Source organism: Sulfurimonas sp. (genome assembly GCF_047622445.1).
Classification (GTDB): Bacteria; Campylobacterota; Campylobacteria; order Campylobacterales; family Sulfurimonadaceae; genus Sulfurimonas.
The window spans coordinates 1-48,419 of record NZ_JBLHOE010000019.1 but is presented as its reverse complement, the minus strand read 5'-3'; the positions used below and the strand labels follow the sequence as shown (position 1 = coordinate 48,419).

Annotated in this window: 35 protein-coding genes; 8 read left to right on the top strand and 27 right to left on the bottom strand. The window is 33.2% G+C overall.

From position 1 onward, the window contains the following. Positions 1–236, bottom strand: a 236-nt coding sequence (locus ACI9TV_RS06180; protein ID WP_415249894.1) for a hypothetical protein, incomplete at its 3' end; no start/stop codon positions are given. 160 nt (positions 237–396) lie between these two features. Here ACI9TV_RS06180 and ACI9TV_RS06175 point away from each other — a divergent pair. Next, positions 397–648 (top strand): nucleotidyltransferase domain-containing protein, encoded by a 252-nt coding sequence (locus ACI9TV_RS06175; protein ID WP_415249893.1) that lies wholly within the window; start codon positions 397–399, stop codon positions 646–648. Positions 649–1,487: 839 nt separating this feature from the next. On the opposite strand, the gene ACI9TV_RS06170 is transcribed toward ACI9TV_RS06175, so the two are convergent. The 12 genes from ACI9TV_RS06170 to ACI9TV_RS06115 form a co-directional block, all read right to left on the bottom strand. Then, complete coding sequence (locus ACI9TV_RS06170) at positions 1,488–2,297, bottom strand: SapC family protein (protein ID WP_415249892.1); 810 nt, start codon at positions 2,295–2,297, stop codon at positions 1,488–1,490. Between the two features lie 164 nt (positions 2,298–2,461). Continuing rightward, positions 2,462–13,573: a DUF4214 domain-containing protein gene (locus ACI9TV_RS06165; protein ID WP_415249891.1), complete on the bottom strand. Its 11,112-nt coding sequence runs from the start codon at positions 13,571–13,573 to the stop codon at positions 2,462–2,464. Between the two features lie 282 nt (positions 13,574–13,855). Further along, the gene (locus tag ACI9TV_RS06160) at positions 13,856–14,875 is read right to left on the bottom strand and encodes an SGNH/GDSL hydrolase family protein (RefSeq protein WP_415249890.1); all 1,020 of its coding nucleotides are present in this window, start codon (positions 14,873–14,875) and stop codon (positions 13,856–13,858) included. 3 nt (positions 14,876–14,878) lie between these two features. Then, entirely contained in the window at positions 14,879–16,753 is a 1,875-nt protein-coding gene (locus ACI9TV_RS06155; RefSeq protein WP_415249889.1) for a carbamoyltransferase, read from the bottom strand. A 6-nt stretch (positions 16,754–16,759) separates the two neighbouring features. Further along, positions 16,760–16,909, bottom strand: coding sequence for a DUF5989 family protein (locus ACI9TV_RS06150; RefSeq protein WP_415249888.1), 150 nt, complete (start codon positions 16,907–16,909; stop codon positions 16,760–16,762). Positions 16,910–16,919: 10 nt separating this feature from the next. Continuing rightward, positions 16,920–17,309 (bottom strand): SxtJ family membrane protein, encoded by a 390-nt coding sequence (locus ACI9TV_RS06145; protein WP_415249887.1) that lies wholly within the window; start codon positions 17,307–17,309, stop codon positions 16,920–16,922. Positions 17,310–17,453: 144 nt separating this feature from the next. Next, positions 17,454–19,844, bottom strand: coding sequence for a glycosyltransferase (locus ACI9TV_RS06140; protein ID WP_415249886.1), 2,391 nt, complete (start codon positions 19,842–19,844; stop codon positions 17,454–17,456). A 2-nt stretch (positions 19,845–19,846) separates the two neighbouring features. Then, entirely contained in the window at positions 19,847–22,162 is a 2,316-nt protein-coding gene (locus tag ACI9TV_RS06135; protein WP_415249885.1) for a glycosyltransferase, read from the bottom strand. Beyond that, positions 22,159–23,379: an ABC transporter ATP-binding protein gene (locus tag ACI9TV_RS06130; protein ID WP_415249884.1), complete on the bottom strand. Its 1,221-nt coding sequence runs from the start codon at positions 23,377–23,379 to the stop codon at positions 22,159–22,161. The genes ACI9TV_RS06135 and ACI9TV_RS06130 overlap by 4 nt, the downstream gene beginning before the upstream one ends. Before the next feature lie 5 nt (positions 23,380–23,384). Beyond that, complete coding sequence (locus ACI9TV_RS06125; protein ID WP_415249883.1) at positions 23,385–24,638, bottom strand: glycosyltransferase family 4 protein; 1,254 nt, start codon at positions 24,636–24,638, stop codon at positions 23,385–23,387. Beyond that, the gene (locus ACI9TV_RS06120) at positions 24,639–25,412 is read right to left on the bottom strand and encodes an ABC transporter permease (protein WP_415249882.1); all 774 of its coding nucleotides are present in this window, start codon (positions 25,410–25,412) and stop codon (positions 24,639–24,641) included. It abuts the gene before it with no gap. Further along, positions 25,413–26,789: a mannose-1-phosphate guanylyltransferase/mannose-6-phosphate isomerase gene (locus ACI9TV_RS06115; protein ID WP_415249881.1), complete on the bottom strand. Its 1,377-nt coding sequence runs from the start codon at positions 26,787–26,789 to the stop codon at positions 25,413–25,415. Between the two features lie 81 nt (positions 26,790–26,870). Here ACI9TV_RS06115 and ACI9TV_RS06110 point away from each other — a divergent pair, with 81 nt between their 5' ends. After that, the gene (locus ACI9TV_RS06110; RefSeq protein WP_415249880.1) at positions 26,871–27,824 is read left to right on the top strand and encodes a 6-phosphofructokinase; all 954 of its coding nucleotides are present in this window, start codon (positions 26,871–26,873) and stop codon (positions 27,822–27,824) included. 290 nt (positions 27,825–28,114) lie between these two features. Next, the gene (locus ACI9TV_RS06105) at positions 28,115–28,744 is read left to right on the top strand and encodes a DUF302 domain-containing protein (protein ID WP_415249879.1); all 630 of its coding nucleotides are present in this window, start codon (positions 28,115–28,117) and stop codon (positions 28,742–28,744) included. Between the two features lie 59 nt (positions 28,745–28,803). Here the strand turns inward: ACI9TV_RS06105 and purL are convergent, their stop codons facing one another. The 3 genes from purL to ACI9TV_RS06090 form a co-directional block, all read right to left on the bottom strand. Continuing rightward, on the bottom strand, positions 28,804–31,020 hold the full coding sequence (purL, locus tag ACI9TV_RS06100) for a phosphoribosylformylglycinamidine synthase subunit PurL (RefSeq protein ID WP_415249878.1): 2,217 nt from the start codon (positions 31,018–31,020) through the stop codon (positions 28,804–28,806). 63 nt (positions 31,021–31,083) lie between these two features. Next, entirely contained in the window at positions 31,084–31,611 is a 528-nt protein-coding gene (locus ACI9TV_RS06095; RefSeq protein WP_415249877.1) for a GreA/GreB family elongation factor, read from the bottom strand. Positions 31,612–31,643: 32 nt separating this feature from the next. Further along, entirely contained in the window at positions 31,644–31,973 is a 330-nt protein-coding gene (locus ACI9TV_RS06090; protein ID WP_415249876.1) for a hypothetical protein, read from the bottom strand. 124 nt (positions 31,974–32,097) lie between these two features. On the opposite strand from ACI9TV_RS06090, the gene ACI9TV_RS06085 reads away from it, so the two are divergent. From ACI9TV_RS06085 to holA, 3 genes are read left to right on the top strand one after another with little or no spacing between them, the layout of a single operon-like run. Continuing rightward, positions 32,098–32,901 carry an HDOD domain-containing protein gene (locus ACI9TV_RS06085; protein ID WP_415249875.1) on the top strand — a complete coding sequence of 268 codons (804 nt, stop codon included), beginning with the start codon at positions 32,098–32,100 and terminating at the stop codon, positions 32,899–32,901. Between the two features lie 9 nt (positions 32,902–32,910). Continuing rightward, complete coding sequence (locus ACI9TV_RS06080; RefSeq protein WP_415249874.1) at positions 32,911–34,857, top strand: RNB domain-containing ribonuclease; 1,947 nt, start codon at positions 32,911–32,913, stop codon at positions 34,855–34,857. 2 nt (positions 34,858–34,859) lie between these two features. Then, a complete protein-coding gene (gene holA, locus ACI9TV_RS06075) occupies positions 34,860–35,828 on the top strand; it encodes a DNA polymerase III subunit delta (protein WP_415249873.1) in 969 nt (322 codons plus the stop codon). Positions 35,829–35,841: 13 nt separating this feature from the next. Here the strand turns inward: holA and ACI9TV_RS06070 are convergent, their stop codons facing one another. Next, positions 35,842–36,333, bottom strand: coding sequence for a GAF domain-containing protein (locus tag ACI9TV_RS06070; protein ID WP_415249872.1), 492 nt, complete (start codon positions 36,331–36,333; stop codon positions 35,842–35,844). A 555-nt stretch (positions 36,334–36,888) separates the two neighbouring features. After that, on the bottom strand, positions 36,889–37,911 hold the full coding sequence (gene ilvC / locus ACI9TV_RS06065; protein WP_415249871.1) for a ketol-acid reductoisomerase: 1,023 nt from the start codon (positions 37,909–37,911) through the stop codon (positions 36,889–36,891). A 142-nt stretch (positions 37,912–38,053) separates the two neighbouring features. On the opposite strand from ilvC, the gene ACI9TV_RS06060 reads away from it, so the two are divergent. Together ACI9TV_RS06060 and ACI9TV_RS06055 are read left to right on the top strand one after the other, a co-directional pair. Further along, positions 38,054–38,785, top strand: coding sequence for a hypothetical protein (locus ACI9TV_RS06060; RefSeq protein WP_415249870.1), 732 nt, complete (start codon positions 38,054–38,056; stop codon positions 38,783–38,785). A gap of 111 nt (positions 38,786–38,896) precedes the next feature. Further along, positions 38,897–39,370 (top strand): DUF302 domain-containing protein, encoded by a 474-nt coding sequence (locus ACI9TV_RS06055; protein ID WP_415249869.1) that lies wholly within the window; start codon positions 38,897–38,899, stop codon positions 39,368–39,370. A 42-nt stretch (positions 39,371–39,412) separates the two neighbouring features. Here the strand turns inward: ACI9TV_RS06055 and ACI9TV_RS06050 are convergent, their stop codons facing one another. The 9 genes from ACI9TV_RS06050 to ACI9TV_RS06010 form a co-directional block, all read right to left on the bottom strand. After that, positions 39,413–40,216 carry an ion transporter gene (locus tag ACI9TV_RS06050; protein WP_415249868.1) on the bottom strand — a complete coding sequence of 268 codons (804 nt, stop codon included), beginning with the start codon at positions 40,214–40,216 and terminating at the stop codon, positions 39,413–39,415. Continuing rightward, a complete protein-coding gene (ruvX, locus tag ACI9TV_RS06045) occupies positions 40,213–40,605 on the bottom strand; it encodes a Holliday junction resolvase RuvX (protein WP_415249896.1) in 393 nt (130 codons plus the stop codon). The genes ACI9TV_RS06050 and ruvX overlap by 4 nt, the downstream gene beginning before the upstream one ends. A gap of 3 nt (positions 40,606–40,608) precedes the next feature. Then, positions 40,609–41,949, bottom strand: coding sequence for a tRNA uridine-5-carboxymethylaminomethyl(34) synthesis GTPase MnmE (gene mnmE, locus ACI9TV_RS06040; RefSeq protein WP_415249867.1), 1,341 nt, complete (start codon positions 41,947–41,949; stop codon positions 40,609–40,611). Positions 41,950–41,951: 2 nt separating this feature from the next. Beyond that, entirely contained in the window at positions 41,952–43,100 is a 1,149-nt protein-coding gene (locus ACI9TV_RS06035) for a Jag N-terminal domain-containing protein (RefSeq protein ID WP_415249866.1), read from the bottom strand. Then, positions 43,093–44,742, bottom strand: coding sequence for a membrane protein insertase YidC (gene yidC / locus ACI9TV_RS06030; RefSeq protein ID WP_415249865.1), 1,650 nt, complete (start codon positions 44,740–44,742; stop codon positions 43,093–43,095). The genes ACI9TV_RS06035 and yidC overlap by 8 nt, the downstream gene beginning before the upstream one ends. 2 nt (positions 44,743–44,744) lie before the next feature. After that, on the bottom strand, positions 44,745–45,080 hold the full coding sequence (gene yidD / locus ACI9TV_RS06025; protein WP_415249864.1) for a membrane protein insertion efficiency factor YidD: 336 nt from the start codon (positions 45,078–45,080) through the stop codon (positions 44,745–44,747). Further along, positions 45,077–45,394, bottom strand: coding sequence for a ribonuclease P protein component (gene rnpA / locus ACI9TV_RS06020; protein WP_415249895.1), 318 nt, complete (start codon positions 45,392–45,394; stop codon positions 45,077–45,079). The genes yidD and rnpA overlap by 4 nt, the downstream gene beginning before the upstream one ends. Before the next feature lie 20 nt (positions 45,395–45,414). After that, positions 45,415–45,549: a 50S ribosomal protein L34 gene (gene rpmH / locus ACI9TV_RS06015; RefSeq protein WP_275846591.1), complete on the bottom strand. Its 135-nt coding sequence runs from the start codon at positions 45,547–45,549 to the stop codon at positions 45,415–45,417. Between the two features lie 187 nt (positions 45,550–45,736). Further along, positions 45,737–48,313 (bottom strand): ATP-dependent Clp protease ATP-binding subunit, encoded by a 2,577-nt coding sequence (locus tag ACI9TV_RS06010; RefSeq protein ID WP_415249863.1) that lies wholly within the window; start codon positions 48,311–48,313, stop codon positions 45,737–45,739. Between the last annotated feature and the right edge of the window lie 106 nt (positions 48,314–48,419).

Here is a 48,419-nt window from a genome sequence, read left to right as displayed (position 1 = left end):
CCTGCTTGACCAAGAGTATTCATATAAATAGCTTCTACGAATTCTTGATCACTAAGGTTATCATAAAGAGATGTAAACTTTTCATGTGTAGCAAAACCTGCAGCTAGTGTTTTTATAGCAGAATTTTCATCTAAACGTAAAGATTCATCTTCCCAATACTGTAAACCTTCTTTATCTGCTGCTCGATTAAAAAAAGCTATATAAAGCCCTGCAATCTTTTCTTGTATGGTAGCCATATTATCTCCTGTGAAAATTAATTATACTTGAGATTAATTATACTTGAGATTAACTAATCAAAAACTAAAAATCGAAGGATATGGTGTCCAGCAGTAAATAAATTTATTTTAGAACTCTTATTTCACTTATGATATAAGTTAAAGTGTAAGGAGTACCTGTATGATAGATATAGAAGAATTGAAGCATGAAATCGTTGAAAGATTGAAACCTCTTAATCCTGATAAGATAATATTATTTGGTTCTTATGCTTATGGTACTCCTAATGAAGATAGTGATATTGATTTATTTTTAGTTAAAGATATAGAATCTAATAAAGCCAGAGAGTATAGACTTACTGCGAAAAAACAACTTCGAGAGTTAATATTTAAGCATGAAATAGGCTTTGATGTTCTTACTGGAAGTAAGAGTTAAAGTAAAATAATGGTGTCTAAATAATCATTTTTTCTTATAGTTAAGAAGATAATCATCAACCATTTTTAATTTCAAACTTTTGCTCAGTCCTCTATGAATTTTAATGAGTATTTTGAGTGGAGAAAAAGTTCCACCATCGAGAGTATTTGTGGTGTTAGGAATATCAACATTTTTGTATTTCTTTCGTGTAAATAGATAAGGTAAATTTGACCTCAAACTTCTATGTAAGCACCGTGTAATAATTCTGTTTGACCAGCAACGATTAAATCGTTATCAGCTGTTAAACCTGATTCAATTGTACCACCATTGTTGATTAAATTATGCTATAATCCTTTCGTGGAAACAAAAGTACTCCAGTCTATCTAACTAGTAGACTTTGTGTTGAGTGATTAGGCTGAGACTTTCGAGTCTTGGCCTTTTTTTTTGCCAATTTTTTGGCAAGTGGTGTTAGGTGTGGGATTAGGAACTCAACACTAGGAGACACTTTTGTATCCCAAACTCGTAGTAGTCTTTTTAGTCCTGATGGTGCTTGCACCCGCTCTTTACTAACCAAAATAAGAGGGATTAGTTACCCCTCTTGACTACTATTCTACTTACTGTAACTACTGCTTTTATACAACAACACTCAACCGTAATATTACGGTTAGCTATCGATTCTTCTCGTGTATCTATGGTGTACTTTTGAATATCACTATGTTTTATGATTGTCTTTTTAGTCTTGATGGTGCTTGCACCCTCTTCACTCCTCTTGACTGCTATTTACCCTTACCGTAGCACCCTTCTAACTCATCATATACGGATGTAAAGGTATTAGCTATTATTTGCTTTTTCATGGATGCCTAAAAGTCGAAACTTATTGTGTCATTACCACCTTCACCGAAGAATTCATCTAGGTTTAGTTCTTTTTCTTCTTGTTCTTGTTGCTTGTTTTTTTTCAATTCATGGAGTTTCTTGAGTACTTCTATTCTTGGTATAGAGAGCATTTGTGCATATACTATAGACAAAGCATTTACTTTGTTGAGAGTTTCAAGTACTTCACCGCTTAAAGCTTTTAGTTTTTGCTCATTAATTCTATATAAGCCTTGTACTAATTCTTTATCCGAGTCTTCAGATGAAAGTATCCAAGGATCTAAGATATCAGCTTTTACTATAGCTTCTACAGCTTTAATCGTAACTTGTCTATACTTGTTATGTTCTAACAAAGATGTAAGTACTTTTTGAACAATCTCTTGAGGATTACCTTCATCATCGAAGAATCTTAGATCTCCTGCTTCTTCATTTGGTACTTCTTTATATAAGTCACTTTGCATATTAAAGCAAAGTGTATTTACTCTCTTCTCATCTTTCATGTTTTCAGCTAGTACGAATGGATAGCCCTTATACACATTTGGCATGTAATTCCCAATCCAATGAGAATCTTCATTTAAAAAAACATTCTCATCTTTGTAGATTGATTGGAGTGATACAAGCACAAAGGTATCTTTATTTGCTTTTGCAAAACCTAGTGCATATGTAGGTAAAAGAGATGTTAGTTCATCAATTAAGACAACTGAGAGAGGATTACCTTTAGTGAAAGATAAATCTTTAGGGAGTGAGAAACCATGTGTTTTATGAATACTTGGACGAAGTGCTAGAAGTGAATTTGACATTGGACTCTTTTATGGGTGTTATTTTAAAGCTTGATTGAAAATTATTTTGACTTATAATATTCAATAAAACTTTACCCTTCAAAAAGAAGGGAGAAGTTTAAAGTAAGTTCATAAAGAACTGACTCAAAGGAAAAGATATCCTTTGAGGATTGGCTTAGTAGTTACTAAGCAATAATGTCAGCAGAAACTAATGCTGCATCAATTGTTCCCATCAATGTTAATTCATTAGCAGCGATAGCACCATCAAAAGCAGCTTGATTATACTCATAGATATATGTATCAGTATCATCAGTTACAACAAAAAATGCATGTATACCTGTTTCAGTGAAACCATCTGCCGCAGTTATTGCTGCACCAGCAGTAGTAGTTGAAGCTAAATCACCAGCAACAGCGTCAAGATAAATAACTTCGTTAGTATTAAGTACTGTAGTAGCACCTGCACCATCAACGATAGTTCTTGCAGCACCAGAACCAACTACATCAATGAAGTCTTCAGTTCCAAAAGCACTAATAACTGTAGCAGTATCACCAGCAGCAAATTCAAATGTATCAACAGCAGGACTTGCCCCTGTAACAGTTTGAGCACTTAATGTGTTATATGTAACAGAATCATCAGCAGTTGCAACAATACTACCAAGTACTGTAGAGAATTGCGCTTGTTGTGCACCTGTCATAACAATATTTGTAGCAGCAGAAGATAAGTCTAACACTTCCATGTTTACAAAAGTAGTAGCAAGTGAAAAGTCTACAATTGATGTAGTATTTACTACTACAGTATCAAGGTCAAGACCACCGTCAATACTTTCACCAAGTACAACATCAAATGCTGAGTCAAAGATAAATGTATCATCACCATCATTACCAGTAAGTGTATCAGCATCAACTCCACCATTTATAGTGTCGTCATTATTAGTACCTTGAATGATATTTGTACCATCTCCACCAATTAATGTAGCACCACCTGTTGTAGTATCTCCATCATTGTTAGATATAGCAGCAATGATATCTCCATTTACAGTTGTAGCAATAGTTGCTCCAATAGCTAAAGTATGAGAAACAGATTCAGCAGCTACAGCAGTACCTAGTGCAGAATTTGTTGCAGAACTTACAACAATCTCTCTACCAGCAGTAATTGCAGTTAAAGTAAGAACACCGAGAGCTGGAACAGAAGTTACGTTAGCATCTACACCATTAATTAGTGTGTTAAAAGCAGTAGCAATTGCAGTAACTAATATGTTAGAAACTGTATGTGTATAAAGAACGCCATCAATTGTTACATTAATAACATCACCAATAACATAAACACCACCAGCGAATGTAACTGTAGTTTGTTCAGCAGTATCAGCAACATCAGTACCAGTAAGAAGTAATACATTAGTATCAATTAAAGCATCAGCATCTATAGTATTAACACCACCACCAAGAGTAACAGCACTACCACCAGTATTTGCATCAAGTACTGCAACATCTAGTGTACCTGAAACCATAGAAGCATCAATTCCATCTTCTAAGTCAGTCACAGTAAAGTTAGCTGTACCAGCTATATCAGTATTAGCAGCGTTAGAAGCATCAATAATAACTTCACCAGTTGTTCCAGCCATATCTATTGCATGACTAATAAGACCAGCAGTATCTGTAGTACTATCTGCAATTGCAGCAGTCGTACTTAATGTAGCACCATCAGCAACTTGTGTAGCTACTACACCATGTAAAGCACCAGTAAATGTTAATGTTTCAGTGATTGTGATAGATGAAATATCAGCAGCTTGAACACTAGCAGTATTAATTAATGTACTTAAATTTGCATTAGCATCAGCCGTAGCAACAGTTACTACAACAGCACCTGTTCCAACAACAGTATCTTTATTAACATCTGAGATAACTAAAACACTAGCAGCAGCAGTCATAATAGCACCATCAGCGATAGTTACAGTAACTGTACCTAAGTCACCTGTGAATGTACCACTTGTAGCAAATGCAGCAGTAGCACTACTTCCAGTTACAGTAATTCCAGATAAGTCAGCAGCTAAGTTTGTAGCTAAATCAGTAAGATCAATAGTTGAAGTATTAGCACCTGTTACAGTTAAACCATCTATAATAGAAGAAGAAACAACTAAATCAACAAGAGCTTCAACAGTTGCATCAGCACCGTCTAAGTTACCTGTGAAAGTTTGGTCTTCAGTAAAGTTAGCTGTCATAGTACTAATGTTACCTAAGATTGTTGATAAATCAGCAGCAGCGTCAGCTAAAGCAATATCTACAATTAAAGCACCAGTACCAAGAGCAGGAGTAACACCATCGTCAAGCATTGCATCTTGATTAATTGTTTTAGCAGTTACAAGAGCATATGCAGCAGATAATGTAGCGCCATCTTCAACAGTTACAACAGCAGTACCTAAGTCACCTGTAAAAGTAGTAGTAGCAATAACATCAGCAACAACAGTAGTAGCAGTTAAACCACTAAGATCAGCATTTGACGTAGCACCTTGGATATCTACATGTACTGTACCAGCACCATCAACCATTGTCATCCATGCAGTTAGAGGATCACCAGTTACAGCACCTGCTTGAGTATCAAGTAAGTTTAATGTAGCAGCAGCATCTACTGTGAATGAAATGTAAGTATCATCTGAAGCATCAGTACCAGTTGCAGGATCGTTACGATCAGTAGCAGCCATAGAAGCAGTTACAGAAGCTGAACCATCACCTGTAATAGTTACATGAGCAACACCAAGTGCACCATCAAGTACAATTGCTTCAGGAATAGTATCAGCGTCAATATCTGATGTATCAGCATAAGCATTAACTACACCTGTATCACCAGTAGCAGTCATTATGTTAGATAAGTCAGCAGTTTGAATACCAGGAGTACCAGCATCAGTATCAGCTTCTAAGTTTAGAATCTCAACTGTACCAGCACCAGTAACAGTTAACGCGTCAGCTTGAGCTGCTGTTAAAGTTAATGTGTCACCTGCAAGAAGTTCTATAGTAGAACCTGTAAGATCTAGTGTAAGACCTGACCAGTCGATAGCGCCTGTACCTGTAGTTGTAATAACAGTACCAAGAATACTTAATGTACCACCAGCATTAAACGTAGTAGAAGAATCAATAGTCATTGTATCTACACCAGTAAATGTCCATGTACCAGTAGCGCTTAATGTTGGAGCAATAAGACCATTTGCATCAGCAGTTCCTAGTGTCATTGAAACAACAGCGGCTGCATTAGCAGCTAAAGCAAATGCTTCACTATCAACACGAGCAACAGTACCTAAATCTACAGTACCAAGTCCATTGATAGTAACTATACTTAAATCTTCACCAGATACACCAGCATACGTTGTAACACCATCAGTACTACCAAATGTAGTCTCAACAGTTGCAAGACCAGAGTTAATTGTTAATGTTTCAGTATCACCTGTTGCATCACCACCATCAAATGCTGGAGAACCACCAGTTACTGTTAAAGAAGCACCTACTGATAAAGTATTTGTTACTGTTAATGCAATTATTTCTGCATCAGAAGTATCTAAAGACTTCACTGTAACACTACTATCTCCAGTAACTGAGAATGTTGCAACACCAAGGTTTGTATCAGTAAGACTATCATCAGCAAAGTAAATTGTTTGTACTTCTAGAGGAGCGTCTGTAGTACCTGAACCAGTATTGATAACTACAGAAGCAAGTTCACCACGAGTAGCACCACTTGAAATGTCACCAATTATATTTGTACCGTCAAAACCATAAAGAGCGGCATTTGGTAAAACATCAGTAGCAGCATCAAAATCATCTGGTAATAAATAATGACTAGTAGTATCAGCAACAAAAGAGTTAATTGTTAATGTACCAAACTCATCATCACCTGGGAAACTTGGGAACGATGGATTAACAGGAGCTAGAAGGTTATCTAGAACTAAGTCACCAATGTTCGCTTCACCACCCATAGTGATAGAAAGATCAAAGATATGCTCTAATAAATCATCATCAGTAAACTCTAAACTTGCAACAGAAGTGAATGAAGAAACTTCTACATCTCTGTCAATAGCAAGAGTTAACACTAGTTGATCAGTTAAGTTAGTGTTATCAATACGAACAATGATATCTCCACTTAATGTAGTGTAGAATGCTTCAACATTTCCACCATCAACAAGATCTTCCATTATCCATAGACGACCGATTTGAGAATCGTAACCTTGAACACCAGTTATATATGTAGTTTCAATAGCACCAGTAGTAGTATCAAACATCCATACAACGTTTGTACCAGTATCGCCACCAGCAATAGTACTGTTAACAACTTCAATTAATCTTCCAGCTTGAATTTCATTAGCGAATCTAATAGTTTGACCTGAAATATCTGTACCAGATAAAGCAGTATCTAAATCGTATAAAGTAACTGCAAAGTCACCTAAGTCAGTTGCATTATCAAGTTTAACATCAGAATCAGCTGTAGTTAAAGCACCACTTGTAGGAGTCATTCCATCACCAAGTTCCACTGTATTTAAACCTGTAGTAGAAACAGTTGATAAATCAATTGTTACAGTTTCTGTAACATCTTCAATAGCTTCTAATTCATCTACTTGAACACTTGATGTGAATCCAGCAGTTACAGCAGCAGCTGAAAGTGTTTCAACAATGTTACCAGCGTCAATAGTTTTGTATTGAGCAGCAGTCATTTCTAGAGCGATATTTGCACCATCAACTTCGATAGAAACTAAATCAGCATTACCTAAAGTAGTAGCAGCATTTAATTCAGCAGAAGCAGTAACAGAAACAGTACCAATATTGATACCAGCAGCTTGTATAGCATCTAAATCAAGAGCTTGTGTACCTAAGTCTGTAATGTTTAATGTTACAGTATGACCATTTGCAGCCCAGTTATCAGCGATACCATCATTAGGAGTTGTATCCGTAATAGTAATAGCAAGAACTTGTGCAGCAGTTAATGTTAATGTAGCATCACCTGTAAAACTAACAGAATCGATATCTGCAGCAGTAGCAGCAGTTAAATCATTTGCACCATTTGTAACAACAAGAACGTTTGTACCAGTAGCAGCAAAATCAGTACCTGCATTAAGTGCAGAAACAGTATGACCGTCTATCATGAAAACGTTAGTAGCAGTATATTCAGTACCACCAATTGTTACATCACCAGCAGTAGTATTGTTATCAACAGTTACTAAAGTAATATCAGTATCTGACATATCAATAGCAGCAACAGTGATATCGTTATCACCAGTTAAAGTAACAAGAGCTCTATCAGTATTTGCTTGAGTTCCAACAGTAATAGTTCCAACTTCTAAAGCAAGACCATCTCTAAGAACAGCAATATCTGATACATCTACTGGATCAGCAAAATCATTTGTATTTAAAGTAACATTTACAAGTTCATTACTTGGAGTAGCGCTCATGCTAATGTCACCAACAATATTTGGCATGAAAACAAAACCATTATCATTAATTGTATGTCTATCTTCGTAAGAGTTGATTGTAAGTGTGTCAAAGTTACCAGCACCAACAGTATCATCAATGATGATATTACCAACATTTGTATTACCTTCTAAGTTAATAGTTAGGTTAGAAATCGTTTGGAATTCGTTTTGATCATCAAAAGTCATACCAGTAAGACCAGTCATAGCTTCAACTGTAACAGTTCTGTTAAATGAAACTAAAACATCAGGGATGTCACTAGAGTTTACAACTTCAACAACGATAGATGATGGAAGTGTATTCCATAAATCTTCAACACCGTTACCACTTGCTATGTCAATTAAATCTTCATTAACATATAATGTAGTGATATCCGCGTCATAGTTTGTAGTGTCAATTTGAGCAGTAATAGTATCAAATAACCATGCAATTGCAGTCGAAACAGTATCACCAGCATCATCAGCAACAGCATTTGTACCTGGTTTCTCAGTTACAGTTGTACCAGAAGCTTGTGTTTCTGTAGCAAACTGAATCATATCGCCAGCATATAAATCAATATCAAATCCACCTAAGTTAGCAGTAGATGCTAAAGTAACTGTTTCACCTGTTAGTTGATCAGTAAATTCTACAGTACCAGCATTATTGATGTTTGAAAGATCGTAGTTAGCTTCATCAGCAACATAATCAGCGTTTGTATCAACGTTGTTTACAAGACCAGTTAAGTTAACTTGAGAATCACCAGTAATTGTACTATCTAAAGTAGTAGCTAATTGTTGGATAGTCATAGTAACAGAAGTTGGCTCAATACCATCAATCGCGTCACCTGTACTTTGATCAGCAGTAGGAGTGATAATTGAAGCAGCACCACCGAATGTAGTTGCAGCATTAAGAGTGTTAGCAGCATCATTATCTGTAATAGAAACAGTACCAATTGTAATACCAGCAGCTTGTAATAAGTCTAAATTAAGAGCTTGAGTACTATCTAAATCAATAACATTTACAGTTACATTTGCACCTGCAGCGATAGAAAATGCAGAATCAGTAGCAGTTGGGTTAGCAACCATATAAGCAGCTTCAATTGCCATTACTTGATCAGCAGTTAAAGTTAATGTAGCATCAGCTGTGAAGTTAACATCAACAATTGTTGCATCTAAAGCAGTCTTAGTGTTAAGTAGTGTTAAATCATTTGTACCAGAAACTTCTAAAGTTACTGTACCGTTAATAATTTCCATATCTGCAGTTGCAACAACATCAGCTATTTGGATAGTAACACTTACAGCATCTAAAATTACACTTTCATCAACATCTAATGTTAGAACATCATCAACAGTAGCTTCAGTTTGATCAACATTAGTTAAATCAATTGATGAACTAGCAGTAGCGCCTACTAAATCTAATGTAGCTTCATTTGTACCAGTTGCATTACAACCAATATTTGCCATACCAACTTCATTTGTTGAACCACAGTATGTGTGGAATTGATCTACAGTCATTTCAAGTGTAGTATCAGAAGTCATAGCATTAATAACTAATGCATCTGCACCACCTAAACTTGGAGTAGCTAAAACAATTGTTCCATCTACGTCAGCAGTTGTTACTACACCAATGTTAGAAACATCAATAGCACTTAAATCAAAAGTATGTGTACCATCTAAACCATTTACATTTAATGTTGAGTCAGCATCAGCATCTGATACAGTAGCACCAAATTCTGTAACTTGATCAGCACTTAATGTTAAGTCAACTGCACTACCTAGAGCAAGAGCATCCATACCAGTTACAGTAACACCTGAAAGATCAGAAGTAGCAGAAACATTAGCAGTGAATGTACCAACAACACCAGAAGCATCTAAAGTATCGAAACCAGTAGCAAAACTACCTGTAGCGAAATCTGTAGTAACATCATTTGCAGAAGTGAAAGTTAATGATGAAGCTTCAAGAGCATCAAGATTAAGTATATTTACAGAACCATCAGTAGCAGCTACAGTAACATCAGCAGCATTAGTAAGATCTATACTTTCTACCCAGATAGTATTTGTAGTAGCAGTACCTTGGTTGTTAATAGAAACTTCTACACCAGTTGCTAGTGCACCACGAGCAGCAACATCATCTGCCTTATAGTCAACTTCAATAGCACCAATGTCTAATTGATTTGTCTTCACATTAGTAGCAGCTTCAAGAAGAACATCTACATCCCATGCAGCCTCTTTATAGATAACAGTTTCATTCCAGCTACCTTGTAAACCAACTACATTTATATCTGCAGAATCTTCACATAAGTAAACAGTAGCAGCATCGCCTGATGTTTCAAATCCTGTTGTAACTAATGTTTCAACACCTGAAATCTTGATACCTTCACCTAATAGTCCTACAACATTTGCGTTAGCAGATGCAGCAGTGTCTTCAAAAGTTACTTCTAAACGTGCATTACCATTACCAACAATAGTTCCCCAATTAGCAACAGTTCCATCTTCAGTTAAGTCAGCAAAGTTATTATATGTAAGGTTTGCTGTACCAGTTAATGCAGAGAAATCTACACTAGCGTTATCAGCTAAATCAAGAGAAGTAGTGATATCTTGAGCACCTTCAATAGTAACAACAGTTACTGCAGAACCTGTGATTGTAGCTGGTACAGTGTCAGTGTCTGTGTTAATATTTAATGAGTCATCTATATCATCTTCAGTTGGTCTTTCATAACCACCTATATTTCTAATAACTGTAACATCATCAGTACCATTTGTAATATCAATATCACCACCTGCAACTGCAGTCGTTGCATCAAAATCTAATCCAGCATTAGTAACAATTACTTGATTGTTGTCATAACCATTGTTTGCATCAACCATAATACCATCATTAGCAAGATAAATATCAAGTTGCTCAGCAGTTAATGTAAATACATTTTCAGCTGGGTTATCACAAGCAAGAACGATGTTTAAGTTAATGTCATCACATGCAAATGTACTAAGAGTAATACCTAATTCATCAAAGTTCATAGACTCAGAAACAACGATTGTTAATTCAGCTTTTTCACCGAATGCAACACCATCAACGCTAAAGTTAGTAGAACCAATTGCTAAGAATTGCTCTTTAGTAATAGTTAAGTTAGAACCACCGTCAAGACTAACAGTTGTAACACCAGTAATAGCAGCTTGAGAAAGATTTGCATCTTTGTTTACATCTAAAGTGATGTTCTCACCTGTGATTGTAGAACCAGTCATTGCAGTAACACCTGGTAAATCAGCAGTATTATCAGTACCAATAACTAAAGTATTTGCACCTGTAGTTCCTAAATCAATTGTAAGCATTGCGAAATCAGAATCAACAGCACTATAATCTTTACCGTTACCACCAATAGTAACAGAATCAGTACCTGTACCAGTTGTAACAGCAATAGTGCTAGCAACTACAGTAACAGAGTTTGAACCATTTCCAGCATCAATAGTAGTAGAAGTAGTATCAGTTGCATTGATAGTGTCGTTACCTTCACCTGTAGTGATTACAACATTTGTTGAACCATCAGCATCAATTTCATTGTTACCATCACCCGTAACAATACTAAGAACTAATGCAGAAGCATCAATTTCATTTTGTCCATCGCCAACAACGATAGTACTTGCATCAGCATCAGTTGTACCAGTAGCAGTAGTACTAGTTGCTTCGATACGGTTATCACCACTACCTGCAGTAATAATAAATGCATCTGTAGAACTAGCAGTAATATCATTGTTACCATTTCCAACAGTTACAGTTACTACGTCTTCGTTGTCTAAAGTTTGTACAGAACCAATTGAAGTAGCATTAATTTGATTTGCACCATCACCTGATGTGATTGTTATATCTTCATAAGCCTTTACTAAAAATTCATTATTACCATTACCATCAGTAATTTCTACTGATCTTTCAGAATATGCTGTGAAATGGTCACCTGCAAATGCAGTACCCATGAAAACAACTTCATCATCAAAACCAACACTAGGACCACCAATAGTTAAATCAACACCAGCAAGATTAGCTGAAGCATCAATAGTTGCAGGATGACCAGCTGTGAATACATCTGCAATATCCTCAGAAACAACAAGTTTAGCTGTACCAGCAATGTTCATGTTTAATACAGTAGAAGTTCCAAAATTAACATTATCTAGAACATTTCCACCACCGATAGAGTTAATATTTATAGTGTTTGAGTTAGAGAAAATGTCAAATGTAACGCCATCTACATCGCCTAAGTTAAGTGTTAACTCAAGAGCAGAACCCATACCTTGACCGTAGTTTACAGTTACATTCTCAGTAAATTCACCTTCAAGTACTAATTCAGCACCATTACGGATACCAACTACTACTAATTCGCCAAGAGCTTGCTCAGAAATACCAAGTGAAGATGTAGCTGTGTCATTACCTTCTGTAATAACTACTTTTTGAACATCAATAGCACGACTAAGATCTAAAATACTATCTTGATTTACAGCTGACGCTGCATTATAATCAGGAATATCTAAACCATCAGTATTAGCATCAGTAGTAGTATCTGTTACAGTAACTGTACCATCTGCAGCTACTTCAACTGACTTACCACCAAGAGTATAAAAATCATCATATACATTTGGTAAGTTTTCAATTCTTACTTCTTGTACATTTAAAATAGCTAATGGTTGTGCATATACACCCTTCATATCTACTTCAAGTACATTCATACCTTCACCAGCGTCTATGTAAGCACCGTGTAATAATTCTGTTTGACCAGCAATGATTAAAAGGTTTTTATTTGAAGTATATCCAGTTTCCCATGTTCCACCATTGTTAACTTCTGTAGTAAGTACTACACTTTCAATACTATAAGTATATGTAGTTGTAGTTGCAGAAGTATCATCAGCTTTAACTGAAGTTAATCTAGAAGTTTTAGCGCCTGTATCAGGATCTGTGTAGTATAAAACACCATCTAAGAAATCTATATACGCTTGACCAAGAGCTAATTCTGAAGTGAATTGCTCACCGTCAGCAGTAGTTGTTGTTATTGTAACATCGTCTGTACCAGCGTTTACACCATCAGTATCAACAACATTCATAACGATTGAAGTTAGTGCAGTGTCTCCACCAATGTTTATGCTATCTGCTGCCATTAAAGCAAGGTCTGAACCTACTAATGAAGCAAGGTAACCACCAGCACCAAAGAATGAGTCAGCTGTAATATTACAATCTGCACAATCTGGATCGCCCCACATCATTGTAGCGTCACCCTCAGTAACTACAACTTGAGTACTTACTGTTTCAGTAATATTTTTCTTAAGTGTAAATAGATCGTTAATTGGATGAAGAATATCTTCGTTAATGTTTGAAATACTTATCATAGCATCAGAAACAGTTTGAGGATCATCAGAAACTGGGATATCTCCATTGAATGATGTTGAAACAGCATAATCAGATGGAGCTGCTTGCATAATATCTGCAGTAAAGTCAGATACAGCTACTCTATTTACAAACTGTGTATAAGCAGCTTCAGTAACTGGATCTGTTGAGTCAGCATAAGAGTATATTGCTTCTACAAGACCAGTAACAACTTCGCCTCTAGTAGCACCATTATCTAATAAATCTGTCCAGTATGCGATACCTTCAGCATCGTCTTCTATTGTCTTATTTAATGTGTTTGCATAGATATGCTCTATAAATGCTTGATTAGAATCTAAGCTACTACCAAAGTACGATTGAGCATCTGATGTTGCTAACATTGCGTCAGCAGTTAATTCAGAAGTCATTCCAATATTTTGCCAGTATGTGTTACCTTCACCTTCTGATGCTCTGTTAAAGATCGCAACATAAAGTTCTGATATTTGAGTTTGTGTTAATGCCATATTTTCCTCCTAAGGAAAGTTAAAAATTTTGTGTAGTAATTATAAAGTGCATGATGTTATCAATCAAGAACCTTGTACGGGGAACCTAATCCACCATACTTCTGAACAACTACCTGAACTATCGATAGTATTTTTTACAATACTTGAATAAATTATACAGTAAAAAATATAAATAAAACTTTAAATGTTACGCTATATCATGATTGAATAGTATATAACACTAGAAATTATTCTACGGTATACGAAACCTTATATTTTAAGCTACATATAATTGATAATTTTCTAGTGAGTTATGAGAAGAATAAGTTCTAATGCAATATCATTTGCCATTATAGAATTACCCTCTGCAGTTGGATGAAGTGCATCTAAAAAAAGAGAATTTTGGTGCATGTTTTTTAAATCTAGTTTATGCGTAATTATTGGTATGTCGTAATCAGCAGCGATTTGATTCATACCCTGACTATATTTTTGAGCTGTGTTTATGAGAAATTGCTTGCTATAGTGAATCTGAAATTCCTGCAAGCCTTTTTCGGGCATATGGTCCCCGTCAAAAGGTGGTGCTACAAAAGCAATATTAACTTTATTCTTATTTGCCAATTCAATCATGGACTTAAGATTACTGAGATAGAAGGAATATGCCTCTTTGTTGAAAATATTAGTCTTTTTTTCATCTTCTGCAAAACCCATAACTAAACCATAAAAAAAGTATGAATGTTTAGTAAGGAAATTTAACCATGATGGTGGTTCTTGATGTACTAAAATATTTGAATGCCAATTTTTAACTGTTGAATACCAAATATCATTCCACATAATGTTAACTAATATCATATCTGGTTTTACTATATCTTTAGTAAAAATTTCTTTCATATAAAGCACTACCTGAGAAGATGTATAAGATGGTACACCTCCATTAATAATATAAAAGGCTCTATTGTTCTCTTTTAATTTTTTCTTAAGATAGTAAGGATATGTTTCTTCCTCATTAACACCCCAGCCAAATGTAGTTGACTCACCGAGAGTCAGTATTTTAAATTGTTTATCGAAGTCTTTTGGAAACTCCTTGCCTCTAAAGCCTTGAGAATTAACTGTATAGTTATTGTTTGTAAAGTTTGGTATAAGAGCGAAGCCTCTTGTTTTATTTTTTTGAATAAAAGAACGACCTCGAATACGTAAATCTTTATCACTAAATAGTGCCTCATTCTTTTTCTCTTGCATGAAAACACGACTACCACCCTCAACCAATATAAGCAAAAAAAGTAGTAGTCCAAAATTAATCAGTAAAATATATAGTGATTTTTTCATTCACTAATCCATTTCAAAAAATTCTACGCTATTATTTTCATCTTTTAGTTTTTCTTGTTCATCTTTATAAAGTAAAAAGTTTTCAAGTACCAAAATATCCATTTCAGTACGCATAAAACAACGATAACTATCTCTAGGACTACACACTATAGGTTCGCCACGTATATTAAATGAAGTATTCACCAATATAGGGCATCCGCTTCTTTCTTCAAATGCACGTAAAAGATGGTGGAATTTTGGATTTATTTTTTTATCCACAGTTTGTACACGCGCACTGTTGTCTACATGAGTAACTGCTGGTATTTGACTTCTTAAAATAGATAATTTTTCAAAACCTTCATTACTTTGTTGATAGTCTATCAACTTACTTTTCTCTACTGGAGCTACTACAAGCATATAGGGACTTTTGCTGTTAAGATCAAACCATTCACTCACTTTTTCCTCTAATATAGATGGCGCAAAAGGACGAAATGATTCTCGGTACTTAATTTTAATGTTGAGAGTACGTTGCATCTCTAAGTTTCTTGGATCTGCTAAAATACTACGGTGTCCCAATGCACGTGGACCAAATTCCATACGACCTGTATGCCAGCCTACTACATTACCATCACACAAAAGTTTTGCTGTTTTATCTATGAGTTTATCTTCCTCGTAATAATGATACACAGCGCCTACTTCATCTAAATACGTTTTAATCTCATCATCAGAATATTCAGGTCCAAGAAATGAACCTTGCATTGCATCAGGTAGACTTTGATTTATTTGTCTGTGATTCTTTAATTCTTGATAGTAAAGATTGTAAGCTGCACCTAGTGATGCACCATCATCCCCGGCAGCAGGCTGTATCCATATATTTTCAAAAATATTTTCTTTAAGAATCTTACCATTTCCAACACAGTTAAGAGCGACACCACCTGCAAGACAGAGGTTATCAGAACCTGTAACTTCTTTCGCATATCTTGCTAACTTTATCATAACTTCTTCAGTGACAGCTTGTAAAGATGCAGCGATATCCATTTCATATTGAGTCAATTTACTTTCACTTTTTCTTGGAGGAGCACCAAAGAGCTGATGAAATAATTCACTTGTCATTGTTAAACCAGTCGTATAGTTAAAGTAACGCATATCAAGCCGAAAAGAGCCATCATCCTTAATATCGATTAAATGCTTACGTATCAAATCAGCATACTTAGGTATACCATACGGTGCAAGACCCATCACTTTATATTCACCACTGTTGACCTTAAAGCCTAAATAATAAGTAAATGCAGAGTATAAAAGACCCAAAGAGTGTGGAAAATTAATCTCTTTTAAGACCTTTATTTTATTTCCTTCACCATATGCTAATGATGTCGTACACCATTCACCAACACCGTCAATCGTTAAAATAGCAGCTGATTCAAAAGAACTGGGGAAAAAGGCACTTGCAGCATGACTAAGATGATGTTCACTAAACATAAGTTTAGGACGTATTTGTTTTTTAAATTTTTTACTTTGAGCTTTTGTCATATCTACATCTAATTTTTGAGCTAAAAATGTAAACTCTCGTGAAAGTGTTTCTTTAAGATAAAGTTTTTCTTTTAACCAAATTGGTATTGCTTGCATAAAGGACTTTAGTCCTCGAGGAGCTTCTGTTAAATACGTTTCTAGTAAGCGTTCAAACTTAAGTAATGGTTTGTCATAAAAACAAATATAATCTATTTCACTTAATGTAATCTTTGCTTCATCAAGACAATAACTTATTGAAAGACTTGGAAAAGAAGAAGTATGCTTTAACCGACTAAAACGTTCTTCTTGAGCTGCGGCGACAATAACACCATCCTTAATTAAGGAAACTGCAGAGTCATGATAATAAGCTGAAATACCTAAAATAATCATAATATACTAAAATATGGTATAAATAAATGGAGCGATAGCAGTACCCTGAGCTAACACGATTAAAGCACCTAGCAATAACATAATGATTATTACTGGTAAAAGCCAAAACTTTTTTCTCATTTTTAAAAACAGCCATATTTCTTTTAATAATTCCATTTATCTTCTTTTAAAACTGATATTTCATTGAACCTGGTTCAATCTCTCGCACCGACCAGTAAGTTGTACTATCTGGTTTCATTTTCTTATTAAGAAGATCTTTATTAAATATTTTTAGAAAAATAGCTATAGGAGTAAAAAGAAGAAAAAATAAAATTATCAATATAATTTTTGAAACAAAATTTCCAATTACTTCACCGAGCATCATCCAAACAATATAAATATTCTTGGCATAATATGGTTTAACAATTGCAAAAGCAAAGAGAAACAACGCCACAACTAACGCCCAAGTACGGATAGGTAAACCATTAAATAGCGAATAAAGTGCAAGAAATAAAAAAACACCTGACAGCATAAATAAGAAAACTCTTAAATCTGATGTAGAAGGAGTTTTATTCATTACTTTTCCTTTAATATTGTAATTTAATACTTTCGTGATTATACAGAGTATTAACTTATTTTCAACTGTGAAATTTTTTCTTAAGTTCCATAGGCAAAAATTTAAATCTGAAAGTTGTAGATTTAAATTTGATATACTTAGACATTAAAATATCTCAAGTAACTTTCGTGCATTTTGTTCCCAAGACAAATATGGCATATCCTTTGATAAAGGATGTTCATTTTTCTCATATAAGCTTAACCACCTTTTTATATCTATTGCCAAATCCTCAGCATTGTTTGTATTTTTAAAGAAATATACATAATTATTGGCTATTTCACGAAAAACAGGAATATCTCTTGCCATAATAGCTAAAGCATTTTGGGCAGCCTCAATCAGTGGAAGTCCAAAACCTTCAGCTTCACTTGCCACTATAATACAATCAGCCAAATAGTACACTTCCGATAATGCCACATCATCAATAGCTCCTAAAAAATGAAAACGATTATCTAATTCATCATGTGTAGCTAGTCTCTTTGTAAATTCATCGACCATCCAACCTGTCTTTCCTACTATTGTAAGATGTATATCTAAACCTTCTTTCCAAAGTATATCAAATGCCTGTAACACTTGAACATGTCCTTTTCTTGGTTCTATTGTTCCTACCATTAAAAAATTTGGAGATTTTTTAATCTTCTTATGAATAATTTTTTCTGTTGAGATGATATCTGCACCTAAATGTAATACAGAAACTTTTAGCGTGTTTTGTTTGAAGGGTTTATAGTCTTGTATCCATGATCTAACTTCTGAAGCAACTGTACCTGATATACATACTAATTCATCTGCTATCTCCGTAATGTTATCTAACCATTGTGTATGTATCTTCTTCGCATTTGATAGAAAAAAGTTTTCATGTGATATAGGTAATAAATCATACACTACAAACTTAATATTTACACCTAATGTTTTATAACTTTCATATATTTTTGCTTTACTAGATTCATTCACTTCAAATGTACATAAATCTAATCCATAAAAGATATCTCCATCATTAACGGATATAGGTTCATCATATATATTTAAACTTTCTAATTTTAATAATTCAGCTGTATATGAACGTGCATAAGAATAAACTAGTTCATTAGAGTTCAGATATACAGGTTCAATTCTATAGTTATCTGGTGCATTTTTTATTAATTCGATAATTTGAGAACGAACAACTCTTTGGATACCAGTTTTTAAATCACATTTTATAATACTAGATATATCAACAAGTATCTGTCGCTGGGCTATAGAGTCAAAATCACTTAAAGAAAGTAATTCAACTAACTGTGGCATATCTTGTATTTTTTCTGATAATTTTTTTATAGCTTTTTGTTTATAGCTTTTTGTTTCGTCGTATGAATTTTCAATCGCTTCATAATAGCGTTGCGCACAATGAACAGGATTGTGATACGTTCGTATATATTCAGCCGCTTTTTTGGCCAGTACCTCTCTTAAAGATTTATCTTTGTAGAGTTTTTCTAGAGCCTCTGCTAGTTCTGTAGTGTTAAAATTATCTTGTATCATATACACCGCATCTTTTGGAAGTTCCATCATAGAGCCATTTGCATTTACTATAGTTGGTATAGCATTATTCATCGTATCCAAAACTGTTCCAGATGTTTCCCCCCTCGAGTTACTTCGAAGTTGTACTGCGATATCTGAAATAGATAGATAGCTATCAAACGTTACTACATCTGTCCAGCCTGTTATTTTAATATTTTTTTGTAAATTTATGCTTTTATCTAATTCTTTTCCATATGCAGCGGCATCATTTTCACCTACAAAAATCAGATAGCAGTTGTCATTGCTTGAAAGAGAAGTATTCATCCAAGCATCAAACAATTTTTCATTCTGTTTATTTGCTCCCAACATTCCAAAACTACATACAACAAATGCATCTTGTGGCATCCCTAAATCTTCTCTGCTGAAGAGATCTTTTTTATGAGGGCTTTCTCTTAAATGTGGAATAGTAAACCAATTATCTGTATTTGGCTTATAATAATAATTATTTACTAATGTTTTTGAGTAACCTGAATGGACGATGACCCCTAATGCATTATTTAAGACATACTTATTTGCAGGATATTTTAATATAATATTTTTTAGACTATCTGTACCTGTAGAATCTTTGGAAGCTTGATATCCATGTAAAAGATACAATAAGTTTGGCTCTAATTTTTGTGAAAAATCTATAAGGTTGGAAATGTAAAAATCATGGAGGACAACAACACCCAATACCTCATTTAGTAAATCGAGCATATATTCATGAAAAGGAGAATTGCCCACATGGTATATAACTCTATCATACAAAGTATGATTTATTTTAAAGTAAGGAACACTTTTGATTTGATAATTTATGCTCTTTGCTACATCTTCTAGTGCATCGTTAGATATTACCACATCGATATTATAATATAAAGAAAGTTGTTTTAATAGCTCCTCTGAATAATATGATATACCACTTTTTAATGGTGGAAGTGGTGATACATATGCTAATTTTAGACGTTTCATCTTTAAGTTTTAGCTACTATTAAATAGTCTTGAGCTTGATAGAGATAGTGGTTTAGAGTTTGTGCCGTTTGTGTTTCTTCTTGGATATAGTGACTTTTTGGAAATGGATGAAGATACTCTACTTTTACACTACTAAAATCCAAATATTCAAGTAAGAACTTGATCACATCTGAAGGAAGTGGATTTAGGTGTGTCGGATCTTTATAAAATTCACTCGATGATACTATCAAGTTTGCAGGATTTGGTGTTTCTAATAAAATAATAGCATTTGGAGTAGCTACTCTTTTTATCTCTAAAAGTAATTTAATGAGTTTCTCATAGGGTATATGTTCTATAATATGAAATGCCGACACTAAATCAAAACTGTTACTTTTACAAGATGCTAAGAATTCAAAAGCATCCTCATGATGCAAGTTTCTCACACCGTGAGACTCTCCTATATTTAGCATTGCTGCGTTTAAGTCAACTCCTTGTATATCGATGGATTTAGACTGTAAAAGTTCGACCCATTCAGCTCTTCCGCAACCAATATCTAATGCTGTTTTAATATCATCATTTAGATATTTCAGGTACTCTTGGTATCTTGAAATAATAAACTCTCTTGAACCTCTAAACATATCTTCAAACGCAAGATAATAATCATCTAATAAAAAAGAGAGTGAATCTTTTGTTAAATTTTCAAGTTGTTTTGGTGTAGATTCATTTTTATCTGCCATAAACTTCTCTAATCGTTGATGAAATAAAATAGCCTGTGCATTCATCTGCTTAGTTACAGAAATTTTGGTTGTACTTTGTATGGTCTCGTTTAAATTATCATAACTTGTAGAAAGTAGTTTTATCTGTTCTTCATTCTTTAAAGCTTGTTCTTCATTCTTTAAAGCTTGTTCTTCATTCTTTAAAGCTTGAACTTCATTCTGTTCTTGATGCTGACTTATTTGAAAGATTAAAGTGTTTATCTGTTGCTGTTGTGCAAAGACGGTATGCTTGAGATTGTTTAATCTTAAAAGATTGTAATTCCATCTGACAAACCATCCTATAATCGGTATATCTTTTATAGTTTCTTTTTCTAATAGATGATACATTTTTTTTAAAACACTTCCTAAAATTGGTATTTTTTTAAGCTTTTGTTTTATATGAGCAAATTTATCTGCTGTGTAATCTACTTTTTTAAAGTTAGAATCTGGAATAAATATAGCATCAAAATTTTGAATCTTCTGAAAAAGTATTTTTGTACTTTCGTTCCAATTTAACCATCTAAAGCCATCTTGGACCTTTAATTCTTCATTTATACCACTTTTTTCTATTGTCTTAATCTTTGAAACCAAATCATCTACATTTTTTATATCAAAAAATCCTATATGTTCACCTCCAACCTCTCTGTGTATTGGAATATCACTAGCCATTACAGGAAGAGCATTATTTAAACTTTCTATAATCGGTAAGCCAAACCCTTCCACAAAAGAAGGAAACAACAACATCTTTGAGTTTTGATAGCAATAATTTAACTCTTCATCATTCAGATTATCCCAATGAAACAGCTTTTTCTTGTACTGAGGGTGATTTTCAATTCTTTGGATTAGTTCATCTATCATCCAACCTGTTTTACCTACTATGTTTAGGGTAATATCAAAATTTTCTTCCCAGAGTTTGTCAAAAGTATCTAAAAGATATTTATGATTTTTTCTTGGTTCTACTGTACACACTATTAGATAGATATTTTCATTTGTGCTGTAGATATTTTTTAAATCATCTTTGATATTACTGTCTGATATAATAAATTCTTTATACTCAAAATCTGCACCCAATAAAAAATGATCAAAAAATTTACTTTTAACCTTTTCTGGATATTTTGATGCAAGATAACTTTTCAAATCATTTTCAATAGTATTTGATATAGCAATAAAGCCATCAACATAAGCTATTGAAACTTCAAACCACTCATGGAAATGTTTTACTAAACCTGCATCACAAAACTCGGGATGAGAGATAGGGATAATGTCATAAATAACCGCGATAACCATTGCTTTAGATAATTTTGCCTTTTCTACACTGCCCCAAATATTTAGATGCCAGGAGGAGTCAAGTAACAAGAGAATATCTCCCTCTTTTACCTCAATATCATCTTGTAAATTTTCTTGAGTGCTATTTAAAGATATCTCTCTAATTTTACTATTTTCTAGTACTACTTGTATTGGTTGATATGATGAGCTTTTTGCTACCTCTTCAATGTTTTCGACTACTTTTCTTACTACCCGCTGTATTCCCGTGTTTAGCTTTGTTGTACTTATAAAAGAACAATCTATAAGTAATTTTTTCATACTGTGCCTTGTAATAATGTAAAATTTATTTCTGGATTTAACTTACACATACCTGTAAAATACTGACCATTGATACCTGCCACTTCAAAACCTGCTGCATTATCTAACCAATGGGAGCAATTACTTAAATGTGTACTTTGTGAATGAACTGCTGCTGTGATACTATAGTTACCATTACCAATATTAATAGGCATTATGTAATTACACACGTACTCTTTGTTTGCTTTAAAATCTATATTTAGTTTGTAATGGTACGTATTTGTTCCAAATATATCCTGACCAAACTTATCTCGTATCATTATACCAACCGTCATATTTGGTACATCTTTTTTAGAAGCAATAAGTACTCTTATAGTAGTATTTTCACCCGAGCTGATTACATTTGAATTTGAATTTTCACCTTTTACACTCACTTTTGTAATCTCTACATCAAAAGTACCAAATGAGCTTTTATTGTTACTTTTTATACTCATTTTTTCATCTGTATCATTAAGTTTTGAGATAAGAAAATTGTAAGTGTTTATAACATCTTCTGGCATCCCTTCATTTACAACTTTCCCATGATTTAATAATATAACTCTGTCACAAAGAAGTTTTAAAGAGTTGAGATCATGAGAAACATAAATAATACTCATATTTTGCTCTTTTCTCTGCCTCAGTGCTCTTGTGCACTTTGCAGCAAAGTGTGCATCCCCAACAGATAGTGCTTCGTCTACTATAAGAGTGCGAGGTTCTGAAAAAATGGCAATAGAAAAAGCCAATCTCATACTCATCCCAGATGAGTATGACTTCATAGGTTCATAAATATAATCACCTAACTCAGTAAAAGCGATTATATCTTCTATTCTTGAGTCTATCTCTTTATTGGACATCCCTATTAAAGTACCATTTAAATATATATTTTCATGTCCTGTCAATTCTTGATTAAACCCCGTACCAAGTTCTAATAAAGCAGTAATTCTACCATGCCTTAATACTTCACCTGATGTTTGATTTATCACTCCAGCTATAATTTTTAATATTGTGGATTTTCCAGCACCATTGACACCTATAATACCTAGTGTCTCTCCCTCAAATAAGTCAAATGTTATATCTAAATTTGATATAAATTCTTTATGATAATTCTTTTTTAAAAAAACTTCTTTTAATCTATCTATATTTGACTTATATACTTTATATATTTTTGTTACATTTTTAACTTCTAAAATTTTTCGCATGTTTATTAAAAATTCCTACTTTTTGAAATCAATTCTATTGCACTCTGAGTCCAGTTTTTCCATGTAAAATCATGTATTGGTTTAATATTTTGGGACTTAACTATATTAAATAAACTATCCCTAGATGATAAATCAAAATAGCTTATATGGTCTGCACCAATTTCTCTGTGAATTTGTATATCTGAAGCTATTACTGGTAGTTTATAAAACTGACTTTCAATAATAGGCATTCCAAAGCCTTCTGCATACGAAGCAAAAATCAATGCCTTTGAATGTTCATAGGCATATTCTAACTCAGTATCATCTACATTTGTTAATAAAAAAAGATTCTTATTATATCTTTCATGTGACTTTATTCTTTTTATTAATAATTCAGAATCCCACCCAATTTTACCAATAATTACATATGTAGCATCGATATCAGCTTTCCATAAAAGCTCAAATGTATCTAAAATATATTTATGATTTTTTCTTGGTTCAATAGTTGAAACTGTTAGATAAACATTTTCGTCTTTAAATATTAGTTCAAGTGTTTTTGATATATTTTTCACATTCGTTCTTTCAAAAGTATTCACTCCTAAATAAAAACAATCAAACTTATTGTAATGAATAGATCCATCAACATTTTTTCTTATGTAGCTATATACCTCATTCTTCACCGTCTTTGATATTGCCATGTATCCATCAATATATTGTGTTGCTTTCTTATACCAATCATGAAGAAAAAGATTTAAATCTATTGTGCAAAACTCTGGATGTGTCAGAGGTATAATATCATAAACTACAGCTATAATCTTTATATGATTTTGTTTTAATTTTAATAACTGCTCATAATCATTATGTAACCAAATTGCGTCCATAATTATAAGAGTATCAGCAGCATAAAGAATAACTTCATCCTCTTGTTTCATTGATTTTGAAAATAAAATTTTATCTGTCAATGTACTCAAATATATATTTAATACTGGTGAATATAATATTTCTTTTTTTTTTGGTAAAATCATTGATAATATCAATCGCACCTTAATATACATTCGTTTTAGTATCTTTTTGATTATGTTTTTATTTGTATTAATTTTTGGGAAAGTGTCAAATCTAAAATATTTATTATTTTTAAATACTATTGGTATTATATCTTGACCTAATTCTTCTTTAACTTGAGTAATATTACTAACAATATTTTTAACAACTCTTTGTATCCCTGTGTTTAATCCTGAATTATATGTATGTGTGCAATCTAAGTATATTTTATTTGGCATTTAAACAATATCTTTAATTGTAGAAATCATTTTTTTGTATAAATATACCGCAATTATAAAAGAAGACGAAGTCATAGCAGCAATAATTATTAGTGATTCTAAAGATGGAGCTCTTGAATATACAAAAATATTTTGATAAATTTCTACAAAGTAAAAAAATGGATTGAATACCAAAATGAGTGGATATTTATTAGCTATCATTTCTTTCATATATATAATCGGTGACATCCAGAACCATAACTGTATTATTATAGGTATTGCCTCTTTTAAGTCCTTAAAAAAGACAGTAAATAGAGAAAAAATTACACCAATTGAAAATGCAAATATAACTTGCATTAACATTACAGGAAGCATCCATAAAAATGTCATACTAATAGAATGATCAACTAATAATAAAAAACCTAAAGATAATAATATAGATAATATAAATAATGAAGATTCAGTTATTAAAATACTTAATTGAAATACAAACATTGGTACATTAATCTTTTTAATCAGTCCAGCTTTCTCTTCAAATGAATTATTTAGTCTAATTATAATTGTACTGAATGTAGTCCACGCTAAAATCCCTGGTACCAAATAAATACTATAAGAATATGAATTATCTATAATACTAAGTTTCATTTTCATAAAGTCAGAAAATATCACTGTATAAATAAATATTGTAATAATCGGAGATAAAATATACCAAAGTTGCCCTAACCCTGTCCCTAAATACTTTTGCTTAAAATCTCTTTTTGCAAAATCAAAAGCTAAAATAATATTACGCTTCATTTAAAGTCTTTTAAAGTCATCTTCAACACGAATAATGTCATCTTCACCGAGATAATCACCAATTTGTGCTTCAATAACTACGACTGGAACTTTGCCATCGTTTGCAAGTCTATGGAGTTCACCCATTTTAATATAAGTGGATTCATTTGCTCTGAGTGTCAATGTTTGATCTTCAACTGTAACTGTAGCTGTACCACTAACTATAATCCAATGTTCATTTCTATGCATATGCTTTTGTAGCGATAGTCTCTTCCCTACTTGTACCTCTATACGTTTAATCTTGTACTTAGGTGTATCTTCAAGAATAGTATATGTACCCCATGGTCTATGCACCGTAAGATGGATGTTATGAAGTTCTGTATTTTCTCGTACTTGTGAAACAATTTTTTTTACTTTTTGAGAAGAACCTTTTTTAGAGACAAGTAGCGCATCACCCGTATCTACAATAATTAAATCTTCTATATCTACTGTAGCAATTTTTCTCTCACTTCCATAAATAAGGTTATTTTTACTGTCAATAGAGATATGATTCTCATTCATTGTATTGTTATTTTCATCTTTTGGAAGTTCTTCATAGAGAGCATCAAAACTACCCAAATCTGACCAGTCTATGCTTGCAGGTATAACTTTAACTTTAGAGGATTTTTCCATAACAGCATAATCTATAGAATCTTCTGGAATTTCCAACATATCTTCATGTTTAATTCTCAAAACATCATTTGTTGCAGCATTTTTGAATGCACCAAGAGAGGATTCATATATCTTTGGTGAATAGGTTTTAAGTTCTTCTAAAAAAACTCCTGCTTTAAAACAAAACATTCCACTGTTCCAATAATAATTTCCATCGTTAAGATATTTTGTAGCAGTTTTGAAATCTGGTTTTTCATGGAAAGCTTCTACATCTTCAGCATTTATACTATTGGCTTCTATGTAACCAAAGCCTGTTTCTGCAAAGGTTGGAGTTATACCAAATGTAACGAGATAATTTTCTTGTGCTAATTCTTTTGCTCTTTGTACAGCTTTTGCATATGCTACTTCATCCTTAATAAGATGGTCACTTGGAGTTACGAGAACTATTTCATCTTCTGCAAGACTGAGACACGCTAGAGCTATTGCTGGAGCAGTATTTCTACCAATAGGTTCTAATAAGTATTTGGATTTTTCTCTCTCTAACTCGTCAAGTTGATCTAAGGCTAAAAAATATTGTTCTGTATTTGAGACTACTAATTCAGATTCACATAGTTTAGAATTACGTTCTATCGTCAACTGAAATAAAGATTTATCTTCAAAAAGTTTTACAAATTGTTTTGGCATTAAAGTTCTACTTATAGGCCAAAGTCTTGTTCCATTACCACCACATAAAATTATATTTGTCATTTACCTTCCTAATTCATACTATTTTATCCAAATAGAGTTTATAAAATGGTAAACTTAAAAAAATACAATTAAAGAATACCTATGAAAAATATAGCAATTCTCTGCTCCGGCGGTGATGTATCTGGCATGAATCCAGCACTGAAACATTTTGTTGAATACTCTATTGAAAAAGAACTCACTCCACATTTTATCTATGATGGCTACGAAGGTTTAATTGATAACCATATCAAGAAAGTTGACTATTCTAATGTATCTGGAATTATTACCCGAGGTGGTACAAAAATCGGGAGTTCTAGAAGTAAACGATTTATGCAAGAGAAATATAGAACCATCGCAAAACACAATCTTGATGCTTTAGAAATTGATATGCTCATAGTCCTAGGTGGTGATGGATCATTCCGTGGACTTGATGTTTTTTACAAAGAACATGGTATAAAATTTTGTGGTGTACCTTCCACTATAGATAATGATATTCATGGAACTGATTATTGTTTAGGAGTAGACACTGCTCTTAATGTTATCAAAACCTCTATTGATGCAATCAGAGATACAGCCTCGTCGTTTAAACGTGCTTTTGTTATTGAAACAATGGGACGAGATTGTGGGTATTTGGCATTGGTTTCTCATTTAACGTCTGGTTCAGAACTTTGTCTTATCCCTGAGAAAAAATATAACTTAGATTCTTTTGAAAAAGACTTTAAGCAACAAATAAAAAATGGTAGAAGATATTTTATAGCCATCGTTTCAGAGGGAATAAAAGAAGAGTCTCAAGATATTGCTGAGTGGTTTGAAAAGAAAATTGGCATAGAAGCAAGAGTTTGTGTTTTAGGTCATGTGCAGCGTGGTGGAAATCCAAGTATATATGACAGACTTATGGCATATAAATTTATAACGCACGCTATTAATGCTCTCCTTTCCAATCGTAATGAATCTATTGTTTGCTATACAAAGCAAGGTTTTGTACTTAAAAATATTGATGAAGTGGTAAACACTTCATATACTTTAGATCCTTCACTTTTAGAATTTTTAGAGTAGAGTTACAAATATACAAGAATTTATTGACTATTTAACTTTCAAGTCTTTTAAAAATAAAATTATTTGTTCTTTTTCTTGCAATATTTATATTTTCAGAAATTATCTGGAGAATGATGTTTGAATTTTTAATCGCTTTTTTACAGATGAGAGACGCATTAATAAGATAATTTTATACATAACTCCACGTTAACAATATTTTCTCTCAACTTTATCAACTTTTTGACATATTTTTGACATATTTTTACCTAATTATGATAGCATAATGACATATAACACAAACAGGGGTTAGAATGAAAAAGAAAATAGTCTTATTAGTTGCAAGTTTAATGGCTGCATTTACAATGAGTGGTTGTACTATGGGGAAAATGGGTGTAGCATATATGGGTTTTCCATCTGAGGCGCAAGAGGCTTATGCAGATATGATGGCTCAGTTAGCTGAAACAGGTGACCCAGCTCAAGCTATGATGAAAGAATGGGAAATTACAGACCCAGAATTAACAGAAGAAGATGTTTTTGATGAGATGAAAGATCTTGCCGCTGAGTATAACATGAGATATGTTGGCGAAAAAGATATGTTTAGACTTCTAGAAGCTGAACAAGTAGCTTTTGAAAAAAGTGGAATACCGAGATCAGAACAAATTGTACATGCTAAAATTGGTGAATTCTGTTCATTAATTATCGCTAAAAAAATGTTTAATCATTCTCGTTTTTATGGTGGGTTTATGCCATGTCGTGTAGCTTTTGTTGAATATGGTGATGGTAGAAGATACTTAATTTCTATGGATATGACTCTCGCTTTATATGGTGGAACTGACAAAAAACCAATTAGCCCAGAACTTATGGAAGATATGCAAGCTGTTAAAAAAGCTATGGAAGAAATCCCAGCTATCGCTGCAGGGTATGATATAGAAGAAGACTAGTAAAACACTATTTTAATTCCCATCGTCTCTGATGGGAATTTATCAAAACAAAAAATAAACTAAATATCTCTCTCAATTACACGCTTGAAAGTATTGAAATAATTATCTTTTAACTCATCCATACTCATACTAATGTCATTTACTTTAATAGTATCTCCACCAGTAGTTCCGATTTTCTCAACTGTCATTGACTCTTCAAGCATTGCTTCAAAAGCTTCACAATTTTCAGGTTTAACTTCAATTATTGCACGAGCCATAGATTCAGCAAAGATATCTCTCTCATCTGTAACGCTCATCTCAACATCACAACCTAATCCCGAAGTAGCTACCATCTTAGCAAGGGCAATCGCTACACCACCAGAACTTGCATCTTTTGCACATTCAAGTAAATGTTTTTTATTACCTTCAATAACTAGTTCCCAGAGAGCTAACTCACTTTTGTAGTTAATCTCCGGTAGAGTTCCGGCAACAGTTCCACAAACCTCTTTCATGTAAAGTGAACCACCGAACTCTGACTTACTTTCCCCAACTAAGTATAGTGAGTTACCCTCACCTTGAAAGCTAGACATTAAAACATTGTTTTGGTCATCATTTACACCAACCGTCGCGATTGAAGGAGTCGGGAAAACTGACACACCATTTGTTTCATTATAAAGTGAAACATTTCCACCGATAACTGGAGTAGTTAACTCAGTACATGCTTCTTTAATACCTTCACAAGCTTGAGCAAATTGCCACATAACCTCAGGATTTTCAGGATTACCAAAATTTAAACAATCTGTAATTGCTAATGGTCTAGCTCCAGACATTGCTACATTACGCCCTGCTTCTATAGTTGCTGCTGCTCCACCACCTTTTGGGTCGATGTAACAAAAACGTACATTACAATCAGCTGACATTGCAAGCGCCTTACCATTCTCTTTTACACGAATTACAGAAGCGTCAAGCATACCACCATTTTTGATAGTGTTTGTTTGTACCATTGAGTCATACTGTGTATATATCCAAGCTTTATCTACAACTTCCATAGATTTGATAAGTATGTTAAACGCATCTTGATTTGAAACTTTATCAAAATCATCAATAGTAGTATCTTTAATCTCATCAAGGTATGCTGGTTTACTCATAGGACGGTTAAGTTCCGGTGCTTCTTCTGAAACTGGATCAACTGGAACCTCTCCACATTTTTCGCCTTCCCAAAACAATTCCATATTACCTGTGTCTGTTACCTCGCCAATAACAGCCGCATCTAAGTCCCATTTTTCGAAAATATCTATAATCGCTTGTTCTGAACCTTTTTTAGCACATAGAAGCATTCGTTCTTGAGATTCTGAAAGCATGAAATCGTAAGGAGTCATATTTTCTTCACGAGCAGGAACTTTATCTAGGTGCATTGTCATACCACTACCGGTACGTCCTGCCATTTCAAATGAAGAAGATGTAAGTCCAGCAGCACCCATATCTTGAATACCAACAACATGATCAGTTTTGAAAAGTTCCATACAAGCTTCAAGTAAAAGTTTTTCTGTAAAAGGATCGCCCACTTGAACAGTAGGACGAAGTGATTTAGATTCTTCTGTAAATGAATCAGAACTCATTACCGCTCCACCTAAACCATCACGACCAGTTTTTGCACCAACGTACATTACTGGATTACCAATACCCTCGGCACGACCTAAAAAGATCTCATCAGACTTTGCAATTCCAAGATTAAAAGCATTTACTAAAATATTTCCATTGTAGCAGTCATCAAAACTTACTTCACCACCAATAGTAGGTACACCCATACAGTTACCATAACCACCGATTCCTTCAACCACACCACGAACTAAATAACGTTGGTGTGCAGATACTTTATCATCGTTCATTACATTACCAAAACGAAGAGCATTAAGTGATGCTACAGGACGAGCACCCATAGTAAATACATCACGCATTATGCCACCAACACCAGTTGCAGCACCTTGGTAAGGTTCTATAAAACTTGGATGATTGTGTGATTCCATCTTAAATACAGCAGCATAGCCATCGCCAATATCGATAACACCAGCATTTTCACCAGGACCTTGGATAACCCAAGGAGCTTTTGTAGGAAAACCCTTTAAGTGTACTTTAGATGATTTATAAGAACAATGTTCACTCCACATAGCTGAGAAAACACCAAGTTCAACAAGATTTGGCTCACGCTTTAAAATCTCTTTGATGTGTTTGTAATCTTCTTGTGAAAGTTTATGGTTTGCTAGTTGTTCATCGATGTTTTCAAGTTGTTGGCTCAAGATAGAATCCTAAAAATTTAGTTTTTAAATGTGGATTATATCTAATCAGAGGTAAATAGAGTTTTAATGGAAAGAAAAATCCATTTTTGTTCGTATTTTTTTCTTAAGAGAGAAAATATTTTTGTACTCAATACCTAGTATTTCATACTCTTTTACACCATGAGGTAAGTTAACTTTGAATTCATCATCTATACCTTTACCCAACATCCCTTTTGCTATGGGCGAATGAACAGAAATAAGTCCAATATCAGGTTCACTTTCTAAAACCCCACATAAGGTATAGGTTTCTTCTTCGTCTGTATCAATATTATTAATCTTAACCGTACTTCCAAAACTCACTTTAGTATGTTTAAAAATAGACGGATCAATAATTTGTGATTTAGCTATCATGGCGTTAAGGTAAAAAAGTCTCTTATCCATGAAACGAAGCTTCTCTTTTGCAGCATGATAATCAGCATTTTCACTTCTATCGCCTTGGGCTGCTGCAACTAGCTTTTCTTCTGCAGTTTTTGGTTTTTCTACCTCAAGCAAGAACTTAAACTCTTCTACTAAAAGATCATAACCTTCTAGTGTCATCGGCTCTTTATTCATACTAAGAACCAAAAACTACTAACATAAGCTTCTTAGTGATGATCAAATCCAACTATATAATACGTCTCTTTATTTTCTAACTTTTTCACAGTCACTTTAAACTTTTCGCTAAAACGTTGTACTTTTTCATGTGCTTCACCTGCGAGCTCCGGACTGTTAGCTTCTATTTTAATTTTAAAACAATCCTCTGAGTTCGAAAGTGCTACGAAAGAACCATCTACTTTTAAATGGTCATGTAAATCCATTATATGTTTTTGTATTTTCTCATACCCTGAAGTGTTGTTTTCAACTTTCTCAAGTTGTTGTATTAAAGCATCATTTGGTGCATAATCTAATTGTATTAGCATCGCATCTCTAGTCATTGTTTTTTTCCTTTTTCATTGTTATAAAAAATAATATCACTTTTTTGTAAACATTCAGTAGTTGTTAATAAAGATGCACTATAATTGTAGATATAACTTAAAATTTTAATTAAGAGAGAGCACAATGACTGAAGAAATATTAAAGAAGATCAAGCAACTTCCACCACTTCCAGAATCTGCTATGCAAATAGAAGCAGTCTATCAAAATCCAGATTCTAGTTTTAACGATATGGTTAAAATCTTGGAAAAAGATCCACTCCTAACTGCTGATATTCTTAAGGCTGCTAATTCACCACTTTATGGTTTTTCTCGTGAGATAAATGCTATTTCTCAAGCTGTTGGTCTCTTTGGTATGGGAACTGTTCGTGGATTTGCTTTAGCTTCAATTGTGAAGAAAAGTTTTTCTCTTGACTTATCTCCTTATGGTATCAACAATGATATGTTCTCTGCATTATCTAAAAAACAACATGCGCTTGTAACTGCATGGTGTATTAGAAAAGAAAACAAACTTCTTGGTGTTCTTTCACCTGCAGCATTTCTTGTTGAAATTGGCAAAGTACTTATTGCACAGCAAATCATTACTGATGGAAAACAAGAAGAGTTCCGTAATGCTTTAGCTGAGCTTGGAGATGTTGAAGCTGCTGAAAGACAAGTTGTTGGTGTTGATACTCCTGAAGTATCTGCTACAATCTTTAAACAATGGAAATTTGAAGAAGGTTTAGTTGATGTACTGGGATCTTGTATGAATCCAGAAAAAGCTGACAACTCTGATGATGTGAGACCGGCTGCTATTTTAAATGCGGTACGTTTAGCTGTTCCTATTAATGGCGTTGTGACTGATGCAAGTATCGAAGCTGCAAAAGAAGTTATTGCAAAATTTGAACTTAACTTAGAAACATTCGAAACTGCTATAGAAAATATAAAATAACACGCTCTCTTGAAATCTCTCCTTATACGACTCACTCTTGGTCTGAGTGAGCAAGATACCACTCCTGATGAAAGAGTGCATATTCATAACTTCTTAAGTAAAAAATACCTTACCTTTAAAAATGATATTTATAAATTTAATTCTAAATACCGTGCTGGTACACTTGGTCTTATACAAAAAGGGACAGCCTACGTCAATGTAATTGGTGAACTCACACGTGATTTATTCATAGCTGAAGGAAATTTAGCGGATGCAAAAGAAGGCGACTTAGTCATCTCTCAAAGACTTCTAGGTAAACGTGGTGCCCCATCTGCAAAAATACTTGAAGTTGTTGGTCGAGCTATAAGTTATTCTATTGGCTACATCATCTTAAAAGATGGAAAAAAGTCACTCGTTGATTTAAAAACTGACTATCCTACTGGGGTTGAAATACTCCAAGAAGAATTAAATTCATATGAAGAAGGTGATGTTTTTAAAATTGACAACACAACATATAGTATTATGGAAAAACTTGGGAATATGTCTGATCCTAAGGTTGATGAAAAAATTGTTCTTGCTCAATTTAATAAGCATGATGAGTTTGAGCCAGAAGTTTTAGAAATTGCTTCTTCATTTGCACCTGTAGATGCCTCAAAACATCCAAAAAGAAAAGACCTAAGAACACTACCATTTTGTACTATTGACCCAGTGACTGCAAAAGATTACGATGATGCAATTTACTGGGATAACGAAGAAACTACACTCTATGTAGCTATTGCTGACGTTAGTGAGTATGTAAAACCTTTTGGAGCTTTAGACAATGAAGCGATATATAGAAGTTTTTCTATATATCTTCCACATCGCTCTATCCCTATGCTTCCTCGCCAACTAAGTGAAACACTTTGTTCTCTTCAGCCGCATGTAGACAGACTCTCTTATGTATTTCAAATGAAATTAAACTTAGAATCTCTAGAAGTAGTTGAGTCAAATGTGTATGAAGCAATTATTCATTCAGACAGAAGATTTAATTACGAAGAGATCGATGCGTACTTTGAAGGTTCTCTTAGAGCTAAGAATGAAAAAGAAAAAGAGATATTTGAGTACATTACACAACTCAGAGAAGTAACAGACAAGCTCAAAAATAAAAGATTAAAAATTGGTTATGATTTTCGCTCAACTGAACTTGAAATGAAGATAGATGAAGATGCTAATCTCGCATCAACTTCATATGCCGAAGAAACTCCATCTCATGCACTTGTAGAAGACTGTATGCTTTTAGCAAACAAAGAAGCAGCACGCCAATTTGAGCGTGGTATATTTAGAATTCATGAATCCCCATCACAAAATAAACTTCAAATTCTTTATCAAGAATTAGCTGGAATTGGGATGTTTATAGATATCAAGAACTCTATCAAAGAAACTATTACAGAGATTCAAAAACAAGCTAGCGATATGAATTTAGAATCAGAAGTAGATACTTTAATTATCCGTTCACAAATGCAAGCGAGATATGCACCACTAAACTCTGGGCATTTTGGTCTTGGTTTTGAAGAGTATACACACTTTACTTCACCAATTCGTAGATACTCAGATCTTATAGTTCACCGTTTGCTCAAAGCAATCAATAATAATGACACAGAAGAAGGTTCTTATGTCTTGCGGAATATCGAAGCCTTAAGTATGACTATAAGTGAAAAAGAGCGTGAATCAAGTACTATAGAGGTTCAGTACCAACAAAGAAAATTTGCACGTTGGGCAGAAAATAATTTAAATAAAGAATTTAAAGCAAGAATCACAGCAACCGACCCTGATGTAAAAGCAGAAATTCACGATGAAATTCAAGGTGCAAGACTTAATATCACTTCTCTAGGGGATATTGTTCTCTTTGAAGATGTTATAGTCACAATAGACAAGGTTGATATTGCAAGAGCTAAGATTTATGCGAGTGTCGTTTCAAAAATAGATAAAGATAGTTAGGCATGTATAAAAATGAGTTAGATAATGCTATAAAGAATAAAAAAGTTTCCAATAGTTTTGTCTTTTTTGGCGAGAGTACTTTTCTTATAGATATGTATACAAAAATGATGTCTAACATAGAAGATGCTTGTTTTTTATCTTTTTACCATGATGAGTATAACTTTAAATCTGCCAAAGATCATCTCTCTCAATCTTCACTCTTTGGAGATAGTAATGTACTTATCATTAAAAGTGAAAAAAAAGTTCCAAAAAAAGATTTAGATATATTCATAGAGTTGTGTGAAAAGAATCCAGATAATATTTTTATATACGCATACTATGGAAGTGACCATAAAACCTATAATAACAAAAAAACTTTTGGGAAATTTTCTACTATGTCTGTACGATTCTTTAATCCTAAAGACTATGAATCACAAAATATACTCCTGCAAGTTGCACAGGAAAAAGGTGTTAACATTGATAAGTACTCTGTTTCGCACCTACTAAATATTCATAATGGAGATATAGCTCTCTCATGTAATGAGATGGATAAATTTAGAGTATATGACAGAGAAATTACTACAAAAGATATAGAAAATTTAGTTTTTGGACTTGCAGAGATAAGCATAGATACACTCATAAAAACTTTACTTACAAAAAAAGACTTTAAAGAAGATGTACGAAATATTCTTGAACACGGTGAAGATGAAATTAGAATTATTACAGCTATTACTTCATACATAACCCAACTCTATTTGTTTAACATTTATATACGAGTAAATGGTGCTCCAAATGCACTTGAAATTCTAGGCTACCCTGCCCCAAAGTTTATAGTAGAAGAAAAATCGGCCTTATCTCTACGTTTCAAGCCAAATACTTACTACAAATTACAAGAACTACTACTTGATAGTGAATTAAAAATGAAAAGTTCTGGTGTAGATAAATATGCAATTTTATTGTCTACTTTAATTAGAGTTCAAAAATTAATCTAAGAATAAACTTCTCTTAGCCCTCATAAAGATTAATTAAGTCAATAAAGTCACTTAAATTACGTGAAAAAAACTTCATATATTTAAGGTCATCATTATCAAATCCACCATCTTTATTTAATAATTCTAAAACCCCAACTATCTCTTTGTTATTATTAAAAAGAGGTGCTGTAATAATATTATGAGTACGGTAGCCTGTCATCTCGTCAATATCTACTAAAAATACAGTATTTGAATACACATTATTTTCAATAATTGGTTCTTTTGTACTTAATGTCTTACCAACAATTCCCTTATCAGCAGGAATGACTATACGCTCAACACCATCTGCCAATGTTGTCCATAGTTCAGCGTTTTGAGGATTATATATAAACATAGAGCAACGATCTGCTCCAATTATATCTTTAGCATAACTAGAGATGAGTGGTAAGCCCTCTGGCAATGATTTCTTATATAGTATTTGATTACCAAATTCAACAAGCTTAGCCCGCTTATACGTATCATTCATGAAAGTCCTTCTTAAATATTTTCATTTATTATATACATTCGTCAATGAAAACGAGATTAAAAGATTTAACTTAAAGTAACACTGAGGTATAAAAGGAAATATATGTGGGTTAGAGATACATAACGTATCTCTAGTATATTGAAAAAAGCTTCTAGTTATTTAAAAATTATTCTGTATAAATCTGTATATACGTTACCGATTAATCCTAATCCGAAAAGTGCAAGAGCACCTGTTAATACTAATACTTCCATAATATTCTCCTAATTAGTTCTATCCCCTTGAATGGATTGATTATATAAGATAAATAATTAGATACTACTTATAACTTTAAATTAATTTAATTATAATATCTACTTAATATATGTCAAATTTTCTAAAATAATTTAATATGAATAAAGGAGTGTTCTAAAAATTAAAAGAGTGATGGAGTTTCAAGGCGCACGCTGAGGAAGGATACTGTAGTATCTGACGAAGTGAGCAACGCAGATCTAGGCTAAAAGCCTGACACAGCATTTCACTAAATGAAATGTCGTGCATTGCGTCGCTATTTTAATTTTAGTTTGTGTCCTGATTAACAATCTTAGATTTTCCAATCCATGGCATCATTTCACGAAGTTGATTACCAGTTTGAGTGATAAGTTTAACTTTGTCATTTGAACGCTCAGCATTCATACGAGGGTAACCTGATTGACCTTCTAGGATGAAGTCTTTTGCAAATCTACCATCTTGAATTTCAGTAAGAATATCTCTCATAGCTTGTTTAGACTCAGCATTAATAACACGTTTACCAGAAACATAATCACCATACTCAGCAGTGTTAGAGATAGAATATCTCATATCAGCGATACCACCCTCAAACATTAAGTCAACAATTAGTTTAAGTTCGTGTAAACACTCGAAGTATGCAAGTTCAGGAGCATAACCAGCTTCAGTTAATGTCTCAAATCCAGCTTGCACTAATGCAGTTGCACCACCACAAAGAACAGCTTGCTCTCCGAAAAGGTCAGTTTCTGTTTCATCTTTGAAAGTTGTTTCAATAATCGCAGTTCTACCACCACCAATTGCAGAAGCATAAGAAAGAGCTAACTCTTTAGTATTTCCTGAAGGGTTTTGACCAACAGCAATTAAATCTGGAATACCACCACCACGTACAAATTCAGAACGTACAGTATGTCCAGGAGCTTTTGGAGCAATCATAGTAACATTGATGTTAGCAGCAGGGTTAACACGACCATAATGAATGTTAAAACCATGACCAAAAGCAATAGTAGCACCATCTTTAAGGTTTGGAGCAATTTCTTCAGCATAGATTTCAGCTTGATTTTCATCTGGAAGAAGAATCATTACAACATCAGAACATGCAGTAGCTTCAGCAATAGTAAGAACTTCAAACTTTTTCGCTTCAGCTTTAGCCCATGAAGAACCATTTTTACGTAGTCCAACACATACATCAACACCAGAATCTCTTAAGTTTTCTGCGTGTGCGTGTCCTTGAGAACCAAAACCAATCATTGCAACTTTTTTGCTCTTGATTAGGTCTAAACTTGTGTCTTTGTCATAATAAACATTTAATGCCATCGTATTTCCTTGGTGTTTTAGCTTAAGTGTATACTTAAGTCTTTTAAAAATTTGTGGCATTATACTTAAATAAAGTAAAAAATTTTATAATGTCAGTAATAAAAGGGGAATTTAATGAAAGAATTTAATCTAATTAGTATCTATGAGTAAACAAAAAGTCTCAATCGAATATAAATACCGAGGTTCAGTAGAGCTTCCTGAGAATACAGATGCAAAAGATGTCTTCTTTCGTACAAAACAAGCCTATGCAAATCATGAAAAAATGAGCATTAATCTTATATTTTCAAACCATAAACTCTCAAAACTAAGAAGCTATCAAAAAGGTGGTTCTGAAAACGAACTTGAGAATTTAAATCTCTACATTGAACTCGGTGAAATACTTGGCTTTGATACCGGTGATGCAAAAAAGCTTAAAGGTTCCATTGAAATCACAAATGATACAGCACACTCAAACTTTAACATTACAAAAAGACTCAAACTCATTAACAAAAAGCAAAAGTCTAAGGCTGATAAAAACTATCTTTTCTGGGATATAGAAAACTTTTCAGGAATTGGTTCTATCTTTAGTCAAATAATTGAACCTTATGATATAGATGATGAAAATATATTTATGGCAGCTAACCCTGATTCACTTTATTTAAAACGTGCAGAGTGGGAAGCAAACCTCTATGACTATGGAAAAACACTTAATTCATTTAACTTTATAAAATGTGGGCATGGAAAAGATGTAGCAGATACTCTTTTACTCGATAACTTTAAACAATTAAATCTTCAAAATGCAAATGTTTTTATGCTGACTTTTGATAGAGACTTAAAAGAAAGATTTACTACTGCAACGCACAATAGTAATAATCTTTTCATTATGGCTAAATAATATTTAAATCCGTTAACAGTTCATTAATAAAAATCCAATTCTCTATTCATAATATTTATTTATAATTCTTTTAACTAGAAAAATTTAATCTAGTTAAAATAAGGGGTTTATGTGAGTAAATTATTAAATATAGCGTTAGGGTTTGTTGTTGGTATGGTAGTAGTAGGTGTTGCAGGTTGGAATATGATGCCAGGCATGATGCTAGAAGAGAGATTGAGCCCTTATTCAATGGAAAAAACAGTTTCTACAATAAAAGAAAATGCTCTAGCCGAGGGCTGGGTAGTTCCTAGTATTAAACCACTGCATAAATCTGTTAAAAAACATGGGGGTGGTGATGTACTTCCAGTAATGTTAGTAAACTTATGCCAAGCTCACCATGCAGCTAAAATGTTAGGTGATGATACTGCAAGAGTCGTATCTGTATTTATGCCTTGTACAATTTCAGTCTACAAGAAAGCTGATGGAAAAGTATATATCAGTAGTATGAATGCTGCTTTACTTGGAAAGATGTTTGGAGGTATTGTTTCTGTAGTTATGGGAGAAGTATCTGTAGATCAACAAAAATTTATAGCATTTGCTAAATAGCCAATAAATCAACAAACGATAGCGAAGAAAACAACTACTTTTTTAAGTAGTTGTTTTCTTTAGCTCTTTTATTTCAGCTCTCATCGCTCTCATCTCTTCTAAAATTAAATCTATTTTATCATGCTCTTCGTGCATTTCATCTACCATATCTTTGTTATTAATCTTCTCCATTTCACCAATAATAACCGCAACAAAAAGGTTAAAAAATACAAAAGCTGCGATAACTACAAAACTTACAAAATATATCCATGACCATGGATGTATTTCCATTCCCTCATACATTACATCAGTCCAATCCTCAAAAGTAAGAATTCTAAACAGAGTCAGCATAGAGATTAAGAAATCTTTCCATAAGCCACTTGCAGCATCTTCAAATAAGAAGTTTCCTACAATTGCATACATGTAAAATACAATAAACATTAAAATAACAATATCTACAATAGACGGTATAGCACCAATAAGCATATCAATAATTTTTTTAAGTTCTGGCCTTGAAGTAAGAAGACGAAGTACTCTAAATATTCTAAATATTCTTGCAATTGGAGCGATAGCAGTGTTATCAAGTGGGATAATAGTAATTACAACAATAACAAAATCAAAAACATTCCAACCTGACTTGAAAAAATCCATCGTCTTTTCTTGGGCATAAAGTTTAATCATAATCTCTACTAGAAAATATACTGTTACCATATAGTCAAGCGCAGTAAGCATCATTGCATAATGACTCTCTACTTCACCAATTGTTTTAAAACCTAAAACTGAAGCATAAAATATAATTACCCCTGTTGTAAGATTTGAGAACCATTTTGCTTCTCTTACATCAACAAGTCTTTCTTTAAATGTCACCTAAGCGTCCTTAAATATCTTTGTAAAATAATCATAGCGGAGATAGAATCTATACGTCCATCTCGAATATGTTTGATTTCACCTTTTATTAAAGCTTCAGCTTCTTTAGAACTCCCAGCCTCATCTTGGTATATTACTACACCATCAAAATCAACAAGATTCATAAAATGAGCTATACGTCTTCGCATCTCATCTTCACTACTACCACCAAGAGGAATACCAATAACTATTGTATTAATTTCCCACTCTTTTACGGCCTTTTTAACTTCATCTGAGGCTTGGTTTCTATTTTTACGGATAATTGCTTTAAGTGGAGTTACTAAGTCTTTATGCGCTGAATATGCGAGCCCTATTCTTTTTAATCCTAAATCAATTGCTAAATATTTTATCATCTATTTTCCTAAACAAAAAGAGCCGAACATTTTATCTAACATCTCATCGTTCTCAAATGGTCGTGTTATGCTTGCCATCTCTTTTACTGCTTCACCCAAATGGAATGAAAATATTTCTAATTCTTGATCTTGAAGAGGAATAAAAGATTCTTCAATGTTTGTTAATGTATTTTCTACAGCAAAGATTTGTCTTTGAGATATAAGCATCATTTCATCAGATGTATTTGTTGTATCCATGATATTTTCTAATACCTTTATAAGAGAATCAACATTATCTTTAGAGTTTATTTCTAAATCAAAACTCATATTTTCAATTTTGAACTTTGATTCTAAATCAATCTTATTTTTTATATAAATAACTTTTTTATTTTGTGTAGTAGTATTAATGAGAGAGATAATTTGATTATCTTCACTATCTGATACCCTTGAACTATCAAATAAAGCTATCACAATATCACTTTGCTCAATTGCTTCAAGACTTCTTTCTATCCCAATTTTCTCTATTTCATCATTTGCATCACGAATTCCAGCAGTATCTACAATACGAATCAAATGTGTCCCAATTTTTACTTGCTCTTCTATCGTATCTCTTGTAGTTCCAGCAATCTCACTTACAATAGCACGATTATAATTTAAGAGTCTATTTAATAAGGAGCTTTTCCCGACATTCGGTTTTCCTACGATAGCTACTTTAAAACCTTGCATTAAACCTTCTCTTGCTTTAGAAGCTAAAAGTGTTGAGTGAAGCGAAGCTTTAAGTTCCTCAAGTTTTTCTTTAATCTGCTGAACTAAATCTTCGGGTAAATCTTCTTCGGCATAATCTATACTCACCTCAGAATAAGCAAGTATATGAATAATTTCATCACGAATATTTTCTATATATTCTTTAAGCGACCCTTTCATTTGAGCAGCTAAGATTTTTGCAGCATCTTCACTTTTTGCTTCAATAAGTTGTGCGATAGCTTCTGCTTCACTTAAATCAATTCGTCCATTAAAAAATGCACGCTTAGAAAATTCACCAGCAGTAGCAAGTCTAGCACCATACTCTACAGTAGCCTTTAGAATTGACTGAGCAACAATAAAACCACCATGACATTGAATCTCAACTACATCTTCCCCAGAGAAAGAATGAGGTCCTTTGAAGTAGATAACAATAGCTTCATCTATAAGTATATTTTCTTTGTTGTAGATATTTGTTAACGTGGCGTGACGAGCGGTAAAGTTAGCTTTAGTAGAGAGTTTCTTAGCAATAGAGAGAGCCTTATCGCCACTAAGGCGTATAATAGCGATAGAACCTATGCCATTAGCCGTAGCAATGGCTGATATAGTATGATCATCCATTACTAATTTGAGTGGTAATCATTTATGATAATATATTTAAGCCCATCACGAGTAGAACGGATTACAATATATTTATCAGGGTATTTGTCACGAAGTTCATTCAGAGCAATTTGGACGAGAACACCATCAAGTATTTTAGTTTGTGCTCGTCCATCTCTATTAATATTTTCACAAACACCTACAAGATATTTTGAAATCGATTCTTCTTGATTTTTCAAAAATTCTGCGATTTCGAGACGTAATTGCACTTGGTATTTTGTATTTAACCAATTAAACATCATATAAGAAAGAGCTTTATATCTATATCCTTCTTTACCAATTAATAATGCTGCATCTTCACCTTTAAATTCTACAAGAAGTGTGTTTTCATCATAAGCACGTACATCAATACTTTGGATTTTAAAACATGTAAAGTCAAACAGTTCATTTATCTCTTTTGATACTGTCTTTGCAATCTCAGAAATATTTTTACACTCTTCACAATCTTCATCACCTTCATCATAGTCTGCTAAATAACTTGATACATCGTACTCATCTTCATCATCTTGCATACTTACAAATGAAGCTGGCATAAATGTGTCGTTAAGCATTGTATGAGATTCTTTTTTCTCTTCTTGTATTTTACTTTTTTGTTTTTTTGGACGTCTTTTTTGTTCTTCTTTCTTTGAATCTTCTTTAAGTTTCTGGTTTAACGCTTCGCGTTTATTCACTTTTGAAACTTTATTAGATTCATTAGAATTTGTTGAATTTACTCGTTTATCTTCTTTCGGAGCTTTATTAGATTCATTAGAACTTATTGTATTTACTCGTTTGTCTACTTTAGGAGTTTTATTAGATTCATTAGAAGTATTCACATTCACTTGTTTTGGTTTTAATGCTTCACGTTTATCTACTTTTGGAGTTTTATTAGATTTATTGTTACTTGTTGGATTTACTCGTTTATCTAGATTTGAAGTTTTACTTGATTCACTCTGACTTTCTAAATTCACTTCCCTAACAGCTACTATAATAGCTGATTTTTTAAAGAGTCCTAAAATACCTTTACTAGGAGCTTGGACAACTTCGATTTTCAATTCAGTTACAGAACACTTTAGTTGTAAAGCAGCATCTTTATATGCTGCTTCGAGTGTAACTGCCTCGATTTTAATCATCTTTTTTCTCCGATATTTTCTTATCAGATTTATCAGATTTCTTTGCGCGAGCAAGTGCTTCTTCAGCCTCATTTGCATTTTTAAATTGTGCATTTACAATGAACTGCTGACCTATTGAGAACAGGTTGTTTACAAACCAGTAAAGTACTAGACCTGATGGGAATGTTATAAAGAAAAATGTAAAAATAACTGGTAAAAATTTAAATACTTTTTCTTGCATTGGATCAGTAAAATTACTCGGAGTAAGCTTTTGCTGATAATACATTGATGCACCCATTAATAATGGAAGTATATAAAAATTATCCATACGAGATAAATCATCAATCCAGAATATCCACTCAGCACCTTGAAGTTCCACTGCATTTAAAAGTACACGATAAATTGCAAAGAAAACAGGAATCTGCATTAACATTGGTAAACAACCACCTAAAGGATTTGCATTATGTTTTTTATACATATCCATAACAGCTTTATTCATACGCTGTGGATCACCCTTATGTTTTGCTTGTAATTCTTTAATCTGAGGTGAAATCTTCTTAATTTTTTGCATAGACATCATACCCTTGAATGTCAAAGGGTAAAGAATAATTCTAACACTAAAAGTTAATGCAACAATAGACCAACCCCAGTTTCCAAAGATATCATGTAACCACATCAAAAATTGAAACAATGGCTTAGAAGCAAATGTAAACCAACCATACTCAATTGCATTTGTAAGTACTGGATTAATATTATCAAGTACTTTATACTCTTTTTGACCTACATAACCATTAAAACTCATAGTTTGTAATGCATCAAAATACACTACGGGATTGTCATCTCTATCACGTTCTATAATTATATTTGTATCTTTAGCAAAACCGTACATAATTGTTGCTGAGTACTGATCAAATGCAGAGATTAGTTCAACACCTGAGAACACTTGTCTCCCCTCAGCATCTCCATCTTCTATAATTGTTACAATTTCGTCATCTGTATACACCATAGCACCAGATATAGTCATCATTTGTTCTGTGATTTCTGGTCTTTGACCTAAATAAATAAAATATCTTTTATCCTCTGAAAGTGAAACAACTGCATCGTAATGACCATCTGCATAAAATGTTAGTTCTTTTGTAACTGTTAGTGTTGATAACTTTTGTGTTAAAGTAACTTTTTGAGGTTCACCAGCTAAAGCTATCTCTTTTACAGACGCAGTATATGCTACAGAAGAAGCTTGTTTATTTAGATCCGGCTCTGCAAATCTGATAAATAATGGTTTTGTTGCAAAAGCTGGAATAAGTTGGGAATGTTTTTCTTCTTTATCATTAAACTTATCTTGTAACAATACTTTTGAAGATATACGACCTAAAGTATCTAATTTTAAAATGAAATTTTCATTTGTAACGGTAACAATATCATTTGAAGCACCAACAGAAATTTCTTCTTCATTAGACACATCGTGACCAACTACTGCGTCAACTACCCTGTCTTGAAAACTTGTTTGCTCGCTATTTTGATTTACTCCTACTTTTTGGCTCGTTTGAGCATCTTCGAAGTCTACTTGTTCTGGTGGAAAAATTGCTGTATACGCTGCGAAAAATACTACTGATAATGCTACTGCTACAAGTAATCTTTGGTTTGGAGACATTTTATCTAACACGGTTAGCCTTTGTATGAAAAATTTTTTATAATATGAAAACGATTATTTTTATTTGGAACCAGCCAATATCTTATAGATTCCATTCCCAGCTTTGTGGGCTTGGGCGAGAGTTTATCTAGTAGTGGATACTCTATCCCACCATCGAACAATTGATTACATCGTAGTATTCTAGTCAAAGAGTGGTAAAAAGCACTTGAAAGTGAATTATTTTCAAAATTTATTCGTGCAAATTCACTACAAGATGGATAATACCTACATGAACCAAAACCAATCAGTGTAAAAAACTTCTGATAGAGCCATAAAAATTTCAATAAAACTGTACGTATTATTTCTATCATTCTTGATTTTCTTTAAATGCCTGAGAGCGAAATATGACTTTTTTGAAATCTTTTAGTAAATTGGGATGAGGAATATCTATAATTGATTGTTTTGCAACGAATATGTATGTACCATCTTTGATTGTTTGCGAATGTTCTAAAAAGAGAGCTCGAAGTCTTCTTTTAGCACGATTACGTTTTACAGCATTACCAATTTTTTTGGTAGCAGTAAATCCTACTTTGTGAATTCCATGTTGTGGGAGAAAAAAGAGGACAACGCTAGAGGAGTGTTGGTTTTTCCCTTTTTTATAAATATACTGAAACTGCTTATGCAGTTTTAGTGTATCAAATCCGCCTAAACTGACAATCTTTTACGACCTTTAGCTCTTCTACGGTTTAAAACTCTACGACCATTCTTAGTTGCCATTCTTGCACGAAAACCGTGAGTTCTTTTTCTAGGTGTATTATGGGGTTGGTATGTTCTTTTCATTTTACATATCCTTTTCTGTTGATTTAGTACGGATAAGAAACAAAGTCCCTTATCCTACGCTAACGCTGAGTTTCCTTCGACAGGATGCCCATGCACAGTTACCCGTGCTTTGAGAGGAATCCAACTAAATAAACAAATGTTTGCGTTTTAGATTCGGAATAATATAAGAAAATTGCTTAAAGTGTCATTAAGATACATTTACTTTTATCTCAGAAGCCTCAAAATCAAATTGAACTGTACTCCCTTCCACTACCTTACCTTCTAAAATTAAATCAGCTAACCTATCTTCTACTATCTCATACAAAGCGCGTTTAAGTGGTCTAGCACCATAGACAGGGTCGAATCCAGCTTCAGCTATATATTGTTTTGCTTCATCACTTAAAGTAAGTGTTATATCTCTTTGCTCCACTTTTTTAGCAATCTCTCTAAAAAAGATATCTACGATATCTACAATTTGCTCTTGACCAAGTGCATTAAAAATTACAATATCATCTAAACGATTTAAAAACTCTGGCTTAAAGGATTGTTTTAGTTCACCCATAACAAGTTTTTCTAATTCCTCAGAATTAGGATAATTGATGATTTTATCACTTGCTATATTTGATGTTAAAATAATAATAGTATTGGTAAAATCAACTGTAACACCTTTGTTATCAGTCAAGCGACCATCATCTAATACTTGAAGGAGTATGTTAAAAACATCTGGATGTGCTTTTTCAACTTCATCAAACAAAATCACACTGTATGGCTTGCGACGTACTGCTTCTGTAAGTTGTCCACCCTCTTCGTATCCAACATACCCAGGTGCTGCACCAACGAGACGCGATACAGAGTGTTTTTCCATATATTCACTCATATCTATTCGTATCATAGACTCTTCACTATCAAAAAGAAACTTTGCTAATGTTTTTGCAGTTTGTGTTTTACCTACACCAGTTGGTCCTAAAAATAAAAAACTTCCTATTGGTGAAGATGTATCGGATAGCCCTGCTTTATTTCTCTTTATAGCTCGAGATACTGCATGTGTTGCTTTACTTTGTCCAATTACATCTTTATTTAATTCTTCCTCAACATGTAAGATTTTATCTTTTTCACCTTGAAGCATTTTATTTACCGGTATATGCGTCCAACGAGATACAATACTTGCAATTTCTTCTTCACCTACACTGTTTTTAAGTAATGTTCCTGAGTTTTGTAACTTTTCCCAATTTTCATTTATACTTTTTTCTTCTTTTAAAAGTTTAGGTATTTCACCATATTCAATCTCAGCTGCACGATTAAAGTCTGATGAGGATTTAGCTTGTTCAGCCTCTCTTCTTTTTGCTGCTATATCGACTTTGATACTTGAAATTTTTTCAAAGACCTCTTTCTCAGTCGCGAATTGTGCTTCAAGATTTCTGATCTCTTCTTCAACATCAGCTAATTCTTTTAAAATTTCACTCAGTCTTTTCTCATTTGCTGGAGTTTTTTCCATTTTCAAAGCTTCTTGTTCTACATGAAGCTCAGAAGACCTTCTTTTTGCAAAACTTAAAACATTTGGTTCTGACTCTATCTGCATTTTAAGTTCTGCTGCCGCTTCATCAATCAAGTCAATAGCTTTATCTGGTAAAAATCTATCTGCAATATATCTATCTGAAAGACGAGCTGCCGCAACTAGTGCACTATCAGTTATAGTTACATTATGATGTGTTTCAAGTCTCCCTTTAATCCCACGAAGAATTTGTAGCGATTGATTCACGCTTGGTTCATCAAGGTTAATCGGCAAAAATCTTCTTTGTAAAGCAGTATCCTTTTCAAAATACTTTCTGTACTCTTTTAAGGTTGTGGCCCCAATAGTATGAAGTTCACCACGAGCAAGTGCTGGTTTTAAAATATTTGCCGCATCCATACTACCTTCAGATGCCCCTGCTCCTATAATCGTATGTATCTCATCAATAAAAAGTATGATTTGCCCGTTTTGTTTGACTTCATCTATAACTGACTTTAATCTATCTTCAAATTCGCCTCTATACTTTGCCCCTGCAATAAGCGATGACATATCAAGTGCAACAACTCTTTTATTTTTCAAAGATGTTGGTACTTTACCATCACTAATTCTTTGTGCTAGACCTTCAACTAATGCAGTTTTACCAACTCCCGGTTCACCTAAAAGCATAGGGTTGTTTTTCGTTTTACGGATTAAAATTTGCATCATTCTACTGATCTCTTCATCCCTACCAATAACAGGGGATAGTTTCCCTTCAGCAGCTTCAGTTGTCAAATCAATTCCGTATTTTGATAAAGACTCTAAAGTTTCATCTGAACTTTGAGAGTCAATCTTTGCTCCACCTCTCGACGCTTCTAAATTTTTTGCCAACTCTTTTACATCAATATATTTTTTTAATATACTGGCATAAGGCTCCTTATTTAAATTTGCCAATATATATGTATCTACTGCTAAATAAGTATCGCCATTATTTGTCATAAGTCCTGCTGCGTTTTCAAGAGAGCTAACAAAGTTTTTCGATAACTTTATATTCTCTTTTGATACAGAAGTTGACTTCGATAGACTATTGGATAGACTTTTTACATCTAATTCTATGGCAACCTTATCAATATTCATTTTATTAAACATTTGATTAAGTACGGAGTTTGAATTAGTTAAAAGTGCCCATAAAAAATGTATGAGTTCAACTTCTTGATTTTTATTGTGCAAAGCTAAAGATATGGAAGATTCAATCGCTTCGGTCATATTATGTGTTAGTTTTTCAAAAATATTATTCATTGTAAATCCTTTTAATTATACATTTATTATATCATATTGAGTCACTTAGTGTCAAGTTAACTTACTCTTTATTACTCATGGTAAACTTTTACCATCATAGAAAAGT

Bases quoted from the DNA above. Each gene is read 5' to 3' on its own strand.
- ACI9TV_RS06175 (WP_415249893.1), top strand. From the start codon at position 397: ATGATAGATATAGAAGAATTGAAGCATGAAATCGTTGAAAGATTGAAA.
- ACI9TV_RS06170 (WP_415249892.1), bottom strand. From the start codon at position 2,297: ATGTCAAATTCACTTCTAGCACTTCGTCCAAGTATTCATAAAACACAT.
- ACI9TV_RS06165 (WP_415249891.1), bottom strand. From the start codon at position 13,573: ATGGCATTAACACAAACTCAAATATCAGAACTTTATGTTGCGATCTTT.
- ACI9TV_RS06160 (WP_415249890.1), bottom strand. From the start codon at position 14,875: ATGAAAAAATCACTATATATTTTACTGATTAATTTTGGACTACTACTT.
- ACI9TV_RS06155 (WP_415249889.1), bottom strand. From the start codon at position 16,753: ATGATTATTTTAGGTATTTCAGCTTATTATCATGACTCTGCAGTTTCC.
- ACI9TV_RS06150 (WP_415249888.1), bottom strand. From the start codon at position 16,909: ATGGAATTATTAAAAGAAATATGGCTGTTTTTAAAAATGAGAAAAAAG.
- ACI9TV_RS06145 (WP_415249887.1), bottom strand. From the start codon at position 17,309: ATGAATAAAACTCCTTCTACATCAGATTTAAGAGTTTTCTTATTTATG.
- ACI9TV_RS06140 (WP_415249886.1), bottom strand. From the start codon at position 19,844: ATGAAACGTCTAAAATTAGCATATGTATCACCACTTCCACCATTAAAA.
- ACI9TV_RS06135 (WP_415249885.1), bottom strand. From the start codon at position 22,162: ATGAAAAAATTACTTATAGATTGTTCTTTTATAAGTACAACAAAGCTA.
- ACI9TV_RS06130 (WP_415249884.1), bottom strand. From the start codon at position 23,379: ATGCGAAAAATTTTAGAAGTTAAAAATGTAACAAAAATATATAAAGTA.
- ACI9TV_RS06125 (WP_415249883.1), bottom strand. From the start codon at position 24,638: ATGCCAAATAAAATATACTTAGATTGCACACATACATATAATTCAGGA.
- ACI9TV_RS06120 (WP_415249882.1), bottom strand. From the start codon at position 25,412: ATGAAGCGTAATATTATTTTAGCTTTTGATTTTGCAAAAAGAGATTTT.
- ACI9TV_RS06115 (WP_415249881.1), bottom strand. From the start codon at position 26,789: ATGACAAATATAATTTTATGTGGTGGTAATGGAACAAGACTTTGGCCT.
- ACI9TV_RS06110 (WP_415249880.1), top strand. From the start codon at position 26,871: ATGAAAAATATAGCAATTCTCTGCTCCGGCGGTGATGTATCTGGCATG.
- ACI9TV_RS06105 (WP_415249879.1), top strand. From the start codon at position 28,115: ATGAAAAAGAAAATAGTCTTATTAGTTGCAAGTTTAATGGCTGCATTT.
- ACI9TV_RS06095 (WP_415249877.1), bottom strand. From the start codon at position 31,611: ATGAATAAAGAGCCGATGACACTAGAAGGTTATGATCTTTTAGTAGAA.
- ACI9TV_RS06090 (WP_415249876.1), bottom strand. From the start codon at position 31,973: ATGACTAGAGATGCGATGCTAATACAATTAGATTATGCACCAAATGAT.
- ACI9TV_RS06085 (WP_415249875.1), top strand. From the start codon at position 32,098: ATGACTGAAGAAATATTAAAGAAGATCAAGCAACTTCCACCACTTCCA.
- holA (WP_415249873.1), top strand. From the start codon at position 34,860: ATGTATAAAAATGAGTTAGATAATGCTATAAAGAATAAAAAAGTTTCC.
- ACI9TV_RS06070 (WP_415249872.1), bottom strand. From the start codon at position 36,333: ATGAATGATACGTATAAGCGGGCTAAGCTTGTTGAATTTGGTAATCAA.
- ilvC (WP_415249871.1), bottom strand. From the start codon at position 37,911: ATGGCATTAAATGTTTATTATGACAAAGACACAAGTTTAGACCTAATC.
- ACI9TV_RS06060 (WP_415249870.1), top strand. From the start codon at position 38,054: ATGAGTAAACAAAAAGTCTCAATCGAATATAAATACCGAGGTTCAGTA.
- mnmE (WP_415249867.1), bottom strand. From the start codon at position 41,949: ATGGATGATCATACTATATCAGCCATTGCTACGGCTAATGGCATAGGT.
- ACI9TV_RS06035 (WP_415249866.1), bottom strand. From the start codon at position 43,100: ATGATTAAAATCGAGGCAGTTACACTCGAAGCAGCATATAAAGATGCT.
- yidD (WP_415249864.1), bottom strand. From the start codon at position 45,080: ATGATAGAAATAATACGTACAGTTTTATTGAAATTTTTATGGCTCTAT.
- rpmH (WP_275846591.1), bottom strand. From the start codon at position 45,549: ATGAAAAGAACATACCAACCCCATAATACACCTAGAAAAAGAACTCAC.
- ACI9TV_RS06010 (WP_415249863.1), bottom strand. From the start codon at position 48,313: ATGAATAATATTTTTGAAAAACTAACACATAATATGACCGAAGCGATT.